Here is a 55,806-nt window from a genome sequence, read left to right as displayed (position 1 = left end):
TAGGAGCGCGCGGCCTTCTGGTCAGTGGCGATCACGAGTCCACCGGCGTCGGGCACATGGCGCCGCACCTCGGTGAGGCGGCGATCGGCCGCGGAGAGCACCGACTGGATCCACTCCCCCTTGGGGTCCAGCGCTGTGCGCCAGGCCTGCTGGGTGATGTCCTTGGTCTCGAGCGCGCCGAGCTGGGCGGAGACCTCGTCACCGGTCTTGGTGCGCCAGTGCATCCGCCCCGAATAGGTCATGAACAGCACCGGGCGCACCACATGGTCGCGCAGCGCCTCGCCGTAGCCGTAGGTGTAGTCGGCCTTGGAGCGCAGGAAGCCCTCGCCGTCCTGCTCGTAGGTGACGAAGGGGATCTGTGAATCGTCCGAGCGGAAGGGGGTTCCCGTCAGCGCGAGCCGGCGGGTGGCCGGATCGAACGCATCCCGCACGCCGTCGCCCCAGGTGCGGGCGTCGCCCGCGTGGTGGATCTCGTCGAGGATCACCAGGGTGCGGTCGGCTTCCGTGCGGGCACGATGCAGTGCCGGGTGCATGCCGATCTGCGCATAGGTCACCGCGACGCCCTGGTAGTGGCTGCCGTGGGCGCCCTGGGCGTTGGAGAAGTTCGGGTCCAGCGAGATGCCCACGCGGGCGGCGGCATCAGCCCACTGGGTCTTCAGGTGCTCGGTCGGCGCGACCACCGTGATGCGGCGAACGGTGCCCTCGGCGAGGAGAGCGGCCGCGATCTGCAGTGCGAAGGTGGTCTTGCCGGCGCCGGGTGTCGCGACGGCCAGGAAATCCTTGGGGGCGCGGGCGCGGTACAGCTCGAGCGCCTCGGCCTGCCAGGCACGCAGCTTGGGGACGGTGCCCCAGGCGGCACGTTCGGGGTACGCGACGGGCAGCGATCGCGCGGCCGCCTCGGAGGGCTGGCGGGGATCGCTCGTGGAGAAAAGAGAAGGGGTACTCACAGCGTGGACCACCGTACCGCCGACGGGTGACGACCCGCCGACGGACGCGGTGTGAGGAAGGTCCGGCGCGCCCCCGGGCTCTGAAGAGCGCGCCTGGTCAGCAGCGCCTGGCGGGTCAGCGCCGCCCGCCGAAGAAGCCGCGGAAGCCGCCGCCCTTGCCGGAGCCGCCCTTGCCGTCGCCGCCGTCGTTCGGCTCGCGCATCCCCTCGTAGATCTCCTTGCACTCCGGGCACACCGGGTACTTCTGGGGGTCCCGGCCGGGCACCCACACCTTTCCGCACAGCGCGATCACGGGCGTGCCGCCGAGGGCGGCCTGGGTGACCTTGTCCTTGCGCACATAGTGCGCGAACCGGTCATGATCGCCGTCGTCGGTCTTCTGGTCCTGTTCCTGCAGCTGTCGGTCCAGCACCGCGGTGCTGCCGGGCGCCGCGCCCGGATCGTCGCTGTAGGGGTCCATCCGGGACGGGTCGGAGGTGGAGGACATGACTGCTCCCTGGCTAGGTGACGTGATGCCTCGATCGTACCGGCACCCTTCCCGACGGGCCGGTCCCACTCGGGTCCCCGTTGCCCTCCCGCCGTCCCCTCGATGCTCCGCGACGGCGTGACGGCCTCGCCTCCCCGATCGCTGGCCACGGGGCTGGAAGAATGCTGGCCATGGACGTCGCCGTCGATTTCATCCGCCGCCTGCCCTCGGAGATCCGACGGGTGGGTGGCTCGCTGGTGTGGCGGCTGGGCCTGCTGGCCCTGGCACTGCTGCTGAACATCGGCTTCTATCTGCCCTCGCTCCCGGAGGGAACCCCGGGCACCGACATGCCCGGCCTCGACAAGGCCGTGCATCTGCTGGTGTTCGCGCTGACCGTCTTCGCCGCGGGCCGGGTGCTGGCACCGCGGAAGCGGTTCCCGATGGGCTGGGTGGTGATCGTCGCCCTCGCGCATGCGGTGCTGATCGAGCTCGTGCAGCTGGTGGCGATGCCGGCGCGCAGCGGCGACGCCGCGGACGTCCTGTTCGATGTGGTCGGCATCGCGCTCGGGCTCGCCGTCTGGGTGGGGGAACGGGTGCTGCGACGAGCTGCCGCCCAGCACCAGGTGGACCCAGAGGACGAGCCTGCGGAGCTCAGCACGCGCTGACCCGCAGAGGTCGAACAGCAAGAACGGCGCGCACCGTCCGGTGCGCGCCGTTCTTGCTGCTCAGGTCCTGCTCTCAGCCTCTGTGCTCTTCGCTGAGCTCCTCCCGCTCGCACGCTCGCAGCACGTCGCTCAGCCTCTGTGCCCTTCACTGAGCTCCTCCCGCTCGCATGCTCGCAGCACGTCGCTCAGCCTTCGAGCGTGATCTCGTCGGCGTAGACGGCCGTCATCGCGCCGGTGATGGTGTCGACCGTTCCGGCCTCCTCGCGGGCCACCGTCTCAACGGCGCTCGCCACCGCCTTGGTCACGCCCTCGTGGAAGACGCTGGGCACGATGTAAGTGGGGTTGAGCTCGTCGGCGGAGACGACGTCGGCGAGGGCCTTGGCCGCCGCCAGCAGCATCCGGTCGCTGACCCGGGTGGCATGGGCGTCCAGCAGCCCTCGGAACACGCCGGGGAAGGCGAGGACATTGTTGATCTGGTTCGCGAAGTCGCTGCGACCGGTCGCGACCACCTCGGCGTGCTTGACCGCCTCGGCCGGATCGATCTCGGGGGTCGGATTCGCCATCGCGAACACGATCGAGCGCTCGGCCATGGTGGCGACGTCCTCGGCGGTGAGGATATTCCCGGCACTGACGCCGATGAACACATCCGCGTCGACCACCGCATCCCGGAGGGTGCCGGTGAGCTCTCGCGGGTTGGTGACCTCGGCGATCCAGGGCAGGCGCCCTTCGAGCTGCTCGCGGCCTTCATGGACGATGCCGTCGATGTCGGTGACCACGACGTCACGAGCACCGGCCGCACGCAGGAGGCGAAGGATGGCGGTGCCGGCCGCTCCCGCTCCGGAGAGCACGATGCGGGCCGTGGAGATGTCCTTCTCGACCACGCGCAGCGCGTTGCGCAGCGCGGCGACCACCACGATCGCGGTGCCGTGCTGGTCGTCGTGGAAGACGGGGATGTCGAGCTCGGCGCGCAGCCGATCCTCGATCTCGAAGCAGCGCGGGGCGGAGATGTCCTCGAGGTTGATGCCGGCGAAGACCGGCGCGATCGCCTTCACATGGGAGACGATGTCGTCCACCGAATGGGCGTCCAGGCAGATCGGGAACGCGTCGATGCCGGCGAAGCGCTTGAACAGCGCGGCCTTGCCCTCCATCACCGGCATCGCGGCGAGCGGGCCGAGGTCCCCGAGCCCCAGGATGGCGGAGCCGTCGGTGACCACGGCGACGGTGTTGCGCTTGATGGTCAGGCGCCGTGCATCCTCGGGATTCTCGGCGATCGCCTTGACCACGCGTGCCACACCCGGGGTATAGATCATCGAGAGGTCGTCACGGTGACGGATCGGGAGCTTGGACTCGACGGTGAGCTTCCCGCCGAGATGGGCGAGGAAGGTCCGATCGGAGACCTTGCCGAGCTCGACCCCCTCGATCCCGCGCAGCTCGTCCACGACCTCCATGGCATGGTCATGGCCCGCGGTGAGCACGGTGATGTCCGCGCGCATCCGCTCCGGCCCGGAGGCGGAGACGTCAAGGGCCGTGACGGTCCCGCCGCGTCTCTCGATGCGACTGGTGATGTCGCTGACGGCGGCAGAGCGGGCGGCGAACTCGAGACGGATCGTGATGGAGTAACTCACGGATGGCGACGGTGACATGAGGCACAGCCTAACGAGATCAGCGGCTCCGTAGGGACAGCACGCGGCATCAGAAGAAAGCGGAGCGTCGTGCAGTCGCACGATGGAGCGCCGCGACCCCACAGCCGTCCTGATCAGTACCCGCAGATGACCCGCACTGGCCCTGCGTTGCGTGCGTCACAACATCCGTGGGACCCTCGGGCATGACGTTCTGGGGGGCCGATACGGCAGAACTGGTGGCGCTCGCACGCCGGTTCAGGGATCACGACGGGCAGCTCACGGGGACTGCGGAGGCGCTGCAGAGTGCTGTCGCCGTCGTCGGCTGGGAGGGACCTGACGCCACCGACTTCCGTGAGCGCTGGGAGCAGTGCCGTCAGAAGCTGTCGCTGACGGCAGGCCATCTGGGCAGCGCGGCCGAGCATCTCGCACTCCAGGCAGCGCAGCAGGACGCCGCCTCCGATCCCGAGGGCCGTATCGATGCCGGGGACTACGGCGGGATGCTCGGAGGCGAGTTCCTGGACTGGTCGGACCTGATCAACGCCGGTGAGCGCGTCGGTGACATATGGCGCGACCGCATCGAGGCGGGCGATCCCGAGAGCTCTCTCGGGTCGCGGTACACCGTGGAGAATCCCCAGTGGGATCCTGCCGATGTCGACATCGATCAGAACGGCATCGAATCCTCGCTCGTGAACCAGGGATCCCTCGGCGACTGCTGGTATCTCGCAGCACTGATGGCAGTGCAGCAGACGGACCCGGGCCTCCTGGCCGAGAACATCAGCGGCGTCGGTGAGCCACCGGGTGCCGACGGCTGGGAGGTGCAGCTCTTCCTCGACGGCGAGTGGCAGGACGTCCCCGTCAGCCCCGAGGATCTCGGCGTCAACGGCACCATGGATGATGGAACCGGCGACCCCAGCTGGGCGACCATCTATGAGATGGCGATGATCAACGCGAATGATGGCCGGGCCTCGGCCGTCTCCGCGGACACCCCTGCCGCCGGCCTGGAGATGATCACCGGCGAGTCCGCACGGGAGTCAGACTCCATCGGGCAGCCCTCCTTCGACGAGTACAAGCAGGCGATCGATGAGGGCCGCCCGATCACGGTGATGACCGATCCGATGAAGCCGATCGGGCCGGCCCGCGACGACCTGGTGGCCGCGCACGTCTACCAGGTCTCCGGATACGACGAGGAGACCGGCGAGATCATCCTGACCAACCCTCACGGGCCGAACGGCTCGACCACCTACGAGGTGAGGATCGACCCTGACGATCCGATGTATGCCACCTCGATCTTCATGACCGGGATCGGTGAGTGAGCCGATGTGGACGCAGCATCTCATCCAGCAGTCGGGCCAGCTCACGCTCGGCACGCTCCGGGTAGGGGTCTTCCGCACTCTTGCCGACGAGGACGGGCCGTACGCGGTGCTGCGCCTGTCCGTATCCGGCGCAGAGCACGTCCAGGAGCTGACGATGCGTCCCGGTGACGCGACCGAGCTGGAGGGGATCGGTGATCTGCTGCTGCTGGTGGCCGAGCCCTCGACTCGGGAGCGCCGCGGATCGGTGCGCCTGGCACTGGCGAGCGCCCGCACCGGAACAGAAACCGGAACCAGAACCAGAACCGACGACGGTGCCGCCCATGGGTGAGCAGCGGTCGACATGCAGCCGGCTCCTCCCCCGCCGCGCCACCCTGCTCGCAGCGGTGCTGCTCGTGATCTCGGGATGCGGTGGCGGTGGCGGTGGCGACGCGATGCCTGCGGAGGAGGCGGTGGCGCAGTACGAGGTCGTAGCGGAGGACGTCCTCGAGGCGCTCACCACAGTGCGGCCGCTGGCCTGGGAGCGTGGCTCACAGGAGATCATCGAACCCGGCGCACAGGACTGCCGCTATCGGCCAGGGATATGGAAAGCGGACGACGTCCTCTACCCGGAGCCCGGCCAGGGCCGGGACTGGGACCCCTGGCGTGAGGCGCTCGACCCGGTGCTGGAGGAGCATGGATTCGAGGCCCTCGGGCGCGAGCAGAGCTCCGGCAGCGCCTATTGGCTGGAGAGCCAGGGACCGAACGGGTCGCGGCTGCAGCTCTACATCGACGGAGAGCTGCGCATCACCGATGTCCGGGTCGATGCCGAGCCATGCGAGGACGCCACCCTGGGCCTGTGACCACGGCTGGTGCCCCTGGGCCTGTGACCGAGGCCGGTGAGAACACCGTGTGCCGGTCATCTCCACCTGCGGTGGCGCTGGGCACCGGCGTCTCCACCCGCCGCGCCTCAGGCGGTGAAGGGCGTGACCTCGGAGGCGTAACGCTCCCAGATCTGGCGCGCCGCGGTGACCTGCTCCGCATAGCGCTCAGGGTGCGCGGAGGACTGCACCGTCTGTGCGGCGGCGCCCGGTTCCCAGCGCGTGACGTCAGGGATGACCTGGAGCAGGCCCGGCGCGTCGGTGTCCTCCGCGAGCCCGAGGAAGGCGTCCAGGGCGTGCTGCTTGTGACGCACCTGGTCATAGGTTCCCCAGCCCATCGAGGGACGCTGCTGGAACAGGCCGCCGGAATCCGCGTCCACGGCCGGCTCATAGTTGTACAGCCATGACTCGACGATCGCCGTGATCAGCGCGATGACGGCGACCTCCTCACCCAGTTCGTGACCCTTCACCGCGGCGATGATGAACTTCGCGTTGGCGAGCTGCCAGTCGTCCATCGCGTCCACGAGGAAGCCCTCACGGGTCTCAGGTCGGGTGAGGAACTCCTCGGTCCACTCGTCGGCGCCGATCGCCTTCTCCGCACCGGGCTCGACCGCGGAGGCAGGAGCGAGGACACCGAGGCCTGTCGTGGAGGCGAGGCCGAGGGTGCCGGCGGCGATGAGGCTGCGGCGAGAGAACGGGGCGGCGGTACGGACGGTGGTGGCAGATGCCATGAGGATGGGGGTCCTTCGTTCCGAGACGGTGGGCGATGCCCGGTCATCCCGAGCTGTGCCAAGGTAACGAAGCGATCACGGCGAGGGAAGGAGGCAGGTCACGTCTCCCCTTGCCTCCGGGGACGCGGAGCGTCCCGACTTGTGCGAGCCATGACCGAAGCACGCCCGGGGCCAGAGGTGCGAGCTGCGGGCGTCACCGCCGGTCATCACGCCACGAAAGGGAGCCAGCCTCATTCCGGCGCGCACGCCGTCGGCTCCCGCAGCCGGCGCGGGTAAAAACTTCGTCACGTGACCGCGCAGACACGCTCCGGGTGCCGTGCGCCACGCCAGCCACCGTGCCCGGCAGGCTCTGCTCTTGTCCGGCTCGGCTCTTGACCTGCTCGGCTCTTGACCTGCTCGGCTCTTGACCTGCTCGGCTACCGCCGAGCCGGCGCTATGCCCATGACACCCCTGACCGACCTCAGGAGAGCTCGGCGATCGCCTTGCGGATCCGCTTGTCCGAGACCGTCTGCTTCGTGCCGAGCGTCTGGGCGAACAGGCTCACCCGGAATTCCTCGAGCAGCCAGTCGATCTCGCGGGCGGCGGGTTCGGCGCGGCGGCGGGCGGAGAGCTTCGCCCGCTGCGTCGCCCAGTGCTGCTGGAGATCTCCGATCTGCCAGGCGAGCTGCTCATCGCGTCGTGGGTTGCCGGGCAGCTTGTCCAGCCGGATCGCATCGGCTTCGAGGTACCGGCGCAGGTCCGGGAGGTGCGTGATGCCGGTGCGGGCGATGAACCCGTCACCCAGCAGCGAGGCGGCGTGCTCCCGGATCTGGGTGAGGTGGGAGAGCACAGCCAGCGATGGTGCCCGCGAGAGCTCCTTGTGCAGCTTCCCAGCGGTGGCGAGCGCCGCCGCCGCATCCTTCACCGCCTGGGCGGCGAGGGTGACGTGCTGAGTGCGCACACGATCCAGGAGGGCGTCGTACTCCGCCCGCGTGCGCACCACCGCCGTGCCCGCAAGGTGCACGGTCGCCGCCGTCGAGGCATCCGCGAGCAGCGCGGCGGTGGAGGCGTAGTCCGAGCCCGCGACGGCGAGCTTCGTCGGATTCGGCAGCGCGTTCAGGACCGCGCCGAGGTCGGCCCCGAGATCGCGGTCCAACAGGGCGATGACGCCCTCACGGTGGGCGAGTGCCTGCTCATCAGCGGTGGCGAGCACGGCGAGGTCCACCTGCCGCAGGCGGCCGTCCTCACCGCGGCGCGCCACCAGCGCCGGGTAGCCGGTGACCTTCAGCCCGCCGACGGTGGATTCCCGCAGCGCCGGCACGCCCTCGGCGGGGAAGCTCGGCAGATCCTTCTGGGCCAGGTCATCTGCTTGCGCGGAGACCGAGGCGTCGACGCGCTGCTTGAGCCGCCCCTTGAGCGTCTCGAGGTCGTCGCCGGTGCCGATCTGTCGGCCCTTGTCGTCGACCACGCGGAAATGCATCCGCAGATGCGGGGGCAGCTTCGCGAGGTCGAACTCGGGGCCGTACAGCGGGAGGTCGTCGGGGACCCCCGGCAGGGCGACCAGCTCGTCGGCGACGGCTTCGAGGAAGATCTCTCCGGCGTCCGGATCCTCGTCGTGGAGCGTCCCGGCGACCGTCTTGGCTCGTTCCGGGGCGGGGACCAGGTGGCGGCGGATGGGCTTGGGCAGGGAGCGGATCAGCTCGGTGACCAGTTCCTCGCGCATGCCGGGCACGAGCCAGTCGAAGCCGCGCTTCTGAAGGCGGTTCAGCACGGCCAGCGGCACGGTCGCGGTGACGCCGTCGATGCCCTTCGCTCCCACGTCGCCGAAGGAGTAGCTCAGCGGCAGGGTGATGTCTCCCTGCACCCAGGTGTCGGGGAAGTCTGCGGCGATCGCCTCCGCCACGCTCTCGTCGGCCGCGAGCAGATCCTGCTCGGTGAGGGTGAGCAGGTCCGGGGTCTCGTGGCGCTGCGTCTTCCACCAGGTGTCGAAGTGTCGACCGGAGACCACGGTGGCAGGGATTCGCTGGTCGTAGAAGCTGAACAGCTGCTCGTCGGAGATCAGCAGATCGCGGCGACGGGTCTTCGCCTCGAGCTCCTCGAGCTCCTTGATCAGGGACCGGTTGTCGCGGAAGAAGTGGTGGCGGGTGCGCCAGTCCCCTTCGATCAGGGCGTTCTGGAGGAAGATCTCCCGGGCGGCCTCGGGATCGATGCGCCCGTAGCCCACGACGCGGTCGGCCACGATCGGCACCCCGAACAGGGAGACCTTCTCGTGCGCCATCGCGGAGGCCTGCTTCGAGGACCAGTGCGGGGCGGAGTGTGAGCGCTTGACCACATGGGAGCCGGTCTCCTCCGCCCAGGCCGGGTCGATCCGGGCGGCGGTACGGCCCCAGAGCCGGGAGGTCTCCACGAGCTCGGCGACCATCACGTAGTCGGGCCGTTTCTTGGACAGTGCCGAGCCGGGCCAGAGCGCGAAGCGGGCGCCGCGGGCGCCGGCATACTCCCGGGTGCGGTCATCCAGCAGGCCGACGTGGCTGAGGAGCCCGGCGAGCAGCGACTGGTGGATCGCCTGCGGAGAGGCGTCGTTGTCGTTGCGGGAGAGCTCAGCGTCTTTGGCCATGTCCTTGAGCTGGCTGTGCAGGTCCCACCATTCTCGGATCCGCAGGTAGTGCAGGTGCTCGGAGCGCACCTCGCGGCGGAAGGCGGAGTTCGACAAGGCCTTGCGCCGTTCCTGGAGGTGGTTCCAGAGGTTGAGGTAGGCGAGGAAGTCGCTGGTCTCGTCCTCGAAGCGCTTGTGCTTCTCCTTGGCCTGCTGCTCCTGGCCCAGCGGTCGCTCACGCGGGTCCTGGATCGACATCGCGGCGACGATGATCAGCACCTCCCGCAGCGCACCAAGACGGTGCGCCTCGATCAGCATGCGCGCCATCCGCGGATCCAGCGGGAAGCGGGCGAGCGTGCGCCCCACGGGCGTGAGTCGGCGGCCGCCGGGCTCGCCCGGGGCGTCCTCGATCGCGCCCAGCTCGTCCAGCAGCCGCACCCCGTCGGTGATCGCGCGGGAGGCGGGCGGCTCGACGAAGGGGAAGGACTCCACGTCCCCGAGCCCCAGCGAGGTCATCAGCAGCACCACGGAGGCGAGCGAGGTGCGCAGGATCTCGGGTTCGGTGAACTCCTCGCGCCCCTCGAAGTCCTCCTCGGAGAACAGCCGGATCGCGATGCCCGGGGCGGTGCGGCCCGAACGGCCGGAGCGCTGGTCGGCGCTGGCCTGGGAGATGGGCTCGATGGGGAGGCGCTGCACCTTGGTGCGCTGGGAGTAGCGGGAGATGCGGGCCAGGCCCGAGTCGATCACATAGGTGATGCCGGGAACGGTCAGCGACGTCTCGGCGACGTTCGTGGACAGGATGAGTCGGCGGTAGGTGCCGGCCTTCGGCGGGGAGAAGATCTTCTGCTGGTCCTGGGCCGAGAGCCGCCCGAACAGCGGCAGCACCTCGACCGGCAGCGCGGCCCGGCCGCGGGTGCCGCGATTGAGGTGGGCGGTCAACGCCTCGGAGATCTCACGGATCTCGCGCTCGCCGGGAAGGAAGACGAGCATGTCACCGGGGCCCTCGGCCGCGAGCTCGTCGACCGCGTCGGTGATCGCCTGGGTGAGGTCACGCTCGATGGAGTGGATGTCCTCGAGCTCGTCATCGTCCTCGACCTCCGGTTCGAGCACCAGCGGGCGGTAGCGGATCTCGACGGGGTAGGTGCGCCCGGAGACCTCGATGATCGGGGCAGGCCGCTTCTCACCCGAGGGCGAGGTGCTCGCGAAATGCTCGGCGAAGCGTTCGGGATCGATCGTGGCCGAGGTGATGACGACCTTCAGATCCGGCCGCTGGGGCAGGATCTGGCGCAGATAGCCGAGGATCACGTCGATGTTCAGGGACCGCTCGTGGGCCTCATCGATGATGATCGCGTCATAGCGCTTCAGCAGCCGGTCACGGCCGATCTCCGCCAGCAGGATGCCATCGGTCATGAGCTTCAGCCGGGCATTGCGGCTGGTCTCGCGCGTGAAGCGGACCTGGAAGCCGACGGTTCCCTCCCCCAGCTTCTCACCGAGCTCGCTCGCGATGCGCTGGGCGACCGAGCGGGCGGCGATCCGGCGCGGCTGGGTGTGGCCGATGAGCTTCCCGCGCTTGCCGTAGCCGAGCTCGAGCAGCATCTTGGGGATCTGTGTGGTCTTGCCGGAGCCGGTGGCGCCGGCGACCACGACCACCTGGTGCTCGCGCAGCGCGTCCAGGATGTCTTCGCGCTGCTGGGAGACCGGGAGCTCTGCGGGATAGTTCAGGCGCAGCCCGGTGTCGGAGGCAGAGGCTGGCGTGGAGGCGGGCTCAGTGGCAGGCGCGGAGGCAGGCGTCGAAGAAGGCGTGGTCATGGCGGGCCCACTCTACGTGGCTCGGCCGCTGCGGGTCCCGGTGATTTCCCTCGACCGGGCGCCGACCGATATCTCGTGGACCGCTCAAAAGTGGTGATCCTGCGCGCAGGTGGCGGATGTGCCGAGGACTTGGCCCCGGCAGGGCTCCGCGCAAGGTAGACACAGCGCATGTCGATCATCCGTGGACGTCGCTCCGCCCGTGGCCTCGCGCGCGTACTCCTGCTCGTGCTGCTGGTCGTGGCGGTCGTGGTTGCGAGCATCGTCTTCGGGGCACGACGAGCTTCCCATGACGCATCTCCCATCACCTCGACCACGCAGTTCAGCGCCACGATGGACCGCATGGTCCCGGTGCTCGGAGAGCTCCTGGGGGCGATGGGCGTGCGCTCCCCCGCACATCTCGCCGCCAAGCTGGGCTCGATCCGTCCGGTTGCCCTCGCCCATCCCGCGTGGCCAGATGCCGACTATGCGCTGTTCTCTCCCGAGGACTCGGAGGGGCCCGAGGAACCGGCGCTCGGAGCGATCGTCTGGTCGTCATCCTCCCCGGACCAGGACGACGCGGACCGGTCATGGTCCGCGCACTGCGTATTCCTGCAGATCGATCAGCAGGAAGCCCGGATCGCCTGGCAGGAGGTCCAGTGCCCGCAGGAGACCCCCGAACAGCCTCCGTCCGAGAGCTCTCCGGACGACCCCGCCGCCACCCTGGAGCGGCCGGAGCTGCGAACGGGCACAGCGTTCCGCTCCGCCGACAACACTTCTCACGGCTCGAGCAGCGACCCCATCCAGCGCGGTTTTCCGGCCAGCGGGCTCGTGCCGACCGATCGGCCGCCGACGACGGGCGACTGCGGACCGGAGGCCCTGGACGCGGTGCTCGACTCCGCCAGCGGCGCCGGCCCTGAGGACAGCGTCATCCTGCGGATCCAGAACGTCTCACCGAGCTCCTGCACCGTGCCGACGCTCTCCGGACTGAGAGTCGACCGTCAGGGCGAGCCCGTCGTCCCGTTCCTGACCCAGGCTGGGGCACCCCTCGACCTCGCTGCCTGGGAATCTGCCGCCACCTTCCTCTCGTTCCGTCCTCATCAGATCAGCCCCGACGGTGACGCCCTCACCCTCATGCTCGGTGGCAACTGGGTAGCGCTCGCAGATCCGAGTGACCTGACCCTCCGGGTGCGCGACGGCGATGAGATGACAGCCTCGCCCTGGCAGCACGCGGGATACGGGGTGCTCCTGGGGACCGATGAGAACTGGCGTGAGGACCAGGACATCGCACCGCCCTGCGCTCCGGAGCAGCTGGCGGTGACGGCCCGTCCCCGGTCCTCCTCAAGCGGAGACGAGGACGGGCTCCCTGATCCCACGCCGTTCACCGTCCTCAACATCAGCACAGCAGGTTGCAGGATCGAGTCAGGGACGCTCGCAGGGATCCCGGCAGTCCCACGGCTGACCATCCCGTCTACGGTGCTGCTTCAGAGCGGCCACAGCCTCGATCTGTTCGGGCCTGACAGCGCTCCGAACCTCACCGGCCAGCTGATCGTCGACGGCGTCACGCACCCGGTGGCCCCTCTGCAGACTCCCTGATTCGGGGCCGACTCCCTCACAAGATGCGGCCGCGATCCGCGGCCAGGAGAACCACGACGTCCCACCCCCACGATTCAGTCGTGGCGCAGCTCGGGGCACAGCGTTGTGGAGGAAACGTTCTCCAGGCCGTTGACCAGCAGGATGTGCGTGGACGAGACGGCGCTCGCATCGTAAGAGGCATGCTCCACCCATGAGCGCCACGAGCACAGCCCCTCCCCCGCACCGGCCCTTCTGCCAGGGGCGGGCACCACACCGATCGCGCCGCGGAAGCGACGCGCGATGATCCGCACACTCGTTCTCTGGCCCGGTCCCTCCCCGGCAGACTCTGCCTCCGCGTGCCACGAGTATTCCTCCAAGATGATCAGCCATGGCATCTCCTGGTACCGCCATGGCACCCTTCCGAGCCAGGACCCCGAGGTCTTGGATTTCTGTCGGGCGGCGGTGAAGAGTCTCAGGGCGTCGTCGGCCGGCCGGGAGAGCCCCTGGGAGGTGCCCGGGGAGTACGGGACGCTCTGGGGTGAGGTCCTCACCGTCGAGTTCGATGGTCCGCAGCCGGCGGCTGTCGCCACAGTGGCGCGCCTCGCCCACGAGCACGGGCTGGTCCTCTTCGATCTGCCTGCACACCGGGTGCTGACCGCTGCGGATATCACGACCACCTTCGGCGTGCCGATGATCCCCGCCGCTGCGCCCAGGTCCTTCTTCGAGCTGGTGATGGAGTGCAGACAGCGCTGGAGGTGCGTCGATGAACTGCGAGTGCTCGGGTCGGAGCTGATGAACTGCACCTTGCCGGTGGATCCCTCCCTGGTGACACCGATCCAGGAGGAGCTCGAAGTCTTCGAGGAGGTCCTGGACCTGCTCGGGTGCTATGACCTGGAGGACCTCAAGGAGCGACTCGAGGAGCTGATCCATGCGACCGCGGAGGACGACGTGTGGCGGTGAGGTGCGCCGAACGCGGGCCAGAAATATTCGGGAAGCTGACGGCGCCCGGCCTCAGCGTGATAGCAAACTGTGCCCGGCGGCGCCCAGGCTGTGCGTCGGCGGATAGGCGGTGACCAGTGCGAGAGCCATCCGGGTCCCCCACGCCCACGCCCTGGACACCAGCGCATCCCAGATCGCATCATCGTCGATCCCGGTCCAGGCGGCCGTCTCGCGGTAATCCTCCAGCACCGTGGTCGACGGCACGTGCAGCAGCAGGCCTCCCAGGTCGCTCGCCGGATCACCGCGGGTGGTATCGCCCCAGTCGATCAGTGAGGCCCGTCCTCCTGTTCCAGGCAGGGGGACGACGACGTTCCCGGGGTGCGGGTCCCCGTGCAGCAGCAGCTCCCGGCCTTCCCAGGGAGCTGCGGCCAGTCCGGTGCTCCACCGAACCTCTGCCCGCTCACGCACGGCGTCCGGCAGGTCTGCACGGTCGAGATCAGCGGCGAACGCCGTGATCCGTTCCGCGAGCGGGACGCCTCGCGCCGGGTTCCGACCGACCTCCGGCGCGGGCCCGGAATGGATCGTGGCGAGCATCCGAGCGAGGTCCTGTGCGACCAGTTCGCGGATCATCTGGGGCGCCTCATCCGCGGTGCTGCCGTCGATCCACAGCGCCAGCACGGCATCGTCGGCAGTGGCCAGGATGATCGGCAGCCCCATCGGCAGCGGGATCCCGAGACCGCGCAGGCGTCGCAGCACCGTCACCTCGCGGCCCAGCAGCGCCCGAGCGGACTCCCGCCGTGCGACTCTCAGCACCAGCGGACGACCCTCCAGCTGACCCACCGGCCACAGCGCGTTGTCCCAGCCCTCACCCCGCGGGGCACGCCCGATCGTCCAGTCGATCCGCTCGAGCTGGAACCCCTCTTCGGGGCGCAGCCGCGCGCACAGCAGCTCGACGCGCCGCAGATCCACGGGCAGGTCGGCTGGTGGCAGGAAGGGAGCCGTACGCGGCAGGCTGGTCATCCGGCCACCGTACGGTGGCCAGGCATCGTCGGCAACGATCTCGACCTCTCCGGCGGGGCGCGCCCGCCCCCGGGGCAATCCCAGACAACTGCTGCAGGTCGAACGGTTCGATGGCTACCGTGGGCCTCCTGCGGCCGTTCGGCATCCGCCATCGACCGCCACATCCCTGCAACGACCCGGAGGTCCCCTCGTGGCCCGAATCGGAATCCAGCTGATGATGCTCAAGGACCACGTCCGTGACCAGGGCATCGGTCCGGTCCTGGAGCGTGTGAAGGAGACAGGCTTCGAGGTGGTGGAGGTCTCCCAGATCCCGATGACCGAGGAGAACGTCGCCGGCATGGAAGCCGCGCGGGCGCGCCTGGGCATCGAGGTCGCCGCGATCTCCGCCAAGACCACGGTCCCGCCGGGCAGCGACGAGCTCAGCCTCGCAGAGGATTTCGACCCCCATGTCGAGCATGCCCGGCGCCTGGGCACCACGATGATCCGGATCGGCATGATGCCGATGACCGCGCTGCGCTCGTTGGAGGCGTTCGATGACTTCGCCGCCGAGGTCGACGGCTATGCCCAGCGCCTCGCCGAGCACGGGATCAGCCTCAGCTACCACAACCACCACATCGAGTTCGCGAAGCGTGAGGGCACCACCCTCCTGGACCGGCTGCGCCAGCGCGCCCCCCATCTGCGCTTCGAGATCGACTGCCACTGGGTCCAGCGCGGCGGGCAGGATCCCGAGCGCACCTTGCGGGCTTTCGCCGGGGTGCTGGATCTGGTGCATCTCAAGGACTACCGCATCGCGATGCCGTCGGCGGAGATCCTCGATGCCCGAGAGTCCGGAGACGCCGAGACCTTCTCCCGCTTCTGGCTCGGGGACATCGTGCAGTACGCCGAGGTCGGTGAGGGCACCCTGGACTGGAAGCCGGTCATCGAGCAGGCCGTCGCCTCCGGCGCACAGCATCTGCTCATCGAGCAGGACCAGACCTACGGGCGCGATATCTGGGAGTCACTGGCCATGAGCCGGCGACACCTGGTCTCGCTGGGCTTCGAATCACTCATCACCACAGGAGGACAGCGATGACCGAGCAGGTTCCACTCTCGAGCAGGGTCAAGCAGATCATCGAGGTCGACGGGCTGCAGTTCCGCGACCTCGACGGCGACGGCGCGCTCACCCCCTTCGAGGACTGGCGGCTGAGCCCCGCCGAGCGCGCCAAGGACCTCGCGGCGCGGATGTCCCCGGACGAGAAGCTCGGCCTGATGGTCATCACCTCCCGGCCGATGGGCATCTCTCAGCACAACAAGGACTTCACCAGCCACGACGGAGTGCTCGATGAGCAGTACCTGCCGATCAAGGTCGACCCTCACACCAGCGCCGGCATCCCCTTCGAGGGGACCACGCAGATGATCGCGGAGCTGAACATCCGTCACTTCATCATGCGCGAGGAGCCCACCGGATCCCGCATCGCGACCTGGATCAACACCATGAACGAGGTCGCGGAGGAGTCCCGCTGGGGCATCCCGGTGATCGTCGCCGCGAACTCGAAGAACGAGGCCGGCGCCTTCAAGATGGGCGGCACTCCCGAGGACCAGCCCTTCGCCGAATGGCCGGGCACCCTGGGCCTGGCCGCCACCGGCTCGCTCGAGGTGATCGAGTCCTTCGCAGAGCACTCCCGCGCCGAGTGGCGCGCCTCAGGCCTGCGCAAGGGCTATATGTACATGGCCGATGTGTTCACCGACCCGCGCTGGTTCCGCGGCCAGGGCACCCTCGGCGAGGACCCCGAGTTCGTCGGCCAGGCGATCGGGGCGCTGGTGCGTGGATTCCAGGGCAAGGACGGGCTCTCGGCCGATGGGGTGGCGCTGACCACCAAGCACTTCCCCGGCGGCGGCGCTCGCGAGAACGGTACCGATCCGCACTATGCGGAGGGCCGGTTCAACATCTACCCCACGCCCGGGTCGCTCGAGGAATACCACCTGCCGCCGTTCCAGGCGGCGCTCGACGCCGGGACCTCCTCGATCATGCCGTACTACGCGATCCCGTCGGAGGAGAAGTCCTCGACCCCGCAGGGACGGGTCACCGAGTTCGAACAGGTCGGCTTCGCGTTCAACCACGAGATCCTGAACCTGCTGCGCGAGATGGGTCATCGCGGCTACATCAACTCCGATTCGGGCGTGCTCTCGAAGATGGCCTGGGGCGTCGAGGAGCTCACCACCGCCGAGCGGGTGGGTGCCGCCGTCATGGCCGGCACCGACATGTTCGCCGACACCAATGATGTTGCCGCCGTGCGCGAGGCGTATGTCAGAGGGCTGTTTACCTCGGAACGGCTCGACGAGGCCGCCTCGCTGCTGCTCGAGGAGCTGTTCGCCCTGGGCCTGTTCGAGAACCCGTACGTGGACCCCGAGGAAGCGGATCGGGTGGTGCAGAATGCCGAGGCCCGCGCCGCGGCCGAGGACGCGCACCGCAGGTCCGTGGTGCTCGCCAAGAACCATGACGGGGCGCTGCCGCTGACCGAGGAGACCCTGGCCGGCAAGCGAGTGTATGTGGAGCTGTTCGCGACCCGCCTGACCGTCAAGGAGCTCGACGCGCTGCGCCGCCGCCTCGCCGCCGCGCATCCCGGGATCTCCTTCACCACCGACTACCACGACGCGGACGTGGCGATCCTGCTGCTGCGCCCGTTCATCGGCTCGTACTTCGAGTTCGTGGGGATCGGCGACCTCGGCATCGATGACCACTCGCATGTGGACATCGAGAAGGTCCGTGACATCCGCAAGCACGTGGACACGATGGTGGTGGGCCTGAACACCCTGTTCCCCTGGCTGCTCGACGGCATCGAACCACTCGCCGACGGCCTGCTGATGGGCTTCGAGACCGACTACGGGATCATGGTCGAGGCGATCCTCGGCGAGTTCTCCCCCACGGGAAAGCTGCCGATCACCTTCCCGATCGACGCCGCGGCGATCGCGGTCGACGAGAACGGGCATTGCGCCTCTCCGAACGACGTCCCGGGCTTCGCCAAGGAGCAGCACATGGACGGGCGTCCGTATGTGTACGTCGATGCCGACGGCAACCGCTACGAGCTCGGACACGGCCTGACGTACAGCGGCTGAGCAGATGGTGCGCGCTGGCAGGGCCGACGGTGCGCACCATCGCTGGTGGCGCGCACCATGGCCGGTGGCGAGCAGCATGGCCGGTGGCGCACACCATGGCCGGCGGCGCTCCGGTGCGCAGACCGCGCCCCCGGGGGCCGACAGCATGCCCCGGTCGTCGGCCCGCGGTCCGCTCGGACGGCAACAGAAAAAGGCCCCCTCCCCCGCGCTCTCGCGCAGGTGAGGGGGCCTTTCGTAGTGAGTGCAATGGTGGAGCCGGCGGGAATCGAACCCGCGTCCGATAGTGCGGAGCCAGGGCTTCTCCGGGCGCAGTCCGTATTGACGTTTTCTCAGTCCCGACGTTCGCACGGACACGACGTCGACAGACTCAGTCACTCTGAGGTGTTCATCCTTCCCCGATGACGAGGGTCGGCAGCAGTGGCTTCTTAGATGATGGAACGATCCGGGTCAGAAGCACGCCCGGGGTTCCAGACTGCTAACGCTGATCAGGCAGCGAGAGCGAAGTCAGTGCGCTTAGGTTCGGCACTTATTGGTTTCCAGAGAACGTTTACGAGATGACTCTGGCTTCTCGGCCCGCTTCCCCTTGCTGGACAACTACCGTCGAAACCGATCGGCCCCCAGCGTGGGTATGCAGCACAGATATCGACGGCCCCTCAGGGCCGTCCTTGCACTCACTCTTCTGTTGTCAAACACCCACTGACGACGGGTCTCCCCGTGCGTCGTGGTCCCACTCTACCGCGCCCGGCCGTGGTTCTGAAGCGAATATCCCTCAGCTCACGGCGAAGCCCGTCGGCCTGGACCCCGTACGGTCCCGGCCGCGATGATGGGGCGGTGAGCGGTTTCGAGGCAGCAGACGTCCAGGTCCGGATCGATGACGACAGCCTGCGGGAGGTGGTCTCCGATCCGGCGACGCTGGCCGAGTGGTGTGCGGTCCATCCGCGGGATCCTCGTACCGTCGCCTATCTGAGGATGCTCGGACGGCTTGACGAGGCCGCGATCGCCGGCCGCGCAGCCCTCGAGGACAGCGGTCTCTCACCGGTGATGCGGGCCGTGCGCCGGGCGCGCTACGCCCATGTGCTGCAGTGGCAGGGGGCGTTCCTCGCCGCCGAGGAACAGCTGGATCTGGCCGCGGAGGAGACCGGGCTCGAGGATCCCACGTCACCGTCATCCCTGTCGGTGCTGGCCGCCGTCTTCCAGCATCGTGCGAAGTGCCGGTTCGAGCACGCGCTGGCGGAGCATGGCGCCGGACGCACCCAGGCCGCCGCACGGACGTGGGACCTCGCCGTGGAGGATGCACGGCGAGCGCTGTACATGCGCGAGCACCTGGGAGTCGCTGACGAGGGTGTCATCAGCTCGAGCAGGCAGACGGTCGCCCGGCTGGAGCGACGGGACTTGGACAGCTGACAGGATCTGGAGGGCTGACCGCCCAGCCGAGCTGACAGCACCGCCGACCCGCACCGCTCGAGTCTGGTTGCGGCTCTGCGGCTGCTCGGTTCAGGCGATCTCGCGCTGGCGCATGGCGCGCTGTGCCTCGCGCAGATCCTGCTTCTCCCGCAGGGTCTGGCGCTTGTCCCATTCCTTCTTGCCGCGGCCCAGGCCGATCACGACCTTCGCATGCGAGCCCAGGAAGTACATCTCCATCGGAACGATGGTGAAGCCCTTCTCCCGTGACTTGCTGGCGAGCTTCTCGATCTCCTGCTTGTGGAGCAGGAGCTTGCGCTTGCGGCGGGCGGCATGGTTGGTCCAGGTGCCCTTGACGTAGGGAGCGATGTGGGCGTTGTCCATCCACACCTCACCGCCCTCGATGTAGCAGTAGCCATCGATCAGGGATGCTCCACGATCGCGCAGCGACTTCACCTCGGTACCGGTCAGGACGATGCCTGCTTCCCAGGTCTGGTCGATGTAGTAGTCGTGGGTGGCCCGCTTGTTCGAGGCGATGCGCTTCTTCGGGGGGCCTTCCTCCGCAGCGGCCTTCTTCGCCGCAGCCTTCTTCGCCGCCATCGGGGGGTCCCTCCTGCCATTCGTCGTGGTCTGTGCGTGCTCCGGCCACCCCTGGCGACCGGACACCCCAGCTTACGCGGTGGTCATCGCCGGTCGCGAACGCTTTTCGCAGGCAGCGGACACCGCTGACACCGTCCGTGGCCCTCCCGTGAGCCCGTGAGCCCGTGAGCGGGCGCCGGGGCTCAGAGGTACTTGCCGGGGTTGACGGCGTTCCCGTCCTCGTGGATCTCGAAATGCAGGTGGCAGCCGGTCGAGGAGCCGCTGGTCCCCACATAGCCGACGGTGGTCCCGGCAGAGACCTGCGCACCGACCGGCTGGGCGTAGCCCTGCAGGTGGTGGTAGGAGCTGGTGATCAGGCGCCCGTTGTGGATGCCGTGGCTGAGGATGATCTTGTTCCCGGCGCCGCTGTTGTAGGTCCTGGCGATGACGCGACCGGAGTGAGTGGCCCCCACCGGGACTCCGCAGGCCACCGGGAAGTCGACCCCCGCGTGGAGCTTCCGGGTGCGGTAGATCGGATGCACGCGCCAGCCGAAGTTCGAGTTCAGCCGGGCGTTGACCGGATAGATCCAGCCGCCGCCGGTGTCCGCCGAGCTGCTCGAGGAGCCTCCCCCGCCGCTGCTGCTGCTACCGCTGCTGCTTCGCTTCTCGCGTTCCCGCTGGGCCCGCTCCTCCTTCTCCCGCTCCTGCTGGGCGAGCTTCTCGATCTCCCCGTCCAGGGTGGTGCTGCGGGTCTCCAGGGTGGTGGTGTCACCCTCATACTTCGTCTTCTGCTCCTCGAGGGTGTCCCGCTGGGTCTTCTGCGTCTCATAGAGCGCATCGAGATCGATCTTCGCCTGAGACGCCACTTCCTCGGCGGTCTTGGTCCGTTCGACGGCTTTCTCGGCGTCGATCTTGAGCTGCTTGATCTCCTCGCGCACAGCGGTGAGACGCTCGGCGGAGTTCTCCGTCACCACCTGATCCGTGCGGAGGGTGTCGAGCCGGGTGCCCTGGGAGGCCATGGTGATCCGGTAGTTCATCGACCGGTCCACGGCATCCTGCGGGGACCGGTTGCCGAGGTAGATCGTGGAGGGGTTCGGTATGCCGCCGCCCTTGTAGGCGGTCAGCGCCACGGTGGCGAGCTCGCCGCCGCTGCGCTCCACCTCCTCTTTCCCTTCCTCGACCTCTCCCGAGAGGCGCTGCTCCTCCTTCTGCGCGGTGGTCAGGCGTTCCCCGACGATGCGGTCATCCTCGCGCGCTTCCTCGAGCTCGGCCTGGGCGAGCTCGAGATCTTCCTGCGCCTGGGGGATAAGCAGCTCGGTCTCGGCGAGCGCGAGGTAGGTCTCTGCGAGCTCGGTGTTGACATCGTTCAGCTCGATCCGGAGGTCCTCGAGCTTCTGATCGATCACGGAGCGCTCGGCGATCTTGTCTTCCTTGGTGCCCTCGGCCGAGGCTGGGGAGACCGGCATCATCAGCATCGGCAGCACCATCAGGGCTGCGGCGAGCATGCAGAGGGGGCGGCGCAGGATGCTCTGGGACATGCTCACACCTTCAGATAGCGATTGAGGGAGACCACCGAGGAGGCGATCGAGAGCGCGGCTCCCAGCACGATCAGGAGAGGCGCGGCCCAGACCAGATCGGCGGGGCCGACGGTGATGAGCTGCTCGCCGAGGGTGGGTGCGAGCCAGCCCTGGACGATGTAGTGCAATCCCAACCAGAGCATGCCGGAGGCGATGACGCCACCGATGATCGCCGCGACCGCGCCTTCCAGCAGGAATGGGAGGCGGATGAAGAGGTTCGAGGCACCGACCAGACGCATGATCGCGATCTCTCGACGGCGGCCGGCGACGGACATCCGGATCGTGGTCGCGACCAGCAGCAGGGCCGCGATCAGCATCAGCACGGCGAGGCCGAGGGCGAACATCGTGGACTGGTTCAGCACGTCGATGAAGGGCGCGAAGGCCCCGAGCAGATCCGTGACCTCGTCCACCCCGTCCCGGCCTTGGAAGAACTCGACCACGGCCGCGGAGTCGTCGGCGTTCTCGAGGGTGATGTGGAAGGAGACCGGCATGTCCGCGGCAGTGAAGTTCGAGACGAAGCTCTCCCCGGCGAACTGCTCCTGGTAGATCGCGAGGGCTTCGTCCTGGGAGCGCTCGGTATAGGAGGCGACATACGGGGAGAGCACATCGCCCTCGAGCGCCTCGCGCACGGAGTCGATCTGGGCATCGGTCGCCGCACCGCCGGCACAGGAGGCGGCAGTGGAATGGGGGGAGCACAGGAAGATCGTCACCTGGGACTGCTCGACCAGGGTCGACTTCATATCCATGATCTGCTTCTGCATCAGCGCGCCGGTGCCGACGAAGGTCAGCGAGACCGCGGTGACGATCACGACGGAGATGACCATGGCGATGTTCCGCCACAGACCGGTGAGGATCTCCCCGAGGATGTACCGCGCCCTCATCGGAGGTCCTCCTCGTCGTCCTCGGCGAAGGGGTCCTCGTCCTGGGCCCGCAGCGCTTCACGCTCGTCGATCAGCTCCTCCTCGAGGATGTCCTCGGCAGGGGTCTGCGTCTCGGGGGTGTCACTCTCCGCGACGGTCTGAGTCGCAGGAGTCTGCTCCGGGGCCCCGTCCCAGTCGGCCACCAGGTCGGCGTCCTCCAGCGGATGCTCCTCGCGGTAGGACGAGTCGTCGGGAAGATTCCCCGAGATGACGCTCACCGGCGCCGGGGTCTCGTACCCTCCGCCTTCCTCGTCACGCACTACCTGGCCGCCGACCATCTCGACCACTCGGCGCTGCATCCGGTCCACGGCTGTCCGGTCGTGGGTGGCCATCACCACTGTGGTGCCGCGCTCGTTGATCTCGGCCAGGAGGTCCAGGATCCCCTCGGCGGTGGAGGGGTCGAGGTTGCCGGTGGGTTCGTCGGCCAGCAGGATCGAGGGCCGGTTGACGTAGGCCCGCGCGATCGCGACGCGCTGCTGCTCACCGCCGGAGAGCTCATGAGGCAGTCGCCTGCCCTTGTCCTCCAGGCCCACCATCTCGAGCATCTCGGGCACCAGGCGGCGCACCACCTTGCGGGGCGTGCCGATCACGGCGAGCGCGAACTCGATGTTCTGGTAGGCCGTCTTGGAGGGCAGCAGGCGGAAGTCCTGGAACACCATGCCGATGTCGCGGCGCAGCGAGGGGACCTTCCACGATGGGATGCGGGAGAGGTCCTTGCCCGCCACGTAGACCGTGCCGCGGGTCGGTGCGACCTCTTTGAGCACCATGCGCATCAGAGTGGATTTCCCGGAGCCGGAAGCTCCCACGAGGAACACGAATTCCCCGCGGGTGAATTCGAGGTCGAGATTCTCCACGGCGGGGTGCTGTCCACGCATGTACGTCTTGGTGACGTCGTCGAAGCGGATCACTGGTGCCTGTCACATCTGGGGGAAGTCGTGCTCCTCCAGCGTAGGGGCGCAGGGCCCGGAATCGACGAAGGTGCGGACAGCATCCTGGTCAAAACCTGGTCAAGTGTGGGTGCCTCTGGTCACGCTCGGGCATTCGATCATTCCGGTGCTTGATCGCTCAGGGACTCGATCGCCCCTGTGCCCGAGCACTCAGGCGCTCAATCGTCCCGGTGCCGGAGCACTCAGGCGCAGGCGCTCGATCGTCCCGGCGCCGGAGCGCGTGGCATCCGTTCGCTCAGGCGCTCAGCTGTGGGACTTGTTCTGCTCGGCACGCCAGCGGATGCCGGCATCGATGAACTCATCGATCTCGCCGTCGAACACGGAGGAGGGGTTGCCCTCCTGGTATTCGGTGCGAAGGTCCTTGACCATCTGATACGGGTTCAGCACGTAGGAGCGCATCTGGTCGCCCCAGCTCGCCTTCACATCGCCCGCGAGCTCCTTGCGCTCGGCGGCCTCCTCGGCCTTCTTGAGCAGCAGGAGGCGGGACTGCATGACGCGCAGCGCCGCAGCTCGGTTCTGGATCTGCGACTTCTCGTCCTGCATGGAGACCACGGTGCCGGTGGGCAGGTGGGTCATGCGCACAGCGGAGTCCGTGGTGTTCACGGACTGGCCGCCGGGGCCGGAGGAGCGGAACACGTCGACCTTGAGGTCGTTCTCAGGGATCTCGATCGCGTCGGTGGACTCGATCAGCGGGATCACCTCGACCGCGGCGAAGGAGGTCTGGCGGCGGCCCTGGTTGTCGAAGGGGCTGATGCGCACCAGGCGGTGGGTGCCGCCCTCGACCGAGAGGGTGCCATAGGCGTAGGGCGCGGAGATCTGGAAGGTGACCGACTTCAGCCCGGCCTCCTCCGCGTAGGAGGTGTCCATGACCTTGGAGGCATGGCCGTGGCGCTCTGCCCAGCGCAGGTACATGCGCATGAGCATCTCGGCGAAGTCCGCGGCGTCGACACCGCCGGCGCCGGCGCGGATGGTGACCACCGCGTCCCGCTCGTCATACTCGCCGGCGAGCAGCGTGCGGACCTCGAGCTCGTCGAGGGTCTTGTGAATGCTGACCAGCTCGTTCTCCGCCTCGTGGAGGGTGTCGGCGTCGTCCTCCTCAGCGGCGAGCTCCACCATCACCTCGAGGTCCTCGATGCGGGAGGAGAGCTCGCTGATGCGGCGCCGCTCGGACTGCGCGTGCGAGAGCGCGGAGCTGACCTTCTGGGCATTGTCGACGTCGTCCCACAGGTCCTGCGCGGACGCCTGCTGCTCGAGGTCGACGATCTTCGCGTCGAGCGCGTCGATGTCCGTCACCTGCTCGATCGAGGACAGGGTCGAGCGGAGCTGGGGGATCTCTACGGAGAAGTCGATGGAAGCCACGACGTCGGAGTCTACGGCAGGGGGCTGGACATGCTGCCCGATGTGCGGCAGATGGTGCTTGCTATATGGCGGCGGCCCGGCGCCTGGGGACGCTCAGTCGCGGGACGACGAGGTTCGCTCCCCCGCCCCTGCCAGCCAGATGCCGAGGTCGCGCCCCACCTCGGCAAGCAGCTCTTCACCGTCCTCGAGAGCACGCTGGAGCGAGCCGGCCCGCGACGTGAGATCCCACGCCTCGAGGATTCCGGCGTCGCGGAGCTGCTCCGGGCTGAGGGTGATCGCGCCGGCCACCGCGGCGACGTCGAGGCCGCGCTCCCGGGCACGGCGGGCGACCTCGGCCGGGCCCTTGCCGTGCAGCGTCTGGGCATCGAGCTTCCCCTCGCCGGTGACCACCACGTCCGCCTGGTCGAGCAGTGCGTCGACGCCGACCAGCTCGAAGACGGCATCGGCTCCTGAGCGCTGGACGGCGCCCAGCAGGAACAGGGCGAAGCCGGTCCCGCCGGCGGCTCCGGCCCCGGGCTGATCGCGGTGGATACGGGCCGGATCGAGGATCTGGGCTGCGGCGGTGAGCGTCGCGTCCGCCCGGCCGACGTCCTCGGGGTCGAGACCTTTCTGGGGGCCGTAGACGGCAGCCGCTCCGTCGGGACCGAGCAGCGGGTTGGTGACGTCGTTCGCGGCGACGAGGGTCACGCCCTCGAGGGCTTCGAGTGCCGGGGCGAGATCCGCAGAGGCGAGGGTTCTCACGCCGGCGAGTCCGGCACCGATGTCGGTGCCGTCCGCCTGGAGGAGATGAGCACCCAGGCCCTGCAGCAGACCGGCACCGCCGTCGGTGGAGGAGCTTCCGCCCAGGCCGACCAGGATGGTGCGGGCGCCTGCGGTGATCGCGGCACGGATCAGCTCGCCGAGGCCTCGGGTGGAGGCGGTGTGCGGTGCGAGCTCACCGTCAGGGAGCGCCTGCAGGCCGACGGTCTCGGCGAGCTCGAGCACCGCGACGTCGTCCTGGAGGGCCCAGCGGGTGGTGCGGGGCCGTCTCGTGGGGCCGGTGATGGAGGTGGTGTGCTCGGTGGCTCCGGCGGCGAGCGCGGCATCGACGGTGCCGTCGCCGCCGTCGGCGATGGGGCAGGAGAGCACGCGGAGCTGCGGGGCTGTCTCGGTGATGCCGCGGCGCAGCGCGTCCACCACCTGAGCGGCGCTGAGAGTGCCCTTGAACTTGTCCGGGGCGAGCAGCACGGTGCGGGTGGTGGTCATCGGGCGCGAGCCTCTCCTTCGACGGTCAGTGGGATGGCGGTGCCGGTCCCTCGCGTGAACCATCCTGCCAGGGGCGGGTGGGTGCGGGCGGAGATGACCACGTGGACGGTGCCATCTGCGTCCACGGAGACCTCCGCAAGCTGGATGCTCCCGGTGCTGGCGGTCTCGTGCGGGTAGTCGCGCAGGTGCGCCTCGGCGGCGGCGCGCGCGGTGCTGCGATGGATCGCGGCCCCGTCACCGGCGACGTAGAGGCGTGCGGGGTCGACGGCCTGGGCTGCGGCGAGCGCTGCGCTGTCCGCAGCGTGCTGGAGCCCGTTGCGCTCGAGCTGCACGCCGGTGATCGCGGTGCCGACGGCGATCACCATGAGCACCACGACCAGCACTCCGGTCGTCAGGATCGTCATCGATCCGCGGGCATCCCGCAGGCGATCCCGCAGGGCAGCGAGGAGACGGCGCATCAGCGGCCTGCCCGGTGCTGATCGACCGGCACCGCATGCGAGGCCCCGACGGCGACCGGCCCGGTCTCGCCGAGGATCGGACCGAGCCCGGGGACCGGGACCGGGATACGCACTCGCACGCTCACCGTTCCTCCCGGGGAGGCGCAGGGATCCTCGCTGCAGCTGATCGTCGCCACCTCCGTCGCGGGCAGGCCATGATCCTCGAGGATCATCTCGGTATGGCGGGCGGCGCGGTGGGCTGCTCGCTCGGGATCGGTGTCGGTCGCGTGGATCCGTGCCACGTCACGGGAGATCGTGTCCGCCGCGAAGACAGCGGCTTGGACATTCCCGAGGGTGAGCACGAGATAGAGGGTCGGGATCAGCAGAGCTGCCGAGAGCACGACGAATTCCACCAGTGCATTGCCTTCCTCCTGGCCGAGCGCATCGCGGATCGGTGCTCGGCCCGGAACTCGGCGCGGGATCGTCATATCGAGTCCTCATCCAGTGCCCGTCCTTCGACGGACAGCGTCCCTCCGGGACCGAACAGCCCGACCAGTGGCAGAGTTGCCGAGACGTGGACGTGGATGGTTCCGTCGGGTTCCTGGCTCGCGGTCGCCGCGGCATCGAGCCCGTCGCCGAAGCGCTCTGCGATCAGCCGTTCAGCACGGTCGGCCCCGTCCTGCGGCGTCGAACCCACCAGGGCTGCGTGGTGAGCGCCCTGGACTGCAGCATCGACCAGAGTGTTCCGGGTGTGGACGATCAGCGCCGCCTGGATGATCAACAGCCCGATCATCACGATCAGCACGGCGACCATGGGGAACTCCGCCACTGCGGCCCCATCGTCTGCTCGCAGCTTGCGCTCGAGGTGGCGCAGGCCACCCGGGCGGTGCTTCGGTCGGCGGCGTGCTGTGTACTCCGCTCCCGATGCTCGGGGACCCTCTCTGATGCTCCTCATGAGGATGACTCTCGAAGTGCTGGTCGGATCAGAGGCTGCCGCCGAGGAACGGCGCCATCGCATTCTCGAAGATCTGCACGATCTGGTCTGAGGCGACGGCCCAGAGTGCGACGACGATCCCGGCGGTCATCAAGGTGATCAGCACCCACCCGGGGACGTCGCCCCGGTCGGAGCCGAGGCGCGCCATCAGCCGCTGGCGGAGAGACCGCCGAGGCGCCTGTTCCGGCATCTGGGCACCAGTTCGCGAGGCGCGGCGGGTGCGATGGAGTGTGGTGCGGTGGACAGTCATATCGGCCTCCTCGGCAGATGGTGCGGAGCGAACTCCGGCGTGCAGGTCGGGTCGGGTCGGGTCGGTTCGGTTCGGTTCGGTTCGGTTCAGGTCGAGTCTGGTCGGGTCACGTCAAGCCCGTCGGGAACGACGGAATGGGCGGGTGGACTGGTCAGAGGCTGATCTCCAGGACGGCGAGGCCGGGGAAGATGGCGAAAATGATGACCAGCGGCAGCACGAAGAAGACCACCGGAACGAGCATCATGATCTCGCGCTGTCCGGCCGTCTCCATGAGGTCTCGCTTCGATCCTTCGCGGGCATCCTGGGCCTGTGCACGCAGCACCTCGGCGAGCGGAGTGCCGCGCTCGATGGCGATCGAGACCCCTTCGCCGAAGCGGCTCAAGGAGTCCAGAGGTGTGCGGGAGCCCAGGGAGGCGAGCGCCTGGGAGACGCTGGTGCCGGCACGGATGTCGGCGACGGTCGCTGCGAATTCATCGGGCAGCGCTCCCGAAGAGGTACGGGCCACGCGCTCCATGGCGGCGATCGGGCTCTCGCCCGCGGCAACCGCCAGGGCCAGCAGATCCGCGACGGTCGGGAACTCGCGCGCCATCCGAGCTGCCCGATGCTTGATCTCCACCCCCAGCAGGTAATCGCGCAGCAGCACTCCGAGCAGCGTGCCGAGAACCACGATCGTGAAGCCGAGCAGCGGGCTCGTGCCACGCAGCCCGATCGCCAGGACGGCCAGGATGACACCGATCACCATTCCGGCGGCACCGAAGATCACCTGTTCGATGCGGAAGGAATCTGCCGAGGTGCGCCGACCTGCGAGACGCAGGCGACGCTCGAGCTGCTCGGGACCACCGGTGAGCCGTTCGAGCACGCTCAACCCTTGAACCGCGACTGGTCCCATCAATCTTTCCAGCACGATCCGTGCCTGGCTGGTCGCTCGCGGCGCGGCGAACAGCGATGCCGACCGGGAACGACGGAGATATGGATCGACCCGTGCGGCGAGGTCCCGCGAGCGTAGCCATGGCAGCTGCCAGGCGAGGAGGGTGATCCCCACCCCTAACAGGAGGCCGAGCACGATTCCCGAGATCGCGGTGACGGAGCCGTTCATCGCAGCACTCGCTCGTCCTGAGGAAGCCTGGCGATCAGCAGCATGATGCGATACGCGACCAGGGAGACGGCCGCTCCGACCATGATCACGATGAGTCCCGTCCCCGAGTCGTAGGCCTGGGCCGCCTCGGGACGCGTCGCCATCAGACCCAGCACTATCCAGGGCGCGCCGAGCGCAAGCCGCGCCGCATTGACGGTCCAGGACTGCCTGGCCTCCAGCTCCGCGCGGGTTCGGGAGTCTTCACGGAGGAACGCGGACAGCGTGCGGAGCAGGCCGCCGAGATCTGTGCCGCCGACATCCCGGGTGATCCGCAGCGCCTCGACGATCCGGTCCCCCACGGGATCCGCAAGGCGAATCTTGAGCCGATCGAGGCAGGATGCGAAATCACCGCTGGCCTGGTAGTCGAGGGCGAACTCCGCGAAAGCTGGTTGCAGCTCCTCAGGCCCCTTACGGCTGAGCTGGACGAGAGCTTCCGGGAGCGACAGTCCGGCACGGACCGCTGAGTTGATGTGGTCGACTGCCTCCGGCCAGACCTCGCGCATGGCGGTGGTGCGACGGCGCGCCGCCGAGCGCAGCACGAGCACCGGAAGCGCGGAGACGACCACTCCGATCGTCAGCGACGGGACTACCGCGCTGGAGATCGCCCAGAGGACTGCCGCCACCACCACTCCCAGACCGGCACTGAGTGCCGGCACCGAGGCGGGCGGAACCGTATCGAGCCCGACCTTGATCAGATCATCGCGAAGTCGATCCATCGCCCGGGCGACGACCCCTCGGCGGCTCGTGCTGCCCTCCTGTTCCCACATCGACCACCAGATCGCAAGCAGGCCGAGTCCCGCGATCAGTCCCAGGAAAGCTCCATCACTCATGCCGCCAGCGCCTGCCCCAGCAGTGCCGTCAGGTCGAATCCGGCACGGGCGAAACGCTCTGGATGAGGCGGATGACCGTCACCCCGCACCAGCCGATCCCCGCGCTGCGAGAAGACATCGGAGATCTCGATCGTCTCGTCCTCCACCCGACCGCTGAGCCCGACGATCTCCCGCACCCGGCGACGACCATCCGCGAAGATGTCGAGGTGGACCACCAGGTCGATGGCGCTCGCCACCGTGGGGACCACGAACCTGCTCGACACGTTCTCCCCGGCGAGCAAAGGCAGCGTGCACAGCTTCGTGACGGCATCGCGTGCCGAGTTCGCGTGGATCGAGGCGAGGCCGGGCAACCCGCTGTTCAACGCGATCAACATGTCGAGGCTCTCCGCCTCACGGACCTCACCGACGATGATCCGGCTGGGGCGCATGCGGAGCGCTTCCTTCACGAGCCTTCGCATCGAGATCTCCCCGGTGCCTTCGAGGTTCGCCTGACGGGTCTGCATCGCCACCACATCCCGCAACGCGAGGTTCAGCTCGAAGACCTCCTCGATCGTCACCACTCGCTCCCGAGCACCGACGGATTGTGCCAAGCAGCGCAGGAAGGTGGTTTTTCCGGCGCCTGTCGCCCCTGACGCGATCACGTTGAGCCCGGAGGCGATCGCGGCGTCGAGGAAATCCGCAGCCTGCTGCGGAAGGGAGCCGAGGGCCACCAGACCCTGCAGGTCATATGCCTTCGCCACGAACTTTCGGATGTTGATCGCCCAATGGGCCCGAGTCACGCTGGGGATCACGACATGCAATCGCGACCCGTCGGGCAGCAGCGCATCCACGAAGGGTGTGCTCATGTCGAGCCGGCGGCCGCTGCTGACCAGCATCCGCTCGACGATGCCGCGCACCTCGGTATCGCTCAGCACGACGGTGGTCAGCTCGCTGCGCCCGTTCCGCGCGACGAAGACCTGCGAGGGCGAGTTCAACCAGATTTCCTCGATGCCCGGGTCGTCGAGCATCTCCTGCAGCGGGCCGAAGCCGCCGATCCGGGCAGCGATCGTCGCGACCATCGTGTCGTCGTCGCGCAGCACCGGGACCTCACCCGACGAAGCGCGGTGATCGTAGTCAGCGACCACCTCACGAATGAAGGGTTCCAGCTGATCAGCATGCACATCGAGACCCCGGCGGCGAATCAGCTCGCGCGATTCGTTCTCGATGATCGTGGCGGCATCCATCCGTTCCCCTCCCGGCTCCGACCGACCGGCTGCCCTCACAAATGTGAGGTGACGCACTCCACGTCGTCTCCGACACTGTAGGGGTAACTTGCGGCCACCGCTCGCCCCTCCCAGCGATTGTGGACAACTCTCCCTGCTCGCGCTCATGGCAGGATGACATCTGTCCGTGAGTCAACCGATCCCAGGAGCTCCCCATGGCCGACTCCTCAGCCAAGGGCGACGACGCCCCCTCGATGTCCGGCACCACCGTGAAGTACATGGCCAAACGCGTGCTCACCGAGTTCCTGCGCGATGGCGGCACGGATCAGGCCGCGAAGCTCACCTACTTCATGGTGCTCTCGATCGCCCCCACCCTGCTGGCGCTGTTCTCGCTGGCCACGCTGCTGCTGTCCGGGATCAAGGATCAGATCGCTCAGCTCATCAAGGACGCGATCTCCTCCGGGGCCGGCGGCAGCGGGATGGAGGTCGGCGGAGCGGTCGACTCGACGCTCGACTCCCTGATGGGCTCCTCGACCGGCGGCACGGTCGCGCTGATCATCGGTATCGCGACGGCTCTGTGGTCCGCCTCGGCCTATATCAAGGCGTTCGGACGGGTCGCGAACCACATCTACGAGGTGCCCGAGGGTCGCGGTCCGATCCGTATGAACGGCACCATGCTGCTGCTCACGATTGCGATCATCCTCGGCATCCTGCTGGCGATGGTCTCGTTCCTCCTCAGCGAATCCCTCGTGGAGGGTCTGCTGGGCCCGATCGCCTCCACCATCGGTGCACAGGGTCTGCTGACCTTCCTCCTGGATTCCTTCCTGCCGATCTGGGCATGGGCCAAGTGGCCGGTGATCCTGGTGATCGCCTTCGCCCTGATCTCGGTGCTGTACTGGGGCGCGCCCAACATCAAGAAGCCCTTCCGGTTCATCTCCCCCGGCGGGGTGTTCGCGATCCTCGGCATCGCCGTCGCTGCAGTCGCCCTGTCCATCTACATGAGCACCGTCGCCGGCTACTCCAGCTACGGCGCCATCGGCGGCATCATGGCCGTCCTGTTCGCGCTATGGGTCATCAACATCGTGATCATCATGGGCGCCGAGGTCGATGCCGAGTACGAGCGCGCCCGCGAGCTCGCGGCCGGCAAACCCGCCGAGGACTCCCTGGCCCTGCCGATGCGCGAGACTGCTGGCGCGGAGAAGGCGGAGGCCAAGCACGAGAAGATCGTCGACGAGGGTCGAGACATCCGGCTCCAGAACCTCCACCACGACTCCGAGGCGTACACCGGCGAGGATGCCCGCCTCACCCCGCGCCACGGCGTGCCCACCGTCGATCCCGACACCGACGCGACGGATCCGCGGCCGAAGGACACCTGAGATGTGCGGGCGCTTCGCCTTCTTCCAGGAGATCGAGCCGCTGGTGGACGACCTCGGCGCCGTGGACCTCACCGATCCGCATCTGCGCAGCCGCTGGAACATCCCGCCCACCGCTCCCATCCACGTGGTCACCGAATCGATCGACAAAGAGACCGGCGAAGTGCTGCGAGCGCTGCGGGTGGCACGCTGGGGACTGCTGCCCCCGTTCGCGAAGGAGGCCTCGTTCTCCTCCCGGACATTCAACGCCCGCCGCGAGACCCTGGCGGAGAAGCCCAGTTTCCGCGGGAGCCTGGGCCGATACCGCGCGATCGTCCCGATGGACGGCTACTACGAGTGGGTGCGCGGCGAGAAGGGCACCCGCAAGCAGCCGTACTTCATCGCCCCGGCGGATGGCTCCGCGCTGTACATGGCAGCCCTGATCTCCTGGTGGAAGGGTCCGGGATCTCACGAGGGCCCCGCCGCGAGCGAGGACGGCCGCTTCCTGCTCAGCGCCACGATCATCACCCGGGAGGCGACCGGAGAACTCGCCGAGATCCACGACCGCACCCCGGTGATGCTGCGGCGTGATCAGCTCGATCCCTGGCTCGACACGGCGATGGACGACCGCCACGCCGCCCAGGAATGGATCCTGGACGACACTCACCTGCTGGTCGACGCCACTCTCGCCGTCCGCGAGGTGGATCCAGGCATCGGCAAGGTCGGCAATGAGGGCCCCGAACTGCTGGATCCGCCGCAGACCCTGCTCTGAGCAGCGTCTCGACTCACACTTCACCACCGCGCAACGCACCGCGCCGCTCCGTTCCGCACCGCTCCGCTCTGCACTGCACTGCACTGCACTGGGCTGTTTCTGCACGGTTTCCGCACGGCTCCGACCATGGCCTCACATCACCACCCCTGGTGCGACGACCACCGGCGCAGATCCGACCGCGGTCTGACGCGCCGGGCACCGCAGCGCCCGTACCCTCAAGGCCATGACCAACGGTTCCGAGCATCGGACGGACGCACCCGGCGGGCGCGTCCGCTTCCGCGACCCGTTCCGCTGGATCATCGAGAATCCCGGCACCGTCGACCTGATCGGCTTCGGCGGCGCCTCATTCCTGGCCCTGCTCTTCTCACTGTGGACCGGATCCATCGGCTGGTGGACCCTGTTCACCGTGCCGATGATCGCCGCCGGAGCGCTGTGCCGGGTGCGGCCGCTGCTCGGCGTGCTGCTGATCGGCGGGCTCGCAGTGCTCCATCTGCTGGTGAACGTCCCGGTGGTCATGGGCGACATCATGACCTTCTACGCGATGTTCTGCGCCGTCGCCTACGGCAGGCCCGTCGTGCACGGTGTCGGCGTGGCCGCAGGCATGCTCGGCGTCTTCGCACAGGCCACGTTCTGGGCGATCGACGCCCTGCGCAGCGAGTACGGCGGGCCGATCGAGGCACTGATCAGCTTCTTCGGCCTCGGCCTCGTCGGCACCATCACCATCGTCGCGGTCTGGGCGCTGGCCAACCTGCAGCGGGCTCGGGTGCGACAGCTCGCCCTCACCCGTGACCGGGCCGAGCAGGCCCTCCGCGAGCGAGAGCAGCGCACCGCCCTCGCGGTGGCCGCCGAGCGCGCCCGCATCGCCCGTGAGATGCACGATGTGGTCGCCCACTCCCTCTCGGTGATCATCGCGCAGGCGGACGGCGGCCGTTTCGTCGCCGCACAGAAGCCGGAGAAGGCCGCCGAGGTGCTGGCCACCATCGGGGAGACCGGTCGAGCGGCGCTGGCCGACATGCGCTCCCTGCTCGGCGTGCTGCGCCAAGAAGATGAGACCAGCTTCGGCCCGCAGCCGGGCACGGAGAAGCTGGGCGACCTGACGGACCGGGTGATCGCGGCGGGGCTTCCCGTCGCTCTGGAGATCAACGGATCGCTGGACGGCCTTCCCCATGCGCTCGGCGTGTCCGTGTTCCGTCTGGTCCAGGAATCGCTGACCAACGTCCTCAAACACGCAGGCCCCGGCGCCAGCGCCGCCGTGCGGATCACCCGCGCCCCTCAGCAGCTCATCATCGAGGTGCTCGACGACGGCCAGGGCACCGACCCATCCTCCGACGGCCAAGGGCACGGCCTGACCGGGATGCGGGAGAGGATGTCGGTGTTCGGGGGCACCCTGCAGGCCGGTCCGCTCCCCTCTCGCGGCTACCGGGTCCGTGCCACCGTGCCGCTGGCCGGATCCTTGGAGCCGCTGGCCGCCCGCACCGCCTGGTGACCGCGTCGGTCCCCGTCCCTTCACCATGTCCTCCCTCAACCCCGCCCGTCCCCTCTGCGAGTTCCCAGGAGAGCCCCGATGAATGATCCCCTCGACCGACCGCTGCGCATCGCCCTGGTCGATGACCAGCCGCTGGTACGCGCCGGCTTCACGATGGTGATCGACTCGCAGGACGACATGGAGGTCGTCGCCCAGGCCTCCGACGGGGTCGACGCCGTCGAGGCGCTGCGCGGCCGCACCGTCGACGTGGTCCTCATGGATGTGCGCATGCCGCGGATGGACGGCATCGAGGCCACTGCCCAAATCCTCGAGCAGGCTCCGGCGGACCGCTCCCCGAAGATCATCGTGCTGACCACCTTCGATCTCGACGAGTACGTCGTCTCTGCGATCCGGGCCGGTGCCAGCGGCTTCCTGCTCAAGGACGCCCAGCCCGAGGACCTCCTGGGAGCGATCCGCACCGTCCACCGCGGGGACGCCGTGATCGCCCCGTCGGCAACTCGCCGCCTGCTGGAGCGCGTGGTCCGCGCTCCCGATCCGCAGGAGAAGGACACGGCGGTCCTGGAGCCGCTCACCGAGCGGGAGCGAGAGGTGCTCACCCTGATGGGTCGAGGCTTCTCCAACCGCGAGATCGGGGCGGAGCTCTTCGTCGCCGAGGCGACCGTGAAGACCCACGTGGGCCGCGTTCTCGCCAAGCTCGGCGCCCGGGACCGGGTCCAGGCCGTGATCATCGCCTTCGAGACCGGGCTGGTCGCCCCCGGCGCCAGCTGACCCCGCCCCTCCCACCGCCGCCGCTCCAACCGTCGGTATCAGCCCGCTGCGTCGCGGCATCAGACCCCGGTATGACGGCATCAGCGCTCCAGGTCGTTCCAGACCTCCGACAGCGCGACCACAGGCTGACGCGGCAGCATCCCCCGCCACGGGATCATCGATCACGACCGCTTACCTCCTCGTGAAGGACTCCGATGACTTCCCAGCCACTCGCCGTGCCCTCCTCCGGCGGCACCGCCGCTGCGGCCCCTGCACCGCCCGCCATCACCGCCCGCGCCGTCACCCGCACCTACGGCACCGGGGCCGGGATCGTGACCGCTCTGGATGCCGTGGACCTCGAAATAGCCCGCGCGGAGTTCACCGCCATCATGGGCCCCTCCGGGTCTGGGAAGTCCACGCTGCTGCACACCCTGGCGGGACTCGACGACGTCGACCACGGATCCATCAGCATCGATGGCACCGAGATCACCGCGCTCGGCGATGACGCCCTCACCAAGCTCCGCCGGGAACGCATCGGCTTCGTGTTCCAGTCCTTCAACCTGCTTCCGATGCTCACCGCCGAGCAGAACATCCTGCTGCCCCTGGAGCTGGCCGGGAAGCGCGTGGACCGCACCTGGTTGGAAACCATCACCTCCGCCTTCGGGATCACCGACCGGCTCTCCCATCTGCCCTCGCAGCTCTCCGGCGGTCAGGTGCAGCGCGTCGCCATCGCCCGCGCCCTGGTCACCTCCCCCGCCGTGGTCTTCGCCGATGAGCCCACCGGCAACCTCGACTCCCGCACCACCGAGGAGGTCCTGGAGTTCCTGCGGCTCTCGGTGGACCAGTTCGGCCAGACGGTCGTCATGGTCACCCATGAGCGGGACGCCGCCGAGCGCGCGGACCGCATCATCACGCTGGCCGACGGCCGGATCGCCCGTGACGAGGATCTGCGGGGCGAGCGCTGATGGCCCTGCGCACTCCGGTGAAGCTCACTCCGCTGCGAAGGCACCTCGCGGCCGTCGTCACCATCGCCCTGTCCTGTGCTTTCGTCGCCGTGATGGTGCTGGCCGGGAACCTCATGCAGGCCTCGTTGCGCTCACAGGCCTCCCAGCAGTACGAGGGCGCGGACCTCGAGATCGTTCGCCCGCTGACCGATGAGCAGTGGATGACCGAGGCGCCGCTCGAGGCACCGCAGGTCGAGGGAGCCGACGCCGTGTGGCCCCAGCTGCAGGAGTACCTCGAGCTCACCTCCGCGGAGGGTGACAGCAGTTTCCTCTCGCTCTCCCTGCTGCCGCCGGGGCAGCCGGAGGCAGACTCCATGCAGGAGGGCGTCCTGCCCGCCTCGAGCACCGAGATCGTGCTCGACACCGCCGCGGTGGAACAGCTCGGCGTCGACCTCGGGGACACCGTCACGGTGCCGGCCGAGTGGACTCCGAGCAACCAGGAGCTCCCGCTGACGGTCGTCGGCATCGCCTCCGCCCCGCAGGGTGCCGTCTTCGGCGGCACGCCACGGGTGCTGATCTCCGAGGCCACTGCTGTCGACCTGCTCGGGCCGAATGCCGGCACCATCACCGAGACCTGGCTCGCCACCGTGGCCGAGGGCACGGACCCTGCCGCTGTCGCATCCGCGGCGACGACGGACGACCAGAGCGTGCGCACCGTCGAGGAGGCCGAGGACGCGGCCGCCGGGCAGTTCCTGGGCGACTTCGCGGCCCTGGGGATGGTGCTCGCCGTCTTCGTGGTGATCGCCCTGTTCACCAGCGCCGTGGTCATCGCGAACACCTTCGCCGTGACCATCGCCCAGCGCACCAGGAGCCTGGCGCTGCTGCGCACCCTCGGGGCGACGCGCTCGCAGGTGCGCGGCGTCGTGCTGCGGGAGTCGCTGAGCGTCGGCCTGATCGGTGCCGCGGCGGGCATGATCGGCGGGCATCTCCTGGTGCAGCTCGCACTGGCGATATCCGCCGGCGTCGGCTGGCTGGACGGCGTGATGCTGGTGCCCTTCAGCCTCTGGTCCCTCCTGCTGCCGTTGCTCGCCGGCGTGGCGATCACGCTGCTCGCGAGCCTCGCCCCCATGTGGTCGGCCACCAGGGTGGCACCCCTGCAGGCGCTGCGCCCGGTCCCTCCCGCGATACATCACGGCATCGGCCTGCGAGGTGCCCTCGGCCTGGGCGCCGTCATCCTCGGCGTCGCCGTCATGGCCGGAGGCACCGCCCTGGCCATGAACGGCAACGCCACGATCGGCATCCTGCTGGCGATGCTCGGCGGCGTGGTCAGCTTCACCGGGATCCTGCTCTCGCTGGTCGTCCTCACCCGGCCCCTCTCGGCCCTCGTCGGCCGCATCATGGGCAGGGTCGGCGGACTCCCGGCGCGGATCGCGAGCGCGAACGTCGCCCGCAATCCGCGGCGCAGCGCAGCCACGATCGCCGCCCTCCTGATCGGCACCACGCTCATGACGATGATGGCCGTCGGAGCCCGCACCGCCGAGGCGACGCTCATCTCGGAGCTCGATTCACGGCGCCCGATCGACATGGTCATCTCCGCCGAGGAGGTGCCCGATGATGCCTTGGAGCAGGTCCTCGCCCTGGATGGCATCGACACCGCCCATGAGGGGAGCCGCGGGGACATCCAGGTAGGCGTCCCCGAGCCGATGACCCTCTATGGCATCTCCCCCGATGCGGTGCGGGAGACCTCGCACCGACCGGGCATGGCCGATGAGCTCGTGGACGGCGTGGTGCTGCTGGGTCAGGAGCGCTCCGAGCGCTTCGGCGTCACCGATGGTCAGATTCTTCAGGTCGAGGGCGCCGACGGCGCTGTGCACGAGCTGCGGGTCCAGATCGATGCCAACCTGCAGCTGTCCTTCGTGACCCCGGCGACGTTCGAGGAGATCGTGGGGGACGAGGCCACGACGGCGTTCTTCGGCGACTTCGCCGATCCCGGCACGCCCGAGCGGGAGGGCGTGGAGGCTCTCGACCTGGTGGGAGCTGTCGACGAGGTACTGATGGGCGAGGGCTTCTCGGAGGCCTCCGCCGACTTCGGCGGGATGGAACGGGAGGCCTACGGCCAGATCCTCACCATCCTGCTGGGGATCACCGTCGGCCTGCTCGCAGTCGCCGTGCTCGTGGCCCTGGTGGGTGTCGCCAACACGCTGAGCCTCGGCGTCATCGAGCGCACCGGGGAGAACGCCCTGCTGCGAGCGCTGGGCACCACTCGCGGCCAGATGCGCGCGATGCTCGGCTGGGAGGGTGTGCTGCTGGCGCTGGTCGGTGCGGTGCTGGGCATCGTGATCGGCAGCGCCTACGGGATCCTGGGTATCAACGCCCTGCTGGGGTCCGCGTATCCCGTCACGATGACGATCCCGTGGGGGCAGGTCGGCCTGGTGCTGCTGCTGGCCATCATCGCCGGTGCTCTCGCCTCGGTTCTCCCCGGGCGCACCGCCGCCCGGACGGCACCCGCCGCGGCCCTCGCGGACAACGAATGAGCCGCTGAGGGGGCTGCAGAGGTCCCTACGCTGAGGTCCCTGCACAGTCCAGGCCCTGCTCCGGAGTGCTCCGGGGCAGGGCCTGGGCTGTGTCTGGGCTGTGCCCCTCTGTTCTCTCACCGCGGGTCGCCGTTCACCGCGCGTCGTCGTTCTCTCCTCGAGGGTCGGCCGCTGCTCGCTTCGGAGGCTCGCCGCCACCGCTCACGGCTGCGCGGCGCAGCGGCCAGTCCTCAGTCGCCGCGGTGCGGCAGGGGTGTGGAGTGGACCAGTCGAGTCAGCAGCACGAACAGCGTGATCGCGAGGATCAGTGCGAGGGTGCCCTGCCAGTACATGGAGGCGTTGAGCATGCTCGCCCCCACCAGGGCCTGGAAGAGCTGCCAGGTGATGCCCCATCCGAGTCCGAAGCGGCCCCTGAGGAGGATCGAGCGCGCGGCCAGTGCGAGCAGCAGCGCGAACAGGAGCAGGAAGACCCCGAGGCCTATCCCGAGGCGGGTGTGCAGGCCGCCGCCGGCGACCACGACGAAGCAGTAGGTGGCGGCCGATGCGAGCAGCAGCGCCTCGATGCCCAGCAGCAGGGCGACGATCGGGCGGCTGCGAGGGCTCGGATCCGGGCCGTCCTCAGATCCGCGAGCGCGGTCGTCTCGAGAGCCTCCGCGCGTGGAGGTATGGGATTCGGTGGGCATGAGGGCACTGTAATCTCCGCGCCTGTGCCGGGACGTCACCTCCCCGGCCTCGTCATTCCTCGAGCCCGCCGACGCCCGCACAGGCAGCTTCTGAAGCACCTTCCGCACCCGGATGCAACGCCTTCGTGCCCGGCATCACGCCTGCTGCGGCCCGGACTCAGACGGTGTGGGAAGTGCCACCAGGCTTGCCCATCCTGGCCCTTGTCGAGTTCCCGACCGCCCCAGAGAATGGAGATCGGCTCGTCGGGCTGATGGACATCGCGGGAGCATCCGCTCCCCGTCCTGCCCCGAAGAGCCAGAGACCCGAGAACGCCCCGTTGAGGGTGACCCTCGCCGCGCCACGCCCCACGGGGCGGGGCGGGGCGTCCTGGAAAGAGAGAGTGACGATGGACTGGCGCCACCGTGCCGAGTGCCTCAAGCATGATCCCGAGCTGTTCTTCCCGATCGGGAACACCGGACCGGCGATCACCCAGATCCAGGAAGCGAAGGCGGTGTGCCAGGGCTGTGACGTCATGACAGCCTGCCTCAAGTTCGCGCTCGAGACCGGCCAGGATTCTGGCGTCTGGGGCGGACTCTCCGAGGATGAGCGCCGTTCCCTGAAGCGCCGGAACGCCCGCGCCCGACGCGCAAGCTGATTTCTCCGTCCTGCGGCGCCCCCCTCTGAGCGTGGCGCCGCAGGACCCAGTTGCGCTTCCTGACCGACGCCCCCGGCTGGCTCCTGCCCGCTCCTCGGCTCGTGAGCGGTCCCCGCTCAGATCGTGAGCGGATCCAGGTAGACCTCGACCATCGCCCTGGTCCCGCCTTCCGGGCGGTCCTCCCAGGTGAGCGTCCCGCCGAGCTGGCCCTGCACCAGGGTCAGGGCGATGTTCGTGCCCAGCCCCGTCGGCTTCGCAGCCCCCATGCCCATACCGTCATCCTCGATGGAGATGACGAGATGGGATCCGGTGCGATCGCTGCGGATGGTGAGCGTCCCCCCGGTCTCGGAGAGCCCATGCTCGACCGCATTGGTCGCAAGCTCGGTGACCACCAGAGCCAACGGCGTCGCCTCCTCCGCCCGGATGGACCCCACCCGGCCGATCTTCTGCGTGCGCACCTCGACCTGGCTGTCGGTCAGCTGCGGGGTCCCCGCGCGATGGACGGATGCGCTCGCTGCATCCACTGCCAGCCGCAGGCAGCGGTCGATGACCTCGTCGAAGTGGACGGCCTCCTGAGATCCCTGGAGCAGGGACTCATGGACCAGGGCGATGGTCGAGACTCGGCGCATCGCTTCGGCCAGCGCCTCCCGCGCCTCATCCGTCTTCATACGTCGTGACTGCATCCGCAGCAGCGCAGCCACCGTCTGCAGATTGTTCTTCACCCGGTGGTGCACCTCGCGGATGGTCGCGTCCTTGGTGATCAGCTCACGCTCGCGGCGACGCAGCTCGGTCACGTCCCGCACCAGGATCACCGCACCGGTGCGGCGGCCCTGCTCGGTCAGCGGCACTGCTCGCAGGGAGAGGGTCCCCCCGCGCGCTTCCATGTCGGAGCGCCAGGCGGCGCGACCCATCAGCACCAGCGGCAGGGATTCATCGACCGGGGAACGGGACTGGAGCATCTCGGTGGACAGTTCGGCGAGCGTGATGCCCTCCATGTCCCCTGCGATGCCGAAACGATGGAAGGCCGAGCGTGCATTCGGTGAGGTCCACTGGACGATCCCGGACTCATCGAGCTCGACCACCCCGTCCCCGACCCGGGGCGCACCGCGCCGGGGCGGGATCGGTGCACCCGCGATCGGGAAGGCACCGTTCTCGAGCATCCGCAGCAGGCGGTGGCCCAGCGCACGCTGGTGGATCTCGTTGTCGGACGGCTGATGGTCCGCCTCGGGGACCTCGGCGGCCAGCGCGGCGAGGGTGCGGCCGTTCTTGCGCACCGGGACCAGGGTCCCCATCGCCCGACGCCCTTCTCGTTCGATCTCGGTGGTGACACGGAGCGGGTCCCCTCCGGCCAGCAGCCGCGCGATCTCGGTGCCCTGTTCACCGCCGTCGCTCGTGGTGCCGACGGGATCCTCGTAGTAGACGGTCGGACCGGTGGCAGGACGGCAGTGCGCGACAGCCAGCGGACCGTCATCCTCCTGGATCCACAGCACGAGGTCGGCACGCAGAAGGTCGGACAGCAGGTTCCAGTCACCGACCAGGTGCTGCAACCAGTCCGCTTCCTTCTCGGAGAGACCACGGTTGTCGGCGAGGAACTTGGACAGGCTCGGCATGGGAACAGGATAGGCGTCCGCGTCACCTGGCCGGTGACCGTCCCACCGGCGAGCGGCTCCTCCGCACTGTTCTAGGCTGGGCCCGAACCGTTCCGAGGAAGGACCAGGATGAAGCTTCGCGAGACTTTGAACCTCCCGCTGTCCGCACGCGCCGCTGCGGAGATGTACGCCGATCCGGAGTACACCGAGATCCGCCGGCGCACGCTCGGCGCCGCACAGGCGGAATCCACCCTGGAGGGGGACCCTACCGGTTCCTTCACCGTGCGCACCGAGCTGTCGATGCCGACCGACCGGGTGCCGGACATGGTGCGGCCCTTCGTCGGCTCCTCGGTCACCATTCGTGAGGAGCAGTCCTGGTCCGCGCCCGAGCAGGACGGCAGCCGCCGAGGCACCATGCACCTAGACGTCGTCGGCACTCCCGCCGGACTCACCGCGACGCTGCGCCTCACCCCCACCGGAGAATCGACCAGCACGGTCGAAATCGACGGCGATCTGGTCGCGAAGGTCCCGCTGCTGGGGCCGCGCCTGGAGAAGGCGGCGATCCCCTACGTCTCTACAGTGCTCCGCGCCGAAGAGCGCTCAGCGTCGACCTATCTCGAGTCGACGACCCGCTGAACGACCCCTCCAAGGACGGTCAGCTCTTCGTTGCGGCGTCTGTAGCTGCGACGTCCGAGGCGGCGGCGTCCAGATAGTCCAGGGCGTCGGTCGCCTCGCTGGTGTCGAACCACAGCAGGGCGGGATCCGTGTCGTCAGCATGCGCAGCCGCCGCATCCTGCTCGGTGACATGAAGGCTCGCGATCCTGGCAGAGGTCGCTTCCCTCAGGACGACTCCGAAGACTCCACTGTCCTCGGCTCCGGGCGACAATGCGCCGTCGGGCACATCTGCGGCGATCACGAGCGCCCTCGCGCTGCTCCGTCCCGTGCTGAAGGCGACATGGACCGCGTCCTGGAGAGCGTCGTACTCGAGGTCCTCCTCGTCCTCGCCGGAGCGGTCTGCACGCGCTTCGACGGTGACCGCCCAGGCGGTGCGGCCCGCCTCGAGATCGAGTCGGGCGCCTGCGCCCTCGAGCGTGCGTCGGTCCTGGTCGGTCAGCGGCAGGTAGATCCTCATGGAGGTCATCTTCTCACCGGCTCCCTCAGCCTGGTGCCGGAACACCCTGGCCGCGCAGAACAGGAGAGGCCGCGATATCCCGCAGCCCCTTGCGCAGCGCCGAACGTGGAGCAATCTCGGCGAGCAGAGCCCCGTCCCAGCCCGCGGTCCGGCAGGCGATCGGATCATCGGGCAGCAGGTTCAGGGAGGCGACCGGGATCCGCGAGGCGATCAGGTCCCGCACCCGGTCACCCGGAACCGGCGCCCCCACCCGGTTGACCACGACATGGAGCTCTCTCACCCCCAGCTCCTCCAGCCTGGTGTGCTCGCGGAGCAATCGGGTGATGCTGATGGGATCGGCGGTGACCACCGCGATCACCGCGTCGGCCGCCTCGATCGCGCTGATCGCCGCGGCGTTGCGCTGCGGTGCGGCGGTGTCGTAGCTGAGCTCCTCGTCCTCCTCCAGCACCGGACCGATATCGGCGAGCACGAGCCCGCCTCGTCTCGCCAGCGCTCCCCAGACGCCTTCCATCGAGGTTCGGCGCAGCTCTGCCCAGCGGCCGGGGACCCCGATCCCGCTGAGCAGGTGCAGGTGGGGCTGGACCAGCGGCAGCAAGGACTCCAGGGTCTCCTCGTCCAGGGTGTCGCGGTCATGGGCACGTGCCGCGGCCACCAGACCGGGCGCCTCATCCAGCACTCCGAGCAGCTGGCTCTGCGAGGGGCCATAGGTGTCTGCGTCGACCAGGACCGTGTCCTCCCCGCTCGCTGCAGCCTCGGCGGCCAGGTTGACCGCGATCAGGGATCGGCCGGGGGACCCCGTCGGCCCCCACACCGCCACCAGCCGACCTGTCGGCACATCCTCGAGGTCCGACGCCTCCTGCACCCAGGAGTCCGCCTGCTCCTGCTCCCCCGAGACTGCCGCGGAGACCGCGGCCAGGATCTCGTCGATCGAGGAATGGGCGGGGAGCACATGACGCAGTCCGAGCCCGGTCTTCTCCGCAGCCTCCTCGGATTGCAGTCCCACCACCGTGGCGTCCCGCATCATCGCAGCGATCGCATCGCGTCCCAAACCGCGGACCGACACGTCGATGAGCACCACGTCACCGATCCCCGCTGCAGTCACCGCGAGGGTCTCGGCGAGATCCGCGCATCGGCGCACCACCCGGGCCGTGCGGTCACGGTCCACCGCCAGGTCGTGCACGATGCGCACCTCATCGCTGCCCGAGGCGCAGAGCACGATGTCGATCATGGCGCGAGTCCATGGGCGCCGGGGACGCCGATCACGTCCAGCCGTTCATCTTTCGAGAGCACCTCGAGCACCGCTCCGACGCTGCCACTGGGCACCAGCACCTCGACGGCCATCGACCGCATGCCCAGCGAGCTGCCCTCATCGATGCGGCGGACCACGGCGTCGGGAACCAGCAGCACTGCCTGTGCGTCCTCGGAGTCAGCACTCGTGGGAGCGGTATGCCAGAGCTCCACGGTCGCACCGGGGACGACGGACTCTGCCACGGTCGCGTCGACCGGGATCACCACGGGTCTCAGCGTCACGTCAGCTGCCTGCCCGATCGCCGACATCGGGAGCAATTCCCCCTCATGCACGGTGCGGGTGGCGACCGCGCCGGCGGGGATCGACTCCACGTTCCCGGCGTAGAGAGCCGTCTGGTCCCCGAGCCTCATCTCCACGACCACCAGGTCCGCGGAGTCGATCGGGTCCCCGGGCACGATCGGAGAGCGGGTGACCAGGACCGGCGTCGTCTCGGAGAGTCGAGAGACCAGCAGGGCTCCCATCAGCACGCTGGCGACGACCAGGACGATCCCTACGATCAGACGCGGATCCTTCCATCGTGGTCGGCGCAGCCTCATCATCGGTGCGGTAGCCCCCACTGCCCTCTCCTGCCCCCTCGCTGGGATCCCGGGGTACCGGGACCTCCCGGGAGGTTACGACAGCAGGGGCTCCGATGGGGCCGATGCGGGAGCTTTGTGGATATCCGGGCCGCCGAGGCAGATGGATGGCGGCTGTCCACAGCGGGGAGGGCGGTCAGTGCCGAGGATGAGAGAATGGCCGGGCCTCACCTCCAGGTGCTCCGCTCGGAAGGATCGTCGATGTCGCCACGTTTCGTCCCGCTGTCTGATGTCGCGGAGATGCTCTCCATCTCCGCGTCGCAGGCGTACGCTCTGGTGCGCTCCGGGGAACTGCGGGCGATCAAGGTCGGCGGGCGGGGTCAGTGGCGGGTCGAGGTCACGGAGATCGAGTCATACATCCAGCGCAGCTACGAGGCGACCGCGAGCATCCTCGAGGAGGAGCGCCAGCGGGAGCAGCTGAAGGCTGGCGGGAAGAGCTGACCGCACAGCTCCTTGCAGGTCGGTCCTGCGACGCACGGAGTTCAGCGCGGCAGCACGGCCTGCAGCGCGGCGATCGCCACGGTGAGCCGTTCTGATCCGGGGACCAGCACCGATTCCCCGGTAGGCAGCGCATGGAGATCCAGCGTGTCAGCACCCACCGCCGCGATCCGACCGATCACTCCGCCGGCAGTGGTCTCCAGCCGCACGATGCTGCGATCTCTTGCGAACTCTCGCAGGACGGAGCCCAGACCGAGCGGCGATCGTAGCGACTCCTCGGGCAGCCGCGCCCTTGTGGGCAGCCCGTGCACGAGCGCGATCGCTCCGAGCGGGACCAGGATGCGCTGACCGCCCGCGCTGTCACGCAGTGCAACCCAGTCCGACCCCACCCCTTCGATGGTGCCATCGAGACGCAGCCCGGTACCGACGTGGAGCGTCAGCCGCTGCGTCCCCGCTCCCCGCAGCCGGTCGGCCAGTGTGAGCTGGGCACGCTCAGCCCGGGCCAGGTCCTCTGAGACTGCACGCATCTCCTGCTGCTCATGGTGGGCGAACCGTCCCTCGAGGTCTTCGAAGATCCGCTCGAATCGCATGGCGCCACTCTAGGCCCTGCCCGGTTCCGCACCCTGGCCCGAAGCTTCTCTGCGCCGACCCTGGGTCTCTCAGCGGCCGCCGGGGATCGTTCCTCCCCAGCTGCCGATCTTCCACATCTCACGGCGACGCCATTGCGTCCTGCATCACAACACGATAACTTGCTCCCAACAAGCACTAGATGCATCAAACTGCACCAAACGACACCAACGGGACGACGTCGCTCCCTGCAGCGACGGCCCATCACAGCCAGGGGCTTCCATGAAGGACGACACCACGGCGACGACGCCGGGACACACAGGGACCACGTTCCTGTGCATGCTGCTCGCGGCAAGCGGTGCCGCGGGTATGACAGCCGCAACCGACTCGCTGCGCAGAACAGCAGAGACCTCCCACGCGGACCAGGCACTGATCGGCTGGGTGCTGGTCGTGCTCGCCGCACTGGGCGCTCTGCTCTGCCTCTATCTCACAGTCGTCTGGGGGCTCGCCACTGCCGTGCTCCTGGCTGGGCCCGCTACCCGCATCGGCACCGCCTCACTGGCTGCGCTGCGACTGCTCGCACCACGGCTCGCCCAGCGAGTGGCCACCGGGGCCGCAGTCGCGACGACGGCGACCGCCCTCGTGCTCGCCCCTGCGACGGCGAGCGAAGGACATCCCGCCTCCTCGGCTCTGAGCGAGCGGGCTCCCGCCCAGACCGCCCAGCTGCTGCCCACAGACGGCCCGCTTGCGGCTCCCTCACCGGAGCCCGCGGCATCAGGCTCTGCTGCCGGAAGTGACGCCGCCGAGAGCAGAGCGCTGCTGCCCCCGCTGGACTGGGGCGAGGAGCCCTCCGCCACCCAGCCAGCTCCCGACGGGTCAGCCTCGACCGTCTCCCCGGCCTCTGCGGCACCCACAGCGGCACCCGCAGAGGACGAGACGACGGACGAGACGACAATGTCCAGCCCGCACATCGTGATCGTGCGCAGCGGAGACAGCCTGTGGAGCATCACGGACGACCTGCTCTCTCCCAGAGCGACCGCTGCCGCGGAGATCTCCGCCTCATGGCCGCTGCTGCATGAGGCCAACTACGAGGTGATCGGGGCAGACCCGGATCACCTGGTCCCCGGGATGGAACTCACCGTCCCCCACGCACTGACCACCAAGGACATGCCATGAGTGCCACAGATCAGCGCCCCGCCGCCCAGGCCGCCAATGCCGAGACCTACGCCCCTGACGATCCGCGGGCGATAGAGCATCTGGTCGTGCCGGTGGCTCGGCGCGCTGTCGAGATCGTGCGCGACATGCGGCCGGAGAACTCACTGACCCGCCTGGTCACCCCTGAGATCAGCCAGCAGCTCGCGCGGCGCGCCGCACTGACCCGTCGGCTCCGGGCCACCACCGGCTTCGCGCCTGCACGACAGCTGATGGTGACCGGGGTGCGGATCTGCGTGGTCAACGATCACACCGTCGAAGCCAGCTGCGTGCTCAGAGAGCCCGACCGCGCACGATTCATGGCCATGCGCTGGGAGCTGCGGCACACGGGGTGGCGCGTGACGGTGCTGGAGATCGGCTGAGTCAGCGGCGGCGACGCCTCATCCTCCGCTGAGCCCGGTTCTGGCCCTCTCCCTGCGGCGCGCCCTCGGGCTTGTCCTGCACCTTGTCGCTCGCGACGGGGCTCGCCTCGCCGTTCTGGGCCTGGCGCGCCTGCCTGCGGCGCTGCGCCCGAGAAAGCGTCGAGGAGTCTTGGACGCCACTGCCCTCGGCAGAGGTGTATCGCAGCTGGCGCTCTCCCGGGCCATCATCCAGGCCCTTGGCACGCAGCACGACGCGACCTTCCTGCGCCAGCTTCTCCTCAGCGGGTGCGTCGCTCCCGCTGTCGTCGCTGTCAGTCTCGGCGTCGTCGGCCCCCTCCGAGCTCGACGACTCCGCCGGCTCTGCAGCAGCCTCCTCGGACTTCACAGACTTCACGGCCGGGGCGCGCTCGCTGCCGGCACCGGCACTCGCCGCCGCGCCGGTCGCGGCAGCTGCAGCAGCGACCTTCGAGGCACTGCGCAGCAGGTCGCTGACAGCCTTGGGCACCACGGGCTCGACCTTCTCGACCTGGACCTCGAGGTTGTAGACGTAGCCGACCACGTCCTCCTTCACGCCAGCCATCATGTCGTTGAACATGAGGTGGCCTTCGCGCTCGTACTCGATGAGCGGATCACGCTGGGCCATCGCCCGCAGGCCGATGCCCTCCTTGAGGTAGTCCATCTCGTAGAGGTGCTCACGCCAGCGTCGATCCATCACGGACAGCAGCACGCGGCGCTGCAGCTGCCGCAGTCCCTCGGCGCCCAGCTCGTCCTCGCGCTTCTCGTAGGCGACACGGGCATCGGCCAGGATCTCCTCCTTCAGCACCTTCGCCTCGAGGTTCTCCTTCCCGCCCACCTCCTCGATGAGCTCCTCGGCCGTGAGGGAGACCGGATATGCGGGTCGCAGGGCGCCCCACAGCTCCTCCAGATCGACATCCTCCGCAGGCTTGCCGCGGGTGTGGGCGTCGACGGTGCCTCCGATGACCTCTTCGATGAAACGCTCGACGTGCTCGTCGAGGTCTTCACCCTCGAGGATCCGCGAACGCTCCTCGTAGAACTTCTTGCGCTGCTTGGTCAGCACATCGTCGTACTTCAGGACGTTCTTGCGGATCTCGGCGTTGCGCGACTCGATCGAGTTCTGCGCGCGCTGGATCGCGCCGGAGACCATGCGTCCGGTCAGCGGGATCGATTCGTCGACACCGCCGCGGGCCAGCAGGGACTCTGCCGCTCCGGAGTTGAACAGCCGCATCAGGTCGTCCTGGAGGGAGAGGTAGAAGCGGGACTCCCCCGGGTCTCCCTGTCGGCCGGAGCGGCCGCGCAGCTGATTGTCGATGCGGCGGGACTCGTGCCGTTCGGTGCCCAGCACGTACAGGCCACCGATCTCGACGACCTCGTCGTGCTGCTCGGCGACGGCCGCCTTGGCCCGCTCGAGCTCCTCGTCCCAGGCCTTCTCGTACGCGTCCCGGTCCTCCTCCGGATCCATGCCGCGCTTCTCGAGCTCGGCGTGGGCCATGAACTCGACGTTGCCACCGAGCATGATGTCGGTGCCGCGACCTGCCATGTTGGTGGCCACGGTGACGGAGCCCTTGGCGCCGGCCATGGCGACGATCGCGGCTTCTCCCGCGTGGTTCTTCGCGTTGAGCACCTCATGCTCGACGCCCTGGGCGGTGAGCAGCTTGGAGAGGTACTCAGACTTCTCGACGCTCGTGGTGCCCACGAGCACTGGCTGGCCCTTGTCGTGGCGCTCGACGATGTCCTCGACGACCGCTTCGAACTTCGCCTTCTCGGTGCGGTAGATGCGATCGGCTTCGTCCGCACGCTGCATCGGACGGTGCGTGGGGATCGGCACCACACCCAGGTTGTAGGTGTTCATGAACTCGGCGGCCTCGGTCTCGGCCGTGCCGGTCATGCCCGCAAGCTTCTCGTAGAGCTTGAAGTAGTTCTGGAGGGTGATCGTGGCGAGAGTCTGATTCTCCGCCTTGATCTTCACGCCCTCTTTCGCCTCGATCGCCTGATGCATGCCCTCGTTGTAGCGGCGACCGGCGAGGATGCGACCGGTGTGCTCATCGACGATCATCACCTCGCCGTTGAGGACCACATAGTCCTTGTCCTTCTTGAACAGCTCCTTGGCCTTGATGGCGTTGTTGAGGAAGCCGATCAGCGGGGTGTTCAGCGATTCGTAGAGGTTGTCGATCCCGAGATGGTCCTCGACCTTGTCGATCCCGGCCTCGAGCACGCCGACGGTGCGCTTCTTCTCGTCGACCTCGTAGTCACGATCCTGGCGCAGCAGCTTGACGACCTTCGCGAATTCGCTGAACCACTTGTTCGCGTCCCCGGAGCCGGGCCCGGAGATGATCAGCGGGGTGCGCGCCTCATCGATCAGGATCGAGTCGACCTCATCGACGATCGCGAAGCTGTGCCCTCGCTGGACCCTGTCCTCGGGCTTGAGGGACATGTTGTCGCGCAGGTAGTCGAAGCCGAACTCGTTGTTCGTGCCGTAGGTGATGTCGGCGTTGTACTGCTCGCGACGCTCGGCAGGGGTCATCCCGGATTTGATCACCCCGGTGGTCAGTCCCAGCGCGCGGAACACGCGGCCCATCAGGTCGCTCTGGTAGCCGGCGAGGTAGTCGTTCACGGTGATCACGTGCACGCCCTTGCCGGAGAGCGCGTTGAGGTACGCGGGGAGCGTCGCCACGAGAGTCTTGCCCTCACCGGTCTTCATCTCGGCGATGCGGCCCCGGTGCAGAGCCGCGCCACCCATGATCTGCACGTCGTACGGACGCTGGCCGAGCGTGCGGTGAGCCGCTTCGCGCACCGCGGCGAACGCCTCGACCATCACATCGTCGAGGGTCTCGCCGTCCTCGAGCCGTTCCTGGAAGTGGTCGGTCTCGGCACGGAGCTCGTCATCGCTGAGCTCGCTGAAGACGTCCCCCGCCTCTCCCACTCGCTGGGCGATGGCTTCGAGCCTGCGCACTTCCCGGCCTTCGCCGGCGCGCAGGATCTTGTCGAAGAGGTTGACCACTCGTGCTCCCGTAGATCTCGTGTACACCCCGTGGGGCGGCTGATGCCTGCCCCATCGTATGCGTCACCGCCCAGGAAGGTGACCACCTGCGCGCATCATCACCCGAAGCCGGTTCACCCGTGGACGGCCGCCGCGAGCTCGGGCGAGAGCTCCCCGGTCCCGGGCCCGGTGAGGACCTCGATCGTCTCAAGGCCCTGCCAGCGGGCGGCGCGCCGGAGCTCCTCGGCGAGCGCCGCGACGATCAGGTGGTCCTCCGGCCGCTGCCCGGTGGGCAGGTTGGGCAGCGGTTCACGGTAGGTGCCCCGCACCTCGAGCACGTCCCGGGCGCGATCCGCCCGCAGATCCACGCGCGCCGGGATGACGTCATCGAGCAGGAAGAGCAGCGAGTAGTAGCCGGTGGTGCGCCGTGCGGCAGGGGTGTAGATCCCGATGCGGTACTCCACATCGAAGAGATGCGCGAGTCGTGGGCGATGGAACACGATCGGGTCGAACGGGCTGACCAGTGCGGCGACGCGCAGCGGGGCGGGGGCCGGGGCATCCCGGTGCAGCAGCATCCTCCGGCTGCCGGCGGGGTGGGAGACCTCGACCTCCTGCAGCTCGCCCTGGACGATCAGACGCTCGACGGCGGGAATGACTTCCCGCGTGCGAAGGCGGAAGTAGTCCGCCAGCGAGCCGACCTCGGCGATGCCCAGCGAGCAGGCCGCTCTCGAGGTGAGCTCATCGATCGATGCTGTGTCCTCCCCTAGCTCCTCCTGAGGCGGTGGGGAGTCCTCCCCTGCGAGGGAGTACAGCCGCTCGAACTGCGACGAGCGGCCCACGCAGTCGAGGTCTCCGGTGCGGAACAGATACTCCACCGCCCATTGGGTGGCGGTGCGGCGCCACCCCCAGCCCTCTCCGCGCTCGGTGTCGCCCAGGTGCTTCGAGACGGTGGCCGCGCTGGCGGGCCCGATCTCCTCCAGCACCTCCCGGATCTGCGGGAACAGATGGGGTGAGGTCACAGCGATGTCCCGCAGCACTCCCCAGTCCTTCTCGGAGGTGGCCCGGCGACGGAAGGCCAGCAGGCGGTGTATCTCGGGAGAGGTGTAGGTGGCCTCATGCGCCAGGCTCTCCCGCAGTGCGCGTCGCGGCCCGGGACGGACGGAGTCCTCGAGCACGGAGGGGTCCCAGGGCCCGCTGCGGGTGAAGACGGGGAGGTGATGGGCGCGCGCGAACACGTTCACCGAATCGATCTGGAGCAGGTGGGTCCGCTCGAGGGTGCGTGCGAGCGCGCGTCGGCTGGTCGCCATGGCCGGCATATCGCTGCGGCGGGCTCGCCCCATGCCTTGTGCCCGCAGGGCGATCCGGCGTGCACGGGTCCACGTGAGGGTCGAGCTCATCAGCGGGGTGCTCCTGCATGGTCGGCACGACGAGGGGCGGGAGGAAGCTGTGCAGCTCCTCCCGCCCGGCCGTCGTGAAGAGAGGTCAGGCTGTCAGCTCTGCGTCGAGCTCGATGACACCGTAGTTCCAGCCCTTGCGGCGGTAGACCACTTTCGGGTGGCCGGTCTCGGCGTCGACGAAGAGGAAGAAGTCATGGCCCACGAGCTCCATCCGATAGAGCGCGTCATCAATGCTCATGGGTGTTGCGGAGTGCTTCTTCTCGCGGATGACCACCGGTGAACCGGCCTCGGCGAGGTCGTGCTCGTCCGTGGCCGTGACCGACTCCGTCTCGTCCTCGCTCGCGGCTGCGTCGTCCAGCAGAGGTGGGGGCATCTCCTGGTCAGCAGGCATGGTGCGGAGGCTCGCTCCGGCGCCCTGATGGGAGCGGTCTCGGCCACGACGGTGGTCCTTACGGCGGTCGCGGGACCGACGGAGGCGTTCGAGGAGCTTGCCGTAGGCGACGTCGAGCGCTCCGTAGAGATCGTCCGCCCGGGCCTCCGAGCGGATCACCGCGCCATTTTCATGGACGGTCAGCTCCACACGATCGCTGAGCTCAGTCTGCCTGGGGTTCTTCTCCTGTGAGATCTCGACGTCCACGCGGAGAGCCGCGGGGGCGAGCTGGGTGACCTTGTCGAGCTTGTCGGCGAGATGGCGACGGAATCGGTCCGGGACGTCCATATGGCGTCCGACGACATTGATCTCCATGAGTGGGTTCTCCTCCTATCCGGGTGCGGCCGCTCTGAGCCCGGCCGCGGTGGCTCTTCGGCTGGGTGTCGCACCTCCTGGTGAAGGGGGTCCCGCCGTCGTGTGGCGGGTATCACCAGCATGCCATGTTTTGCGCAGGGTTTCCTGAATGTTCGTCCCGAAAGTTCATCCTGTTCGCTCGCTGGCCGCGCTCTGCGCAGGGACTCGGGCGGAAGCGACCACCACCGCCCCCAGCACCCGCATGCCGGCGGAGGTGAGCGCCTGATGCATCCCGCGCAGGGTGGAGCCGGTGGTGACCACGTCGTCGACGATCACCACCGGAGCGCCCTGCCGTCCCGCTTCGCGGGCGGCGCGCCCTCGAAGGAGTATCTGACGGGTGCGGCGCTGTCGTGCGCCCTGTCCCTCCTGGGCGGTGGTGGGCCGCGCGCGCAGCAGCAGAGCGTGCCCGGCACCGCTGCATTCCATGGCACGCACCAGCTCCGCGGTGTGGTCCTCACCTCGACGAAGCCGTGCGCTGCGCTGCGAGGGCACCGGGACCAGGAAGGGCGGGGCGGGGTCAGCTCCCTCGACGAGCCGGGCGACCGCAGGGGCCAGCGCAGGGGCGATTCGTGCGCCGAGGTGGAGCATCCCACCGTTCTTCCATGCCAGGATCAACCGCTGCAGGTCCCCGCCGTACTCTCCGAGCGCGAGCACAGGCAGCAACGGTGTGTGGTCGACTCCGGCGGGCAGCAAGAGATCGCCGAGCTCCACGTCTCGCACCCGTGCAGCGCTCAGCTCCTGCAGCGCGTCACAGCACGACTCCACTCGGCATGGCGCCGTCTCCAGCAGCTTCGTGCATGGCTGGCAGAGCCATGTGCCCTCCTGCCCGCAGGGGCAGTGCCGGGGCGCGACCAGTGCGCAGGTCTGGGCTGCCACCCCGCGCAGCATCCCCCACAGGGTCGGGTGGCCGGTATCCGTCATGCCTCCATTTCACGCCAGCTCGGCCGGGCGATCCATCCCTGGGCCCCGTTGGTGGATGAAACTGCTCTGTGGAGGAACGATGGCCCGCGAGGCGGGCTGCTCAGTAGAACGACGGATCCCGGCCCTCGATGTCGACCGTGGCCCACCCTTCTCCGCTGCTGCGCAGCAGAACGCCCTCCGTGGTGCCGGCCCACACCGTCTCCGCCACCACCGAACCGGCGATCCGATCGGTGCCGGGAGCGAGCGGGGGCAATGCCTCCCTGCCGCTGGCGAAGTCGACGATCTGCGCCCGCCGCTCCCCCGACGCGGGGTCGGTCCCCAGCACCAGCACCGCGATCTCGTCATACCAGCCGGCCTCGGTGATGTCCTGGAGATAGGTGCGCACGGCAACGGGCTCGGTGAGCGAGGTCGGGCTCCCCTCCCCATCGCGCACCACCGCGCACAGATCCAGCCGGCTGCCCCCGGAATCCGCGGACAGCACCAGCATCCTGGTGGCGTCGGCTGCGATGTCCAGGGCACGAATCTCGCGGGAGGTCAGCCAGGGGGCATCGACCTTCGCATCGAGCTCCGCCCCCTGACCGGACAGCGCCAGCAGAGCGCCCGCGCTCGACCGGGTGGCGGTCCAGACGAATCCCGCGTCATCGAGGCACGGTGCGACGAATGCGCCACCGGTCGCGGCCTCCCGCACCGGGACGGAACCGTCCGTCGAGGCGAGCAGCACGATGCTCCCCTCCGGGTTGCGGGCTGCTGCGAGCACTCCGTCCTGCGCGATCACCGGGGAGGAGAGCTCAGCATCTTCGAGTGCAGGCACCAGCTGTGCGGCGGGTGCTCCCCCGCCCGGTTCGGCCAGCGAGATGATCCCGGTCGCTCCGGCGGCGATCGGGCGATGTCCGGGCAGCGCGCGCTCGGTCCGCACCTCCTCGTCGAGCACCAGCTCCTCGCCGTCCTGCACCATCCGGACTCCGGACAGGGTGCGCAACGAGCGCAGAGAGGCCTCCAGCTGGGACAGCGCCAGCATCCTCGGGCCGGTGGGAAGGCTGGCGATCGCGGTGGGCACCGCAACCTGCGTGCCGCCGTCGGCGCCGGTGGTGATGACGGCATCGGAGATCCCGGAGGTGCGGGGGATCTCGCTGCTGACAGCCCCTTGGAGGAAGATGGCGGGACCGGCGACGAGCGCTTCGAGCACGCTGGCGGCGCCCCGGCGCAGCGGGAACCAGCGATGATCGGGGACCAGGTGACGCTCCCGCACATCCAGGAAGTAGAGCCGGGCAGGGCCATAGAGCGTCTCGAACGCCGCCTCCGAGAGGAAGATCCCGTCGGGCACCTCGCTGAGCCGCCATTGGTCATCGACCTGCTCGATCGCCACCTGGACTTCCCGGGGCACCGCTCCGGCCAGCACCGTGCGCACCCCGCTGCCGTCCACCAGGGCGACCACCTGGAGGACCAGTGCGAGCCTGCCGTCATCGAGCGTCTCAACCTGCAGCTCCTGGCTGCCGGAGTACACGGTGATCCCGGCGGCCGGGTTCCACAGTTCGCTGGCCGGGTCGGTGAGATATGCGCGAGCCACCGCGAAGTCGTCCTCGGAACCGACCCCGGCCTGCACGAATCCGGCAGCGACCTCCGAGGCGTCGGCGTCGGGCGGGGGCGGCAGCGCCCTCACATAAGGGGCCCCCGGCTGGGACCGTCCGGTCAATGCGCGGCTGTCGATCGGGGAGTCCGTGGGAATACGGGCACAGGCCGCGCCCATTCCCAGCACCGCCGCGGCACCCGCAGCGCGCAGCACATGACGACGTGCCGGTCTCATCGCACACCTCCGCTCTCGTCGGGCTCCGGGAATGAATCGCTCCCTGGATCCTCCAGATCCGGGAGCAGGCCGGGTCCGATCCGGAGCTCCCCGGTCGGGGTCGGGGAGACCGCGGCGTCGGCCCCCCACCGATCCAGCGATCGCTCGAGCCGCAGCGGGGAACGTGTCAACGGGGTTCCCGGGCGCCGCGGGAGAGTGAGCCGGAATACTGCGCCCCTGCCCTCCTGTCCCCAGGCCTGGAGCCAGCCGTCATGCAGTCTCGCGTCCTCGGCGGAGATCGACAGCCCCAGGCCGGTCCCCCCGAGGGTCCGCGCCCGGGAGGGATCGGCACGCCAGAAACGGTCGAACACGTGCGCCGCATCCTCAGGGGAGATGCCATGGCCCTGGTCCTGGACCACCACCGCCACCGCGTCATCGTCCGCGGCGGTCTGGATCAGCACCGGATGCCCCGCGCCATGCTCGATCGCATTGGTCAACAGATTGCGCAGCACCCGGTCGATGCGACGTGCGTCGACCACCGCATGCACGTCCCCGCCCGCCAGCCGCACGTCCAGCAGGCAGCCGCGGGCCCCTGCCAGCGGGCGGAGGTCCTCGAGCGCCCGCTCGACGAGCGCGTCGACGTTCTCGCGGTGCGCCTCGAGCTCAGCGGCGCCCGCATCGAAGCGGGAGATCTCCAGCAGGTCCGTGAGCAGCACCTCGAAGCGCTGGACCTGCGCGGAGAGCAGCTCAGTGGTCCGCTGCAGCTCACCGGGCAGATCGGAGCGTCGAGCATCGAGCACCGAGGAGGCCATGCGGATCGTGGTCAGCGGCGTACGAAGCTCATGGGAGACGTCGGAGACGAACCGCTGCTGGACGTACGAGAGCTCGGTGAGATCGTCGACCTTCTGCTCGAGGCTGCGGGCCATATCGTTGAAGGACTCCCCCACCCGGGCCAGCTCGTCACCACCGGAGACCTCGACGCGGCTGGTCAGATCCCCTGCGGCCATCCGCTCCGCCGCGTATGCGGCGCGTTTCAGAGGAGTGGTCACCATCCGCGCCACGACGATCGCGATGCCAACGATGAGAGCCATCAGCACCCCGCCGCCACCCAGGATCACCCGC

At 68.8% G+C, this 55,806-nt stretch carries 51 protein-coding genes and 1 other RNA gene (1 of these 52 only partly in view); 20 read left to right on the top strand and 32 right to left on the bottom strand.

Annotated features, from left to right (window positions below; translation table 11 throughout):
• A protein-coding gene (locus ACT3SQ_RS08580; protein ID WP_441443233.1) for a DEAD/DEAH box helicase crosses the window boundary here: on the bottom strand, nt 1-959 show its 5' portion. The gene continues 859 nt to the left of window position 1, outside the view; only the first 959 of its 1,818 coding nucleotides appear in the window; it begins with the start codon at nt 957-959; its stop codon lies beyond the left edge, outside the window.
• 103 nt (nt 960-1,062) lie between these two features.
• A complete protein-coding gene (locus ACT3SQ_RS08575; protein WP_441443234.1) occupies nt 1,063-1,431 on the bottom strand; it encodes a DUF3039 domain-containing protein in 369 nt (122 codons plus the stop codon).
• A gap of 170 nt (nt 1,432-1,601) precedes the next feature.
• Here ACT3SQ_RS08575 and ACT3SQ_RS08570 point away from each other — a divergent pair, with 170 nt between their 5' ends.
• Entirely contained in the window at nt 1,602-2,075 is a 474-nt protein-coding gene (locus ACT3SQ_RS08570; RefSeq protein WP_441443235.1) for a VanZ family protein, read from the top strand.
• A gap of 185 nt (nt 2,076-2,260) precedes the next feature.
• Here ACT3SQ_RS08570 and ACT3SQ_RS08565 read toward each other — a convergent pair whose 3' ends face one another.
• Nucleotides 2,261-3,718, bottom strand: coding sequence for an NAD-dependent malic enzyme (locus tag ACT3SQ_RS08565; RefSeq protein WP_441443236.1), 1,458 nt, complete (start codon nt 3,716-3,718; stop codon nt 2,261-2,263).
• Between the two features lie 182 nt (nt 3,719-3,900).
• Here ACT3SQ_RS08565 and ACT3SQ_RS08560 point away from each other — a divergent pair, with 182 nt between their 5' ends.
• The 3 genes from ACT3SQ_RS08560 to ACT3SQ_RS08550 are packed head-to-tail and all read left to right on the top strand — an operon-like array spanning nt 3,901 to nt 5,849.
• Nucleotides 3,901-5,010, top strand: coding sequence for a C2 family cysteine protease (locus ACT3SQ_RS08560; protein WP_441443237.1), 1,110 nt, complete (start codon nt 3,901-3,903; stop codon nt 5,008-5,010).
• Nucleotides 5,011-5,014: 4 nt separating this feature from the next.
• Entirely contained in the window at nt 5,015-5,338 is a 324-nt protein-coding gene (locus tag ACT3SQ_RS08555; RefSeq protein WP_442331753.1) for a hypothetical protein, read from the top strand.
• On the top strand, nt 5,331-5,849 hold the full coding sequence (locus ACT3SQ_RS08550; RefSeq protein ID WP_441443239.1) for a hypothetical protein: 519 nt from the start codon (nt 5,331-5,333) through the stop codon (nt 5,847-5,849). The genes ACT3SQ_RS08555 and ACT3SQ_RS08550 overlap by 8 nt, the downstream gene beginning before the upstream one ends.
• A 107-nt stretch (nt 5,850-5,956) precedes the next feature.
• On the opposite strand, the gene ACT3SQ_RS08545 is transcribed toward ACT3SQ_RS08550, so the two are convergent.
• Both ACT3SQ_RS08545 and hrpA read right to left on the bottom strand, forming a co-directional pair.
• Nucleotides 5,957-6,598: a hypothetical protein gene (locus ACT3SQ_RS08545; RefSeq protein ID WP_441443240.1), complete on the bottom strand. Its 642-nt coding sequence runs from the start codon at nt 6,596-6,598 to the stop codon at nt 5,957-5,959.
• Nucleotides 6,599-7,058: 460 nt separating this feature from the next.
• Nucleotides 7,059-10,982 (bottom strand): ATP-dependent RNA helicase HrpA, encoded by a 3,924-nt coding sequence (hrpA, locus tag ACT3SQ_RS08540; RefSeq protein WP_444601051.1) that lies wholly within the window; start codon nt 10,980-10,982, stop codon nt 7,059-7,061.
• 168 nt (nt 10,983-11,150) lie between these two features.
• On the opposite strand from hrpA, the gene ACT3SQ_RS08535 reads away from it, so the two are divergent.
• On the top strand, nt 11,151-12,554 hold the full coding sequence (locus tag ACT3SQ_RS08535; RefSeq protein ID WP_444601050.1) for a hypothetical protein: 1,404 nt from the start codon (nt 11,151-11,153) through the stop codon (nt 12,552-12,554).
• Nucleotides 12,555-12,911: 357 nt separating this feature from the next.
• Nucleotides 12,912-13,493, top strand: a complete 582-nt coding sequence (locus ACT3SQ_RS08530) for a hypothetical protein (protein WP_444599507.1) — start codon at nt 12,912-12,914, stop codon at nt 13,491-13,493.
• A gap of 51 nt (nt 13,494-13,544) precedes the next feature.
• Here the strand turns inward: ACT3SQ_RS08530 and ACT3SQ_RS08525 are convergent, their stop codons facing one another.
• A complete protein-coding gene (locus ACT3SQ_RS08525) occupies nt 13,545-14,492 on the bottom strand; it encodes a phosphotransferase (protein ID WP_442331757.1) in 948 nt (315 codons plus the stop codon).
• Nucleotides 14,493-14,682: 190 nt separating this feature from the next.
• Between ACT3SQ_RS08525 and ACT3SQ_RS08520 the strand changes: the two genes are divergently transcribed.
• Together ACT3SQ_RS08520 and ACT3SQ_RS08515 are read left to right on the top strand one after the other, a co-directional pair.
• Complete coding sequence (locus tag ACT3SQ_RS08520; RefSeq protein ID WP_442331758.1) at nt 14,683-15,564, top strand: sugar phosphate isomerase/epimerase family protein; 882 nt, start codon at nt 14,683-14,685, stop codon at nt 15,562-15,564.
• Nucleotides 15,561-17,588 carry a glycoside hydrolase family 3 N-terminal domain-containing protein gene (locus tag ACT3SQ_RS08515; protein ID WP_442331759.1) on the top strand — a complete coding sequence of 676 codons (2,028 nt, stop codon included), beginning with the start codon at nt 15,561-15,563 and terminating at the stop codon, nt 17,586-17,588. Before ACT3SQ_RS08520 ends, ACT3SQ_RS08515 begins: the two co-directional genes overlap by 4 nt.
• A gap of 247 nt (nt 17,589-17,835) precedes the next feature.
• Here the strand turns inward: ACT3SQ_RS08515 and ssrA are convergent.
• Nucleotides 17,836-18,206: a transfer-messenger RNA gene (gene ssrA, locus ACT3SQ_RS08510) on the bottom strand.
• A 213-nt stretch (nt 18,207-18,419) separates the two neighbouring features.
• On the opposite strand from ssrA, the gene ACT3SQ_RS08505 reads away from it, so the two are divergent.
• Nucleotides 18,420-18,992: a hypothetical protein gene (locus ACT3SQ_RS08505; RefSeq protein ID WP_442331760.1), complete on the top strand. Its 573-nt coding sequence runs from the start codon at nt 18,420-18,422 to the stop codon at nt 18,990-18,992.
• A 90-nt stretch (nt 18,993-19,082) separates the two neighbouring features.
• On the opposite strand, the gene smpB is transcribed toward ACT3SQ_RS08505, so the two are convergent.
• The 13 genes from smpB to ACT3SQ_RS08440 all read right to left on the bottom strand — a co-directional run bounded on the left by smpB (nt 19,083) and on the right by ACT3SQ_RS08440 (nt 30,485).
• Nucleotides 19,083-19,589 carry an SsrA-binding protein SmpB gene (gene smpB, locus ACT3SQ_RS08500; RefSeq protein ID WP_299306216.1) on the bottom strand — a complete coding sequence of 169 codons (507 nt, stop codon included), beginning with the start codon at nt 19,587-19,589 and terminating at the stop codon, nt 19,083-19,085.
• 182 nt (nt 19,590-19,771) lie between these two features.
• Nucleotides 19,772-21,106 (bottom strand): peptidoglycan DD-metalloendopeptidase family protein, encoded by a 1,335-nt coding sequence (locus ACT3SQ_RS08495; protein WP_442331761.1) that lies wholly within the window; start codon nt 21,104-21,106, stop codon nt 19,772-19,774.
• Between the two features lie 2 nt (nt 21,107-21,108).
• Nucleotides 21,109-22,026, bottom strand: a complete 918-nt coding sequence (ftsX, locus tag ACT3SQ_RS08490) for a permease-like cell division protein FtsX (protein WP_441443249.1) — start codon at nt 22,024-22,026, stop codon at nt 21,109-21,111.
• The gene (gene ftsE, locus ACT3SQ_RS08485; RefSeq protein ID WP_442331762.1) at nt 22,023-22,973 is read right to left on the bottom strand and encodes a cell division ATP-binding protein FtsE; all 951 of its coding nucleotides are present in this window, start codon (nt 22,971-22,973) and stop codon (nt 22,023-22,025) included. Before ftsE ends, ftsX begins: the two co-directional genes overlap by 4 nt.
• 282 nt (nt 22,974-23,255) lie before the next feature.
• The gene (gene prfB / locus ACT3SQ_RS08480; protein WP_441443251.1) at nt 23,256-24,371 is read right to left on the bottom strand and encodes a peptide chain release factor 2; all 1,116 of its coding nucleotides are present in this window, start codon (nt 24,369-24,371) and stop codon (nt 23,256-23,258) included.
• A 93-nt stretch (nt 24,372-24,464) separates the two neighbouring features.
• Nucleotides 24,465-25,616: a glycerate kinase gene (locus tag ACT3SQ_RS08475; RefSeq protein WP_442331763.1), complete on the bottom strand. Its 1,152-nt coding sequence runs from the start codon at nt 25,614-25,616 to the stop codon at nt 24,465-24,467.
• Nucleotides 25,613-26,020 carry a pilus assembly protein TadG-related protein gene (locus tag ACT3SQ_RS08470; RefSeq protein WP_442331764.1) on the bottom strand — a complete coding sequence of 136 codons (408 nt, stop codon included), beginning with the start codon at nt 26,018-26,020 and terminating at the stop codon, nt 25,613-25,615. The genes ACT3SQ_RS08475 and ACT3SQ_RS08470 overlap by 4 nt, the downstream gene beginning before the upstream one ends.
• Before the next feature lie 53 nt (nt 26,021-26,073).
• Nucleotides 26,074-26,541: a hypothetical protein gene (locus ACT3SQ_RS08465; RefSeq protein ID WP_442331765.1), complete on the bottom strand. Its 468-nt coding sequence runs from the start codon at nt 26,539-26,541 to the stop codon at nt 26,074-26,076.
• Nucleotides 26,538-27,008: a TadE/TadG family type IV pilus assembly protein gene (locus ACT3SQ_RS08460; protein WP_444502084.1), complete on the bottom strand. Its 471-nt coding sequence runs from the start codon at nt 27,006-27,008 to the stop codon at nt 26,538-26,540. The genes ACT3SQ_RS08465 and ACT3SQ_RS08460 overlap by 4 nt, the downstream gene beginning before the upstream one ends.
• A gap of 28 nt (nt 27,009-27,036) precedes the next feature.
• Complete coding sequence (locus tag ACT3SQ_RS08455; protein ID WP_441443256.1) at nt 27,037-27,297, bottom strand: hypothetical protein; 261 nt, start codon at nt 27,295-27,297, stop codon at nt 27,037-27,039.
• A gap of 151 nt (nt 27,298-27,448) precedes the next feature.
• Nucleotides 27,449-28,393, bottom strand: a complete 945-nt coding sequence (locus ACT3SQ_RS08450; protein WP_444601049.1) for a type II secretion system F family protein — start codon at nt 28,391-28,393, stop codon at nt 27,449-27,451.
• The gene (locus tag ACT3SQ_RS08445; protein ID WP_441443258.1) at nt 28,390-29,262 is read right to left on the bottom strand and encodes a type II secretion system F family protein; all 873 of its coding nucleotides are present in this window, start codon (nt 29,260-29,262) and stop codon (nt 28,390-28,392) included. Before ACT3SQ_RS08445 ends, ACT3SQ_RS08450 begins: the two co-directional genes overlap by 4 nt.
• Nucleotides 29,259-30,485 carry a CpaF family protein gene (locus ACT3SQ_RS08440; RefSeq protein WP_444601048.1) on the bottom strand — a complete coding sequence of 409 codons (1,227 nt, stop codon included), beginning with the start codon at nt 30,483-30,485 and terminating at the stop codon, nt 29,259-29,261. The genes ACT3SQ_RS08445 and ACT3SQ_RS08440 overlap by 4 nt, the downstream gene beginning before the upstream one ends.
• Before the next feature lie 194 nt (nt 30,486-30,679).
• Between ACT3SQ_RS08440 and ACT3SQ_RS08435 the strand changes: the two genes are divergently transcribed.
• The 6 genes from ACT3SQ_RS08435 (at nt 30,680) to ACT3SQ_RS08410 (ending at nt 38,299) form a co-directional block, all read left to right on the top strand.
• Nucleotides 30,680-31,840 (top strand): YihY/virulence factor BrkB family protein, encoded by a 1,161-nt coding sequence (locus tag ACT3SQ_RS08435; protein WP_442332737.1) that lies wholly within the window; start codon nt 30,680-30,682, stop codon nt 31,838-31,840.
• Nucleotide 31,841: 1 nt separating this feature from the next.
• A complete protein-coding gene (locus ACT3SQ_RS08430; RefSeq protein ID WP_442332736.1) occupies nt 31,842-32,588 on the top strand; it encodes an SOS response-associated peptidase in 747 nt (248 codons plus the stop codon).
• A gap of 223 nt (nt 32,589-32,811) precedes the next feature.
• A complete protein-coding gene (locus ACT3SQ_RS08425; RefSeq protein ID WP_442332735.1) occupies nt 32,812-34,074 on the top strand; it encodes a sensor histidine kinase in 1,263 nt (420 codons plus the stop codon).
• A gap of 78 nt (nt 34,075-34,152) precedes the next feature.
• The gene (locus tag ACT3SQ_RS08420; RefSeq protein ID WP_442332734.1) at nt 34,153-34,842 is read left to right on the top strand and encodes a response regulator; all 690 of its coding nucleotides are present in this window, start codon (nt 34,153-34,155) and stop codon (nt 34,840-34,842) included.
• A 194-nt stretch (nt 34,843-35,036) separates the two neighbouring features.
• The gene (locus ACT3SQ_RS08415; protein ID WP_442332733.1) at nt 35,037-35,786 is read left to right on the top strand and encodes an ABC transporter ATP-binding protein; all 750 of its coding nucleotides are present in this window, start codon (nt 35,037-35,039) and stop codon (nt 35,784-35,786) included.
• Nucleotides 35,786-38,299: an ABC transporter permease gene (locus tag ACT3SQ_RS08410; RefSeq protein ID WP_444601047.1), complete on the top strand. Its 2,514-nt coding sequence runs from the start codon at nt 35,786-35,788 to the stop codon at nt 38,297-38,299. The genes ACT3SQ_RS08415 and ACT3SQ_RS08410 overlap by 1 nt, the downstream gene beginning before the upstream one ends.
• A 230-nt stretch (nt 38,300-38,529) precedes the next feature.
• On the opposite strand, the gene ACT3SQ_RS08405 is transcribed toward ACT3SQ_RS08410, so the two are convergent.
• Entirely contained in the window at nt 38,530-38,982 is a 453-nt protein-coding gene (locus tag ACT3SQ_RS08405; protein ID WP_441443266.1) for a hypothetical protein, read from the bottom strand.
• A gap of 386 nt (nt 38,983-39,368) precedes the next feature.
• On the opposite strand from ACT3SQ_RS08405, the gene ACT3SQ_RS08400 reads away from it, so the two are divergent.
• Nucleotides 39,369-39,617 carry a WhiB family transcriptional regulator gene (locus tag ACT3SQ_RS08400; RefSeq protein ID WP_299304496.1) on the top strand — a complete coding sequence of 83 codons (249 nt, stop codon included), beginning with the start codon at nt 39,369-39,371 and terminating at the stop codon, nt 39,615-39,617.
• 116 nt (nt 39,618-39,733) lie between these two features.
• On the opposite strand, the gene ACT3SQ_RS08395 is transcribed toward ACT3SQ_RS08400, so the two are convergent.
• A complete protein-coding gene (locus tag ACT3SQ_RS08395) occupies nt 39,734-41,227 on the bottom strand; it encodes a sensor histidine kinase (protein WP_441443267.1) in 1,494 nt (497 codons plus the stop codon).
• A gap of 108 nt (nt 41,228-41,335) precedes the next feature.
• Between ACT3SQ_RS08395 and ACT3SQ_RS08390 the strand changes: the two genes are divergently transcribed.
• Entirely contained in the window at nt 41,336-41,842 is a 507-nt protein-coding gene (locus tag ACT3SQ_RS08390; RefSeq protein ID WP_442332846.1) for a DUF2505 domain-containing protein, read from the top strand.
• Nucleotides 41,843-41,861: 19 nt separating this feature from the next.
• On the opposite strand, the gene ACT3SQ_RS08385 is transcribed toward ACT3SQ_RS08390, so the two are convergent.
• From ACT3SQ_RS08385 to ACT3SQ_RS08375, 3 genes are read right to left on the bottom strand one after another with little or no spacing between them, the layout of a single operon-like run.
• On the bottom strand, nt 41,862-42,347 hold the full coding sequence (locus ACT3SQ_RS08385; protein ID WP_441443269.1) for a DUF6912 family protein: 486 nt from the start codon (nt 42,345-42,347) through the stop codon (nt 41,862-41,864).
• Between the two features lie 16 nt (nt 42,348-42,363).
• A complete protein-coding gene (locus tag ACT3SQ_RS08380; RefSeq protein ID WP_442332845.1) occupies nt 42,364-43,566 on the bottom strand; it encodes an AAA family ATPase in 1,203 nt (400 codons plus the stop codon).
• Nucleotides 43,563-44,204, bottom strand: coding sequence for an SAF domain-containing protein (locus tag ACT3SQ_RS08375; RefSeq protein WP_441443271.1), 642 nt, complete (start codon nt 44,202-44,204; stop codon nt 43,563-43,565). The genes ACT3SQ_RS08380 and ACT3SQ_RS08375 overlap by 4 nt, the downstream gene beginning before the upstream one ends.
• A 219-nt stretch (nt 44,205-44,423) precedes the next feature.
• On the opposite strand from ACT3SQ_RS08375, the gene ACT3SQ_RS08370 reads away from it, so the two are divergent.
• The gene (locus ACT3SQ_RS08370; RefSeq protein WP_441443272.1) at nt 44,424-44,663 is read left to right on the top strand and encodes a helix-turn-helix domain-containing protein; all 240 of its coding nucleotides are present in this window, start codon (nt 44,424-44,426) and stop codon (nt 44,661-44,663) included.
• Between the two features lie 41 nt (nt 44,664-44,704).
• Here ACT3SQ_RS08370 and ACT3SQ_RS08365 read toward each other — a convergent pair whose 3' ends face one another.
• Nucleotides 44,705-45,250: a hypothetical protein gene (locus tag ACT3SQ_RS08365; RefSeq protein WP_444601046.1), complete on the bottom strand. Its 546-nt coding sequence runs from the start codon at nt 45,248-45,250 to the stop codon at nt 44,705-44,707.
• Between the two features lie 346 nt (nt 45,251-45,596).
• Between ACT3SQ_RS08365 and ACT3SQ_RS08360 the strand changes: the two genes are divergently transcribed.
• On the top strand, nt 45,597-46,403 hold the full coding sequence (locus ACT3SQ_RS08360) for a LysM peptidoglycan-binding domain-containing protein (RefSeq protein WP_444601045.1): 807 nt from the start codon (nt 45,597-45,599) through the stop codon (nt 46,401-46,403).
• Nucleotides 46,400-46,801: an Rv3235 family protein gene (locus ACT3SQ_RS08355; RefSeq protein ID WP_441443275.1), complete on the top strand. Its 402-nt coding sequence runs from the start codon at nt 46,400-46,402 to the stop codon at nt 46,799-46,801. The genes ACT3SQ_RS08360 and ACT3SQ_RS08355 overlap by 4 nt, the downstream gene beginning before the upstream one ends.
• A 1-nt stretch (nt 46,802) precedes the next feature.
• On the opposite strand, the gene secA is transcribed toward ACT3SQ_RS08355, so the two are convergent.
• The 6 genes from secA to mtrB form a co-directional block, all read right to left on the bottom strand.
• Nucleotides 46,803-49,820, bottom strand: a complete 3,018-nt coding sequence (secA, locus tag ACT3SQ_RS08350; RefSeq protein ID WP_444601044.1) for a preprotein translocase subunit SecA — start codon at nt 49,818-49,820, stop codon at nt 46,803-46,805.
• A 113-nt stretch (nt 49,821-49,933) separates the two neighbouring features.
• A complete protein-coding gene (locus ACT3SQ_RS08345; RefSeq protein ID WP_444601043.1) occupies nt 49,934-51,196 on the bottom strand; it encodes a winged helix-turn-helix domain-containing protein in 1,263 nt (420 codons plus the stop codon).
• An 85-nt stretch (nt 51,197-51,281) separates the two neighbouring features.
• The gene (gene hpf / locus ACT3SQ_RS08340; RefSeq protein ID WP_441443278.1) at nt 51,282-51,941 is read right to left on the bottom strand and encodes a ribosome hibernation-promoting factor, HPF/YfiA family; all 660 of its coding nucleotides are present in this window, start codon (nt 51,939-51,941) and stop codon (nt 51,282-51,284) included.
• A gap of 165 nt (nt 51,942-52,106) precedes the next feature.
• Entirely contained in the window at nt 52,107-52,901 is a 795-nt protein-coding gene (locus ACT3SQ_RS08335; protein ID WP_444601042.1) for a ComF family protein, read from the bottom strand.
• A gap of 100 nt (nt 52,902-53,001) precedes the next feature.
• On the bottom strand, nt 53,002-54,705 hold the full coding sequence (locus ACT3SQ_RS08330) for an LpqB family beta-propeller domain-containing protein (RefSeq protein ID WP_441443280.1): 1,704 nt from the start codon (nt 54,703-54,705) through the stop codon (nt 53,002-53,004).
• Nucleotides 54,702-55,806, bottom strand: a 1,105-nt coding sequence (gene mtrB / locus ACT3SQ_RS08325; RefSeq protein WP_444601041.1) for an MtrAB system histidine kinase MtrB, incomplete at its 5' end; no start/stop codon positions are given. The genes mtrB and ACT3SQ_RS08330, both read right to left, overlap by 4 nt.

Origin of the sequence: Brachybacterium sp. AOP42-C2-15 (genome assembly GCF_052377065.1) — a bacterium.
Lineage (GTDB): Bacteria > Actinomycetota > Actinomycetes > Actinomycetales > Dermabacteraceae > Brachybacterium.
Note: the sequence above shows the minus strand (reverse complement) of the source record. Positions and strands in the feature narration are given on the sequence as shown.

Excerpts from the sequence above, each read along its gene's own strand:
- ACT3SQ_RS08575 (WP_441443234.1), bottom strand. The coding sequence starts at position 1,431 with ATGTCCTCCACCTCCGACCCGTCCCGGATGGACCCCTACAGCGACGAT.
- ACT3SQ_RS08570 (WP_441443235.1), top strand. The coding sequence starts at position 1,602 with ATGGACGTCGCCGTCGATTTCATCCGCCGCCTGCCCTCGGAGATCCGA.
- ACT3SQ_RS08565 (WP_441443236.1), bottom strand. The coding sequence starts at position 3,718 with ATGTCACCGTCGCCATCCGTGAGTTACTCCATCACGATCCGTCTCGAG.
- ACT3SQ_RS08560 (WP_441443237.1), top strand. The coding sequence starts at position 3,901 with ATGACGTTCTGGGGGGCCGATACGGCAGAACTGGTGGCGCTCGCACGC.
- ACT3SQ_RS08555 (WP_442331753.1), top strand. The coding sequence starts at position 5,015 with ATGTGGACGCAGCATCTCATCCAGCAGTCGGGCCAGCTCACGCTCGGC.
- ACT3SQ_RS08550 (WP_441443239.1), top strand. The coding sequence starts at position 5,331 with ATGGGTGAGCAGCGGTCGACATGCAGCCGGCTCCTCCCCCGCCGCGCC.
- ACT3SQ_RS08545 (WP_441443240.1), bottom strand. The coding sequence starts at position 6,598 with ATGGCATCTGCCACCACCGTCCGTACCGCCGCCCCGTTCTCTCGCCGC.
- hrpA (WP_444601051.1), bottom strand. The coding sequence starts at position 10,982 with ATGACCACGCCTTCTTCGACGCCTGCCTCCGCGCCTGCCACTGAGCCC.
- ACT3SQ_RS08535 (WP_444601050.1), top strand. The coding sequence starts at position 11,151 with ATGTCGATCATCCGTGGACGTCGCTCCGCCCGTGGCCTCGCGCGCGTA.
- ACT3SQ_RS08530 (WP_444599507.1), top strand. The coding sequence starts at position 12,912 with ATGATCAGCCATGGCATCTCCTGGTACCGCCATGGCACCCTTCCGAGC.
- ACT3SQ_RS08525 (WP_442331757.1), bottom strand. The coding sequence starts at position 14,492 with ATGACCAGCCTGCCGCGTACGGCTCCCTTCCTGCCACCAGCCGACCTG.
- ACT3SQ_RS08515 (WP_442331759.1), top strand. The coding sequence starts at position 15,561 with ATGACCGAGCAGGTTCCACTCTCGAGCAGGGTCAAGCAGATCATCGAG.
- smpB (WP_299306216.1), bottom strand. The coding sequence starts at position 19,589 with ATGGCGGCGAAGAAGGCTGCGGCGAAGAAGGCCGCTGCGGAGGAAGGC.
- ACT3SQ_RS08495 (WP_442331761.1), bottom strand. The coding sequence starts at position 21,106 with ATGTCCCAGAGCATCCTGCGCCGCCCCCTCTGCATGCTCGCCGCAGCC.
- ftsX (WP_441443249.1), bottom strand. The coding sequence starts at position 22,026 with ATGAGGGCGCGGTACATCCTCGGGGAGATCCTCACCGGTCTGTGGCGG.
- ACT3SQ_RS08475 (WP_442331763.1), bottom strand. The coding sequence starts at position 25,616 with ATGACCACCACCCGCACCGTGCTGCTCGCCCCGGACAAGTTCAAGGGC.
- ACT3SQ_RS08470 (WP_442331764.1), bottom strand. The coding sequence starts at position 26,020 with ATGACGATCCTGACGACCGGAGTGCTGGTCGTGGTGCTCATGGTGATC.
- ACT3SQ_RS08465 (WP_442331765.1), bottom strand. The coding sequence starts at position 26,541 with ATGACGATCCCGCGCCGAGTTCCGGGCCGAGCACCGATCCGCGATGCG.
- ACT3SQ_RS08460 (WP_444502084.1), bottom strand. The coding sequence starts at position 27,008 with ATGAGGAGCATCAGAGAGGGTCCCCGAGCATCGGGAGCGGAGTACACA.
- ACT3SQ_RS08455 (WP_441443256.1), bottom strand. The coding sequence starts at position 27,297 with ATGACTGTCCACCGCACCACACTCCATCGCACCCGCCGCGCCTCGCGA.
- ACT3SQ_RS08450 (WP_444601049.1), bottom strand. The coding sequence starts at position 28,393 with ATGAACGGCTCCGTCACCGCGATCTCGGGAATCGTGCTCGGCCTCCTG.
- ACT3SQ_RS08445 (WP_441443258.1), bottom strand. The coding sequence starts at position 29,262 with ATGAGTGATGGAGCTTTCCTGGGACTGATCGCGGGACTCGGCCTGCTT.
- ACT3SQ_RS08440 (WP_444601048.1), bottom strand. The coding sequence starts at position 30,485 with ATGGATGCCGCCACGATCATCGAGAACGAATCGCGCGAGCTGATTCGC.
- ACT3SQ_RS08435 (WP_442332737.1), top strand. The coding sequence starts at position 30,680 with ATGGCCGACTCCTCAGCCAAGGGCGACGACGCCCCCTCGATGTCCGGC.
- ACT3SQ_RS08430 (WP_442332736.1), top strand. The coding sequence starts at position 31,842 with ATGTGCGGGCGCTTCGCCTTCTTCCAGGAGATCGAGCCGCTGGTGGAC.
- ACT3SQ_RS08425 (WP_442332735.1), top strand. The coding sequence starts at position 32,812 with ATGACCAACGGTTCCGAGCATCGGACGGACGCACCCGGCGGGCGCGTC.
- ACT3SQ_RS08420 (WP_442332734.1), top strand. The coding sequence starts at position 34,153 with ATGAATGATCCCCTCGACCGACCGCTGCGCATCGCCCTGGTCGATGAC.
- ACT3SQ_RS08415 (WP_442332733.1), top strand. The coding sequence starts at position 35,037 with ATGACTTCCCAGCCACTCGCCGTGCCCTCCTCCGGCGGCACCGCCGCT.
- ACT3SQ_RS08410 (WP_444601047.1), top strand. The coding sequence starts at position 35,786 with ATGGCCCTGCGCACTCCGGTGAAGCTCACTCCGCTGCGAAGGCACCTC.
- ACT3SQ_RS08405 (WP_441443266.1), bottom strand. The coding sequence starts at position 38,982 with ATGCCCACCGAATCCCATACCTCCACGCGCGGAGGCTCTCGAGACGAC.
- ACT3SQ_RS08400 (WP_299304496.1), top strand. The coding sequence starts at position 39,369 with ATGGACTGGCGCCACCGTGCCGAGTGCCTCAAGCATGATCCCGAGCTG.
- ACT3SQ_RS08395 (WP_441443267.1), bottom strand. The coding sequence starts at position 41,227 with ATGCCGAGCCTGTCCAAGTTCCTCGCCGACAACCGTGGTCTCTCCGAG.
- ACT3SQ_RS08390 (WP_442332846.1), top strand. The coding sequence starts at position 41,336 with ATGAAGCTTCGCGAGACTTTGAACCTCCCGCTGTCCGCACGCGCCGCT.
- ACT3SQ_RS08385 (WP_441443269.1), bottom strand. The coding sequence starts at position 42,347 with ATGACCTCCATGAGGATCTACCTGCCGCTGACCGACCAGGACCGACGC.
- ACT3SQ_RS08380 (WP_442332845.1), bottom strand. The coding sequence starts at position 43,566 with ATGATCGACATCGTGCTCTGCGCCTCGGGCAGCGATGAGGTGCGCATC.
- ACT3SQ_RS08370 (WP_441443272.1), top strand. The coding sequence starts at position 44,424 with ATGTCGCCACGTTTCGTCCCGCTGTCTGATGTCGCGGAGATGCTCTCC.
- ACT3SQ_RS08365 (WP_444601046.1), bottom strand. The coding sequence starts at position 45,250 with ATGCGATTCGAGCGGATCTTCGAAGACCTCGAGGGACGGTTCGCCCAC.
- ACT3SQ_RS08360 (WP_444601045.1), top strand. The coding sequence starts at position 45,597 with ATGACAGCCGCAACCGACTCGCTGCGCAGAACAGCAGAGACCTCCCAC.
- ACT3SQ_RS08355 (WP_441443275.1), top strand. The coding sequence starts at position 46,400 with ATGAGTGCCACAGATCAGCGCCCCGCCGCCCAGGCCGCCAATGCCGAG.
- ACT3SQ_RS08345 (WP_444601043.1), bottom strand. The coding sequence starts at position 51,196 with ATGAGCTCGACCCTCACGTGGACCCGTGCACGCCGGATCGCCCTGCGG.
- hpf (WP_441443278.1), bottom strand. The coding sequence starts at position 51,941 with ATGGAGATCAATGTCGTCGGACGCCATATGGACGTCCCGGACCGATTC.
- ACT3SQ_RS08335 (WP_444601042.1), bottom strand. The coding sequence starts at position 52,901 with ATGACGGATACCGGCCACCCGACCCTGTGGGGGATGCTGCGCGGGGTG.
- ACT3SQ_RS08330 (WP_441443280.1), bottom strand. The coding sequence starts at position 54,705 with ATGAGACCGGCACGTCGTCATGTGCTGCGCGCTGCGGGTGCCGCGGCG.